The following is a 55,736-nucleotide window of genomic DNA, read 5'->3' on the forward strand; positions in this document are numbered from 1 at the left end:
GTGGCCGTTATGACTAGCCGCTTCGCCGACGGCCTCGCCGTGGGTTCCGACCTGGTGGGGGCCGCGGAGACCGCCGTCGGCCAGGCCCTGTCGAGGCTCAGCGGCCGTGCCGACCTGGTCTGTTTCTTCATCTGCGGCGATGATCCAGAGGACGTCGCGCGGGCCGGTCAGGCCGCTATGAGGCTCGCGCCCGACGCGCACGTGGTCGGATGCAGTGCCACGGGGGTGATCGGCGACGGACAGGGGGTCGAGCTGATACCCGCGGTGAGCGCGTGGGCGGCGACCTTGGACGGCGCCAGGTTGACGACCTTCGCGCTGGAGACGCTGGCGGCCGAGGACAGGTTCGTGGTGGTCGGGCTGCCCGATCGGGGCGCCGATGACCATGTGGCGATCCTGCTGGCCGACCCGTACACGTTTCCGACCGACGCCTTCGTCGAGCGCTCCGTCGATGTGCTCGGCGACCTGCCGTTGATCGGCGGGCTGGCCAACGGATTGCAGGGACGGGGCTCGGTGCGGTTGTTCGCCGACGGCGAGGTCTACACCGAGGGCGCGATCGGCGTGCTGATCAGCGGCCCGGTCAGGATCAGCACGGTCGTCAGCCAGGGCTGCCGCCCGATCGGCCCCAGCATGGTCGTCACCGCGTCGGAGGACAACCTGCTGCTGGAGCTGGCCGGGCAGCCCGCGCTGGCCCGCCTGGAGGACATCGTCAGCGAGCTGGACGAGGACGACCGCGAGCTGGTCGCCTCCGGCCTGCAGATCGGCGTGGCCATGGACGAGTACGCCGAGCGCCACGAACGCGGCGACTTCCTCATCAGGGGGGTCATCGGCATCGACCCCGAACGCGAGGCCGTGGCCATCGGCGACATCGTGGAGATCGGCAGGACCGTGCGCTTCCAGGTGCGCGACGCGGCCACCGCCGACGAGGACCTGTACGACCTGCTGGACGCCCACCGGGAGCGGCTCGGCAAGGTCGACGGGGCGCTGCTGTTCTCGTGCAACGGACGGGGCTCGGCCATGTTCGGCACGGCCGACCACGATCCGGTCGCCCTGCGCGACACGCTGGGGCCCATCGGCATGGCCGGGTTCTTCGCCGCCGGCGAGGTCGGCCCGGTGGGCGGCCACAACCATGTGCACGGGTTCACGGCGTCCGTCCTGGTGTTCTCCAGCCCCGGCCCGTGATCCTCGTCCGGAGGACCGGCTGAAGGCCCGCAGGACCGGCCGAAGGCCCGGCGGCCCCGTCTGCTCGGGAGGGCCGCCGGGCCTGGCCTGGTTACCCGGTCTGCTCGGGAGGGCCGCCGGGCCTGGTCCGGCCTGGTTCAGGGCCGCCGGGCTGGTCCGCCCTGGTCCGGCCTGGTCAGCCGGTCGTCGAGTCGTGGCTGGGGCCCTGGTCCTCGCCCTCGGTCTCGGTGTGGAAGCCGGGCCCGCCGTCGTCCGTGAAGCCGGACCCGGCCTTGCCGTCCGGGCCGCCGGGCTCGGGCATCGCGGTCGGCTCGCAGGGCGCGACCTCGCCCTTCACCAGGGTGAGCGACATCCCGAACGGCGGCTTGTCGGCGCCGTCCTTGCTCTTGGAGACCGCCAGCACCAGCGTCTCACCCACGGGCACCTCCCCCTTCTCGATCTTGAACGTGATCCCCTGGTCCGAGCCGCCGATGCTCCCCCCGAACTTCCCGGAGCCCGTCCCGCGCTCGCCGCGCGGCTCCTTGCAGGTCTGCCCCTGGGGCAGGTAGTCGACGACCGCCTTGACCCCCGCCCTGGCCAGCTCGGCCTCCAGCCCCTTGGGGTCGTCGAACTCGTTGATCTGCACGCTGACCGCCCCGTCGGCCCCCTTGGTCACCGCGTACGCCGGGCTGCCGGTGAGCCCGGTCAGCACCACCGCCGCGGTGGCGGCCGCCGCGACCCCCGCCACCGCGGCGGACAGCCCCACGTAGCGCCGCCGGGAACCGCCGCGCCGGTCCGGTGTCACAGTCGTCGTCACGCCATCCTCCGCCGATCTCGTCGTGATCTCTTCCTTGAGTGCACCGAGAAGGCGCTCTTCGAAATTGCTCATGCCTGTCCCTCCACGTACACGGGTGCCGGCGCGCTTTCCGGCCGAGCTCCGCCCGGCGGGCTGAGGTGGATGTCCTCGCTTCGCCGCGGATCCACCTCGGCGACGGGTTCAAGGGCCCGTCTCGCCCGGTGCAATCTGACCCGTACGGTCACCTGCCTGATGCCCAGGGCCGCGGCGACCTCGGCGACGGTGAGCTGATCGATCGCGACGAGCTCCAGCACCGCGCGCTCGCCCTCCGGCAGGCCGCGCATGGCCTCCAGGGCGCCGCGCATCCGGCGCTCGGCGTCGATCCGCTCCTCCATCCGCACGAGATCGTCGTCGTCCATCAGCCGGCGGCCGGCGACGCGGCCGGTCGCCCGCGCCTCCCGGGCGGCCTGCCGATGCCGGGCCGACACGACGTTGCGCGCCACGCCGTACAGCCAGCCGATCTCGGTGCCCCGGCCGGGCACGTAGGTATGCGCCGAGTCAAGGACCGCCAGGAAGATGTCCGCCGTCAGGTCGGCGGCGAGGTGAGGGTCGCTCACCCGCCGGACCACGAAACGCATGACGGCATCGACGTGGCGGCGATAGAAGGCCTCAAAGGCCGCAGGGTCCTCGTTGAGGCGCACTGGCCTCGCTCCCTTCGTCGTTCGCCTTACATCCGTACTTGGACCGAGCGACGAGAAGCGTTTCCCCGCAGGTCAGGCAGGGCGGTGCGGCTGGAAGAGCCAGGCGTCGAAGAGCGGGCGGAGGTTCTTGCCCGACAGCTGCTCGGCGAGGTCGATGAACTCCTCCGTCGTGACGTGACCGTAGCGGTGCTCGGCGGTCCACGTCTTGAGCAGCCTGAAGAAGGTGTCGTCGCCGATCGCCTTGCGCAGGGCGTGCAGCGTCATGCCGCCGCGCGTGTAGACCGACGCGTTGAACAGGTCGGTGGGCTTGGCCCGCCCCGGAGGATAGGCCCAGATCGGGTCGCCGGCCGGGCGGGCGTGGAACTCGGTGAAGATGGCCTCGGCGGTCTTGGTGCCCTTGTGCTCCTGCCACAGCCATTCCGCGTACGTGGCGAAGCCCTCGTTGAGCCAGAGGTCCTTCCAGCGCTTGATGGTCAGGCTGTTGCCGAACCACTGGTGGGCCAGCTCGTGCGCCATGATGACCTCGTCGGGCTCGAAACCCCCGTAGAGCGGCTTGGTCTGGTTTTCCAGCGCGTAGCCGGCGGCGTAGTCGTCGACGATGCCGCCGGTCGAGGAGAACGGGTAGGGGCCGAAGACCGTCGACCAGTAGTCGGTGACCTCGCCGGAGACCTTGTAGAGCTTGTCGAGCCCGCTCTTGAACTTGGGATCGACGGCGGCGAGCTCCGGGATGCCGCCGGGGGTCTGACCCTGGCGCAGGTCGAACTTGCCCAGCGTGGCGGTCGCCAGGTAGGTCGCCATCGGGTGGAGCTCGCGCCACCGGTAGGTGGTCTTGCCCTCGGCGGTCGTGGGCCGGCCCTGGAGCTCCCCGTTGGCCAGGGCGGTCAGCCCGGCGGGCACGGTGATCGCGAAGTTGAACGTGGCCTTGTCGGCGGGGTGGTCGTTGTTGGGGAACCAGGTCTTGGAACCGTTGGGCTCGGAGGCCACGAACGCGCCGTCCGGGGTCGGGATGAACCCGTACGTGCCCAGGTTGGCGCTGTCCAGGGCCGCCTCGGGCTGCCCCGAGTAGTCGACCTTGACGGTGAAGCGGGACCGGTCGCCGAGCGGCTTGGCGGGGGTCACGGTGAGCTCGTCGCCCGCGCGCCCGAACGTCGCCTTCGCGTTGTTCACGGTGACCTGGCGCACGGTGTAGCCGGCCAGGTCGAGGTTGAAGCTCGACAGGTCCTGGGTGGCGGCGGCCTGGATGGTGGTCTGCCCCTCCAGCCGCTTGGTCTTCGGCGTGTAGTCGACGGCGAGGTCGTAATGGGAGACGTCGTAGCCCCCGTTGCCGTCCTTGGGGAAGTCGGGGTCGCCGATGCCGGCCGCACCCGGCCGGAAGTCGGCGACGACGGGCGGGTCGTCGGCGTGCGCCGGCCGGTCGTCGGCGGGCGCGCAGGCCAGCAAGCTCAGCGTCGCCAGCAGTGCGACCCCGCGTCTGTCGAAACGCATAGGCAACGCGCCCCCTTCGAATCGTGACCAAAATCTTACGCTGAGTCAGGCATTCACCACGACCGTCCTGGCTGCCTTGTCGTGAACTGCTTGTTTGCGGGGGTCGAAGAGGATCCAGCCGAGGTCCACGAGCGAGCCTATGCAGCAGACCCACGCGAGCGCGGTCTCCACGACCTGTCTCACCGCGGCCTGCGCCACGGTGATCCGCGCGCCGTTCTCCTGTACGACCCGCATGCCGAACAGCTTCTTACCCAGGGTCTGGCCGTTCCAGAAGGCGTGCAGCAACCAGAAGTACAGGAAGGCCACGAGTCCGGCCAGGAAGGCGTGCTCCACCGGGTAGCGTTCCCAGGCGCCCCTGCTGGGGTCCCAGACGTAGTCCCAGCTCGACCAGGTGAGGGGAGTGGTGGCGATGCTGACGATGAGCCAGTCGAGGACGCCGGCGAACAACCGTCGCCAGCGTCCCGCCAGCCCCGGTGGTGATCCCATGATGTCCTGATGACCACCACTAAGTCGGGACAAACTAAAGGTTGCCCCTTCGTTCCTGCTCGCGCTCGATCGCCTCGAAGAGCGCCTTGAAGTTGCCCTTGCCGAACCCGAGCGAGCCGTGCCGCTCGATCAACTCGAAGAAGACCGTGGGCCGGTCCTGCACCGGCTTGGTGAAGATCTGCAGCAGGTAGCCGTCCTCGTCGCGGTCCACGAGGATCTTCCGCTTCTTCAGCTCCTCGATCGGCGCGCGCACGTTCCCGATGCGCGACCGCAGCTCCGGATCGTCGTAGTACGAGTCGGGCGTGTCGAGGAACTGCACGCCGGCCGCCCGCATGTGGTCGACCGTGGTCAGGATGTCGTTGGTGGCCAGGGCGACGTGCTGCACCCCCGGGCCGCCGTAGAACTCCAGGAACTCGTCGATCTGCGACTTCCTGCGGCTGACGGCCGGCTCGTTCAGCGGGAACTTGACCTTGCGCGTGCCGTCGGCGACGACCTTGGACATGAGCGCCGAGTACTCGGTGGCGATGTCGTCGCCGACGAACTCCGCCATGTTCGTGAAGCCCATCACCTTGCGGTAGAACTCCACCCACTCGTCCATCTTGCCCAGCTCGACGTTGCCGACGCAGTGGTCGATCGCCTGGAAGAGCCGCCCGCCCTTCGTCGCCGGCGGCGCCACCAGCGGCTCGGCGACCACGTAACCGGGCAGGTAGGGGCCGCTGTAGTTGGACCTGTCGACCAGCGTGTGCCGCGTCTCGCCGTAGGTGGCGATGGCCGCGACCTGCACCTTGCCGTGCTCGTCCTCCATCGTGTATGGCTCCGCCAGCCCCTTGGCCCCGTGGGCGACCGCGTACGCGTACGCCGCCTCCACGTCGGGCACCTGGATCGCCAGGTCGATCACGCCGTCGCCGTGCTCGGCGACGTGCCTGGCCAGGTCCGTGCCAGGGCGCGCCGCGGCCCGGAACTCGAACGTGGCGCCGCCCGAGACCAGCACGTACGCGACCTCGTCCCGGCTGCCGTTCTCTGGCCCGCGGTAGGCCGCCAACCTCATGCCGAACGCGGTCGAGTAGTAGTGGGCAGCCTGCTTGGCGTTGCCGACGGCGAACACGACGGCGTCCATGCCGTTGACCGGAAAGACATCATTCATACCGGCAACTCTCGATATCCCTGGTCTTAATGCGCAAGAGTTACTTGAAACAGTGGACAACCTGCCTAGCAACTCTCTCGGGCATCGGGTAAATCTGTACAGTATGACGATCGATGAGCTGGACGCGCGGTTGATCACTCTCATGACGGAGGAGCCCCGGCTGGGGGTGCTCGAGTGTTCGCGCCGGCTCGGCGTGGCCCGCGGCACCGTGCAGGCCAGGCTCGACCGGCTGGTCGCCAGGGGCGTGATCACCGGGTTCGGGCCGGACGTGTCGCCGGAGGCGCTCGGCTACGGCGTCACCGCGTTCGTCAGCATGGAGATCAGGCAGGTCGCCGGGCACGACCCGGTGGCCGACCGGCTGGCCGCCATTCCGGAGGTGCTGGAGGTGCACACGATCACCGGCGGCAGCGATCTGCTCTGCCGCGTGGTGGCGCGGACGAATGCCGATTTGCAGCGGGTTATCGACGGAATAGTTGATGTTCAGGGTGTGCTGCGGACTAATTCGATCATCGCCCTGGACACCCCGGTTCCGTACCGAGTGTTGCCGTTGGTCGCCGATGTTCCGCGCCGCGGCGGCCGCTAGCCCGTACTATCGCTAGGGGACGAGGCACCGTTATCGATCGTCTAGCCTTGACATTCGCCCAGCGCATAGGGGCTGATGAGGGGGGTCGAGGGTGCGGAGCGGTGGTGGTAACGGGATGCGAAAGCGGCGAGTTCTCCGACTTCTACTGATTTCATTTGGTGCGGGAATCCTCGTACTTGTCGGGCTTTTCGCGGTCGCATGGGCCCTGACTCCCATCCCCGATTCCACGCAGAAACAGGCCACCGCGCAGGGTTCGGTGATCTATTACCGCGACGGGAAGACCGTGCTCGCCCGCCGGGGGATCGACCGCAAGATCGTCGAGCTGGCCAAGGTGCCCAAGCACGTGCGCGACGCGGTCATCGCGGCGGAGAACCGCTCCTTCTACGAGGACGGCGGCGTCTCGCTCAAGGGCACCGGGCGGGCCGTCTGGTCCACCGTCACCGGGCAGCAGCTCCAGGGCGGTTCGACGATCACCCAGCAGCTCGTCCGCAACTACTACAGCGGCCTCAGCCAGGAACGTTCCGTCACCCGGAAGTTCAAAGAGATCCTCATCGCGATGAAGGTCGACCAGTCCAAGTCGAAGGACTGGGTGCTGGAGCAGTACCTCAACACGATCTACTTCGGCCGCGGCGCCAACGGCGTCCAGTCGGCCGCCCGCGCCTACTTCAACAAGGACGTCGGCCAGCTCAGCGTGGCCGAGGGCGCGTACCTCGCGGCGGTGATCCAGCAGCCCAGCCGCTTCGCCGACCCCAAGGGCCCCGACCTGGCCGCGGCGCAGGAGCGCTGGAAGTCGGTGATCGACGCGATGGGCCAGACCGGCACGCTGACGCCCGCCCAGGTCGCCGCCCAGCGCTTCCCCGAGCTCGCGACGCCGAAGAAGCCGTTCGAGCTCAAGGGCCAGGCCCAGTACATGCTGGAGCAGGTGACGGCCGAGCTCAACCGGCGCGGCTACACCGACGAGGACATCAACGGCGGCGGGCTGAAGGTCGTCACGACGTTCGACAAGAAGCTCATGCAGGCCGCCCAGCGGGCCGTCCAGGACGTGCTGCCCGACTCCACGCCCAAGAAGGTCCGCACGGGGCTCGCGGCCGTCGACCCCGCCACCGGCGAGGTCCTCGCGTTCTACGGGGGACGCCCCGCGCAGTCGCAGTACGACAGCGCGTTCTCGGCCAAGGTCATGGCCGGCTCCACGTTCAAGCCGTACACGCTGGCCGCGGCGCTCGACAACGGCTTCGACCTGTCCACCAGGGTCAACGGCAACTCGCCGATGCGCGTGGCGTCGGACCCGAAGCCGATCCCCAACGACAGCGACCGCTCCTACGGTGAGATCAACCTGGTGCGGGCCACCCAGAACTCGGTCAACACCGCGTTCGTGGACCTCGGCCAGAAGGTCGGCCTGGACAAGGTCGCCGCCGTCGCCGAGAAGGCGGGCATCCCCAAGGCGCAGATCGAGAAGCAGCAGAGCTACGCGTCCTTCCCGCTCGGCGTCTCCTCGGTCAGCGCCGTCCAGAACGCCTCGGGCTTCTCCACGTTCGCCAACAAGGGCGTCCACATGGAGGCCCACGTGGTGATGTCGATCACCGGCACCGACGGCAAGAAGCAGACCGTCGAGCCGGTCTCGACGCGGGTGGTCGCCGAGCAGGCCGCCGCGGACACCACGTACGCGATGCAGCAGGTCGTCAAGTACGGCACCGGCACCGCCGCCCGGCTCTACGACCGCCCGGTGGCCGGCAAGACGGGCACCACGGACAAGTCGAAGAGCGTCTGGTTCAACGGGTTCACGCCGCAGCTCGCCGTCGCCGTCGACATGTTCAGGGACGACAACGCCACCGTCACGATCCCCGGGTACGGCACGCAGTTCGGCGGCCAGCTCCCCGCGCAGATCTGGCGGGCGTTCATGACCGAGGCCATGGCGGGCAAGCCGGTCGAGGAGTTCCCCGAGCCGTCCGACTACGGCTGGGGCCCCGACTACTCGTCGCCCGACGAGAACCAGGACGTTCCCCAGCAGGGCTACACCCCGCCGCCGAACCCGGACGACTGGCTCGACAACACGCCCGAGCCCGACATCACCGCGCCACCGTCCACGGATCCGCCGACGACGGATCAGCCGAGCAACGACGGGCAGGAGCAGGACCAGCAGCAGCAGCCGGAGCAGACCGGCCCGACGTCCACGGAGCAGGCGCCCGACCAGCCCACGACGGGTGGCGACACGGTGAACGACGCCAACACGGGCCGCCCGCAGTCGGGCTAGCCCGCCGCGCCCAGCTCCGCCCGCAGGTCATCGACCGTCGTCACGGGCATCCGGCAGGTGAACCCCTTGCACACGTACGCGGCAGGCGCCCCGCCGACCAGCCCGCGCCCCTCCAGCAGTTCGGGGAAGTCGCCGGGGCCGCGGGCGACCACCAGCCCGGGCACGTCGGCCAGCAGCGCCTCCCGGTGCAGCTCCGCCGTACGCGGGTCGTCGGCCGGGCCGATCACGGCCACCTCCACGGGCCCGTCCAGTGCCGCCCGCGCCACGGCCAGCCCCCAGCCGGCGAACCTGGCGTGCCCCGAGGCCAGCACGGACACGCTGCCGAGCGCGGCGTAGGCGGCCTCCCGGTGCCGCGCCGAGCCGGTCAGGGCGCCGTAGGAGAGCAGCGCGCCCGCTGCCGCGTACTGGCCGGACGGGGTGGCGTTGTCGGTGGGGTCCTGCGGGCGCTGGAAGAGCCGTTCGGCGTCGTCGGCCGTGTCGTAGAAGCCGCCCGTGTCGTCGGCGAACCTGTCGAGCACGGTGTCCAGCAGCGATCCCGCCAGCCGGAGCCACCTGGCCTCGCCGGTCACGCCGTACAGGGAGATCAGGCCCTCGGCCAGGTCGGCGTAGTCCTCCAGCACCCCGGCGTTGGTGCCCGCCCTGCCGTCCTTGGAGGTGCGCAGCAGCCTGCCGTCCACCACGTGCGTGCTCGCGAGCAGCTCGGCCGCGGCCGTGGCCGCCGCGACGAGGTCGGGCCGCTCGAACACCACGCCGGTCTCCGCCAGGGCCGCGATGGCCAGGCCGTTCCACGAGGCCACGACCTTGTCGTCGCGCCCCGGGCGGACGCGCCGCTCCCTGGCGGCGAGCAGCCGCTCGCGAACGCTCGCGTAGCGCACCGCGTCGTCGGGATCGCGCGGGAGCTGCAGCACGGACGTGCCGTGCTCGAACGTGCCGGTCACCTCGAACAGCTCCTGCGCCCAGCGCCCGTCGTCCTCGCCGAGCACGGCGCGGAGCTCCTCGGGCGTCCAGACGTAGAACTTGCCCTCCACGCCCTCGCTGTCGGCGTCGAGCGCGGAGGCGAACCCGCCCTGCTCGGTGCGCAGCTCGCGCAGCAGCCAGTCGGCCGTCTCCAGCGCCACCCGCCGTGCCAGCTCGCCGCCGCCCGCCTTCCACCAGTGGGTGTGGACGCGCAGCAGCAGCGCGTTGTCGTAGAGCATCTTCTCGAAATGCGGCACGACCCATTCCGCGTCGACGCTGTAGCGGGCGAATCCGCCGCCGAGCTGGTCGTACATGCCGCCGCGGGCCATCGACTCAAGCGTCTTGCCGCTCATCTCGCGCTCGCCGGAACGCAGCAGGAACTCCAGCACCATGGACGGCGGGAACTTCGGCGCCCCGCCGAACCCGCCGTTCACCGGGTCGAACTCCTGGCGCAGGTTCCGCACGGCCAGCGCCAGCGTCTCCTCCTTGGGCACGGCCCCGCTGGGCAGCGTGGTGTTCGAGTTGAGCGCCTCCACCACCTTGGCGCCCTGCTGCAGCACGGCCTCCCTGTCGCCGACCCACACGTTGTGCACCTCGGTGAGCAGGCGCTGGAAGTGGGGGCGGGGGAAATAGGTGCCGCAGTAGAACGGGTGGCCCTCGGGCGTCGCGAACACCGTCATCGGCCACCCGCCCTGGCGCGTCATGGCCTGGGTGGCGCCCATGTAGACGGCGTCCACGTCGGGCCGCTCCTCGCGGTCGACCTTGATGTTGACGAAGTGCTCGTTCATGAGGCGCGCGGTGCCGGGGTCCTCGAAGCTCTCGTGCGCCATCACGTGACACCAGTGACACGCAGAGTAACCGACGCTGATCAGCAGCGGCACGTCGCGCCGCCTGGCCTCCGCGAACGCCTCCTCACCCCACGGGTGCCAGTCCACGGGGTTGTCCGCGTGCTGCAGCAGGTAGGGGCTCGTGGCGTCTTTCAAGCGGTTCATCAGGACCTCCCCCGCTCAGCCTAGTCCGCCTCCCATCCCGCCCCTCACCTCCGCACGAAAGGGGCGTCAGTGGGTACGGCGGCTGACTTGGGTGGCTGGGACAGCGTAGGTTACGGGGCGTGGATATGGACTTCGTCTGCGCGCACGCCGACCGCCCCGTCGGCGCCATCACCCGTAGAGACGTGGCACGCGCGCTGCTCGCCGTCCCGTCAGGGGTGGCGCTGGTGGCGCTGCCCGACCTGCGGCGCGCGATGATGGCGGCGGGCAACCCCCTCTCCCGCCAGTTCTGGGAGTCCACCAAGGCCACGCTCAGCTCGATCGAGTCGGGTGTCGCCACGGTCGGCGACGTGCAGCGCTGGGTCGAGTCCACCGGCACCGAGCCGATCCTCATGACGCCCAGCTACTTCGTCTGGCCGGAGGAGGACGAGCGCGGGCCCGTGGCGACGGAGATGTTCGCGCGGATGGTTGCATACCTGGAGGAACGGGTCGAGTCCGGCGAGATCGACCCCGACGCGCTGGCGGCGGGCGACCAAGGGGCCCGCCGCGCGTACGAGGAGCTGCAGGAGCACTGGCTCAGCACGCCGCTGCCCGACGGCAGGGTGCCGGGGTTCGCGGTGAACGACGAGCAGGACGAGGAGTCGTTCGCGGCCTGGGACGAGGAGGAGGCGTTCGCGCTGTCGGAGCTGCGGCGGATCGTCGGCGGCCTGCCCAAGCAGCCCGAGCTGCCCGCCGGCGAGCTGGAGACGGCGGGGGCGCGCCTGCGCGCGCTGCTCGCCCTGCCCGGCTACCCGGCCAACGTGCTGCGGGCCTGCGCCGGGTTCGACGACGGCCCGATGCCGGACGACGACGGCGAGCTGTGGCTGGCGGTGGTGGCGGGCATCGCGGGGCCGATCTCGGACCTGTCGGAGAGCGGGGACGTGCTGGAGGAGTTCATCGATCTCGACGGGGAGCTCAGCCTGGAGGACGCGACGCTGGCCAACCTCTGCGCGATCCAGCACGCCGACTGGCTGGCCGGGGTGGCGGCGCTGGCGAGGCTGGGCCCGGGGGTGCTGGCCTCGCCCGAGCGGATGGCACGGCTGATCTCCGAGTCGGAGGACATCGACGTCGACGATCAGGTCGTCGACGATCTCAACGCGACCGAGGCGCTGTTCGGGTCGGTGGTGAGCCTGTGGGGCCACCTCGGCATCGTGGACCGGGACGAGGTGCTCACCCCGCTGGGCTGGTGGGGCCTGCCGAAGGCGCTGGAACGCGCCTGGTCACCCGCTGCCGAATGAGCCGTCGACCAGGCCCTGGAACTCGGGGTGGCGCTCGATGTACTTCGCCACGTAGGGGCAGAGCGGCACGACGCGCAGGCCGGTGTCGGCGCTCGCCTGGAGCGCGAACGCGACCAGCTTGCTCGCCAGCCCCTGCCCCTCGTACGCGGGCAGCACCTCGGTGTGCGTGAAGACGATCTTGGTGGGCAGCAGCCGGTAGTCGGCGAACCCGGCCACCTTGCCGTCCACCAGCACCTCGAACCGGTTTTCCGTCGAGTTGTCGACAACTTCGATCGGCATCTACTCGGCCTTCTTATCGTCCACGTCGCCCTCATGGGGGACCTGGATCTTCGACATCTGCTTGTTCATCGACTTGATCAGAAAGTACAGAGCAAAGCCGAGGAAAGCCACGACGACGAAGCCGAGCAGGCCCGGACTCACATCACCTGCTGCTAGAACGTTCACAGCTCCAGTCTGCCACTGGGGGAGCGTGGTCCCGTCAGTGGCAGGCGGGGGAGACGTCCTCGGCGTGGATGCCCGCGAACAGGTCGTCCTCCGGCAGGTCCGTGTCCACCAGCGAGCGCGCCAGGTGGTAGTCCTCGGTCGGCCAGATCTCCTGCTGCAGCTCGCGCGGGCAGACGAACCACCAGCTGTCGGGGTCGATCTGGGTGGCGTGGGCGATCAGGGCCTGGTCGCGGATCTCGAAGTAGTCGCCGCACGGCACCCGCGTGGTCACCGGCCACTTGGCCGGGCGGTCCTCCCAGCGGGAGATCCAGTCGGCGTACGGCGAGCCGAGGCCGCGCGCGGTCATCGCCTCGTGCAGCGCCTCGAAGCGCTCCTTGGTGAAGCCCATCTGGTAGTAGAGCTTCAGCGGCTGCCACGGGTCGCCCGCGCCTGGGTAGCGGTCGGGGTCGCCGGCCGCCTCGAAGGCCTCCACCGAGACCTTGTTGGTCATGATGTGGTCGGGGTGCGGGTAGCCGCCGTCGTCGTCGTACGTGATGATCACGTGCGGCCTGAACTCCCGCACGGCCGCCACCAGCGGCGCCGAGGCGTCCTCCAGTTTCTGCAAGGCGAAGCAACCCTCGGGCAGCGCCTCGTCCTCGTTCTCCGGGAGCCCGGAGTCGACGAAGCCCATGAAACGCTGCCGCACGCCAAGGATCTCGCGGGCCCGGTCCATCTCGGCCTTGCGCACCGCGGCGATGTTCGCCACGATCTCGGGCCGGTCCATCTTGGGGTTGAGCACGGAGCCCCGCTCACCGCCCGTGAGCGTACAGACCAGCACTTCCACGCCTTCGCGCACGTAACGCGCCATCGTGGCGGCGCCCTTGCTCGACTCGTCATCGGGGTGGGCGTGGACGGCCATCAGCCTCAGCGGTGCACTCACGGGCTCGATGTCTCCTCAGTAGGGACCGGTCACTCGCCCAGAGAGGCTAGTTTCTGCTGGGCGGTCGCGAGGGCACACCCCCCGCGGGCGACAATTGTCTCGGATAACGCTCAGGGAGTGCAGGGAGATTCCGCCATGGCGACCAGAGATGTCGAGAACCAGCCAGTTCTCGGCACACCCGACGACTTTCCCGATCGCCCCAGACGAGGCGGCCGGTTGGTCGTCCACGTCGTGATCGGCGTGCTGGTGGCCATCATCGCGGGTGGCTGGGGCTACGTGATGTGGTCGATGACGCCGGGCGGCTCGGAGGCGCCGTCGCAGGTGGTGACGTTCAACGTCGTGAGCGCGAATCGCGCGGAGATCACCTTTGAGGTGTACAAGCCAGACGATAGGGTGGCCGTCTGCCGGATCAGGGCGCTGGACGTCTATCACGCGGAAGTGGGCAGCAAGGAAGTAAGAATCTCGGCTGGCGGGGGTAGTAAGCAGATCAAGGAGAGCCTCGACACGAGTGGTCAGGCCACTTCCGTCCACATCCAGTACTGCAATCTCGTATAGTGAGACATTTGGGGAAGCGTTGGAGCTGTTGACTTGTTAGCCTTTCGCAATTCAACCACACGTAACCTCAAGTGACCTCAGGGCCCCCTAGGCAAGCAAGGAGAACCCGTGGCCGACTCTCGCGATGAGAACGTCACATGGCTGACGCAGGAGGCGTACGACCGCCTGAAGGCGGAGTACGAATATCTCTCTGGCCCCGGGCGCGTCGACATCGCCAAGAAGATCGAAGCCGCCCGCGAAGAGGGCGACCTGCGTGAGAACGGCGGCTACCACGCCGCCAAGGACGAGCAGGGCAAGATGGAGGCCCGGATCTTCCACCTCCGGCAGATCCTCGACAACGCCCAGGTGGGAGAGGCCCCCAAGGCCGAGGGCGTGGTGGGCCCCGGCATGACCGTGACCATCCGGTTCGTCGGCGACGACGACGAGGTCACCTTCCTGCTCGCCTCCCGCGAAGAGAGCGGAGCCCCGATCGACGTCTACTCGCCGAAGTCCCCGCTGGGTGCGGCGATCAACGGCAAGAAGATCGGGGAGAAGGCGACCTATTCCATGCCCAACGGCCGCCAGAACACGGTCGAGATCCTTGAGGCAGTGCCGTACATCGGCAACTGACACCCCCGCAGGACGACCGCCGGGCCCACGTCGGCCCGGCGGATTTTTCGCGTGCCTCCGGGATCCGGCAGGACCTCAGCTTCCTGGTCAACTCTCGTAGGCGGCGCAACACGTACAAGCTGGTGCCGTTCATCGTGGTGGCGCTGGTCGCGGTGCTGACCGCCGACGTGCTGCTGCTGGCTCGATCGGGCCAGGAGGTCGGGCTCGTACGCGCCCAGGACGCGCCCGAGCAGACGCCACTGGCGCAGCAGCGCCGGCCGCAACGGCAGCAGGGCCAGCAGCAGGGGCAGCCGCAACAGCCGCCCGCCACCACGATCCAGCCCGTGGAGCCGCTGAAGAAGCTGCACAAGCCCAACCTGTTCGTGCTGACCCGCAAGCCGTTCACCAACGAGTTGTTACGGAAGGTGGCCAAGCTGCGCGGGGTGCGGGCGCTGGAGTTGGCCGACGCGGCGTCGGTCATGCTCGACGACAAGCGGGTGCAGACGCTGGCGGTCAATCCGTCCACCTTCCGCTCGTACACGCCCAAGGTGACCGCTTCGTCCGACGCGCTGTGGCAGAACGTCGCGGCCGGCGACGTGGCGGTGTCGTTCGTGCTCGGCAACGACGGTGGGCTCGCGCTGCACCGGAGGGTGGCGAGCCCGGCCGGGACGCTGCGGATCGGCGCGTACGCCACCACCGGGTTCGGCGCGGTGGACGCCGTCGTGTCCAAGAACGTGGGGCGGATCTTGGGGCTGCCGCACGACAACGCGCTCATCGTGAGCGCCCCCGACACCAACTCCGACGTGCTGCGCAAGGCCATCCTCAAGCGGCTGCCCAAGGGCACGCAGGTGGCCATGGTAAACCCGGTGCTCCCGCAGCCGCAGACCCCGACCCGTACCTGGACCACGGGGTCGTTCATGACGGGCGAGCAGGTCACCGTGGCGCTCAAGGCCGCCGCCTCCAAGCTCGGCCGGCCGTACGTGTGGGGGGCCGAGGGGCCGGAAACCTTCGACTGCTCGGGCCTGGTCCAGTGGGCCTTCGCCCAGGCGGGGGTGCGGATGCCTCGGGTGACGCACCAGCAGTGGGTGACCGGGCAGCAGGTTCCCTTCTCGCAGGCGCAGCCGGGCGATCTGATCTTCTGGCGCCTTGACCCGACCAATCCCGACTACATCTCCCATGTGGCGATTTATTGGGGTGACGGGAAGATGATCCAGGCGCCGCGCACGGGTGACGTCGTCAAGATCTCACCGGTGCACACCCGCAACCTGGCGGGCGTCATCCGCGTGAGCCCGACCGTGGCCGCCAAGGTCCGCTGACCCCGCAGTCCCACCCCGCCGCGTCCGTCACACGTCCCTTCGGCGCCGCACGCCACCGATGCGATGCACGATCGTGCGCCCCACGTACCGCGCCCCTGCGCCGATCGCCCTTCACCGCCGGGCGGGTGGTCCGTAGCGCGCCTCCACAGCGCGCCGCCACGCCTCCGCGCAGGCACACTGCGCAGGCGTGCCGACTCGGTGCGAGGGCGCAGAGGCGGGTGTGGCGGGAGGCAGGAGCTGAGGTCAGAGAGGGTGGAGGGGAGTTCAAACGCGGCCTCCAACGCGTGCATTTAGCCTGCAACTATGTAATGGTGATTACATGGCAACAGACGACGACACCGCGCAGATTCACGGCTGGTTCACCGGGCGGCTGCCCGAAGGTTGGTTCACCGGTGCGCCCGAGATCGTCAGGGACCGCGAGGAGATCGCGGTGCTGGGCACGCTCCCCGACCTCCCGGACGACGTGCCCGAGGCCGAGCGGGCCGCCTTGATCGAGGGGCTGGCCAGGAGGTTCAGGGAGGAGACGCGCGAGCGGCGGATCGAGATCGCCCGGGAGGCCGAGCGGAAGTTCCGGCAGAAGGTGTCCTGGGGCGTGGTCTGCGGCGGCGAGACTGTGATGTTCACCACACTGTCCGTGCCCGTGATGACCCGGTTGCGCCAGACGGAGCGGCAGGTACTGGACACGCTCGTGGCCGCAGGGGTGGCCAGGAGTCGCAGTGACGCGCTCGCCTGGTGCGTGCGTCTGGTCGGGAAGCACACCGACACGTGGCTGGCCGACCTGCGGGACGCGCTGCAGCATGTCGACCGCGTTCGCTCCGCGGGGCCCGATGTCAATTCCTGAGACCACGCAGCGGAAACGGGCGCGGAAATGGACTAAACCACTTGGGAAATTGGTTTAGACCAGGCGAATTGGACTGGACCACTGCATGTTAATTCTCTTTTAAATCTGCTCGGGCTGGGTAGGCTCCACCAATCGTCAGGGTCCCTGCCTGCGACGACGGGCAAAGCCAACAGGTCTATGCCAATTGGCTTTCATGCCGCTTCGTCGTTAATGATGACTGGGCCCTGAGAGAGTGGAGGAGTCGCAGTCGTGTCCGTTTCCGTGGAAGTGCCCGCACCGACCAGCAATAGCGAATTGGCCGCGTGGGTGAACGAGATCGCCGCCCTGACCCAGCCAGACCGGATCGAGTGGTGCGACGGGTCCGAGGAGGAGTGGACGCGCCTGACCAACCTTCTCGTGGATCAGGGGACGTTCACGCGACTCGCCGCCCGGCCCAACAGCTTCTACGCCAAGTCCGACCCCAGCGACGTGGCCCGGGTGGAGGACCGCACCTTCATCTGCTCCGAGCACGAGGAGGACGCGGGGCCGACCAACAACTGGATCGCGCCCGACGAGATGCGCCGGACGTTCGGGCAGCTCTTCAAGGGCTGCATGCGCGGCCGCACGATGTACGTCGTGCCGTTCTGCATGGGCCCGCTCGGCGGCGAGATCTCGCAGCTCGGCGTCGAGATCACCGACTCCCCGTACGTCGCCGTCTCCATGCGGATCATGACGAGGATGGGGGAGAAGGCTCTTCGCCTGATCGAGAAGCGCGGAGCGGCGCGAAAGGCCGGAGAGAGCGAGGGACAAGCCGACGGAGGCCGCAGCAAGCGCGACCATCAACACGGCGAGTTCGTCAAGGCGGTGCACTCCGTCGGGGCGCCGCTGGCCCACGGTCAGCAGGACGTGCCGTGGCCGTGCAGCTCGACCAAGTACATCAGCCACTTCCCGGAGACCCGCGAGATCTGGTCGTACGGCTCCGGCTACGGCGGCAACGCCCTGCTCGGCAAGAAGTGCTACGCGCTGCGCATCGCCAGCGCCATGGCCCGCGACGAGGGCTGGATGGCCGAGCACATGCTGATCCTCAAGCTCACGCCGCCGTCCGGCGAGACCCGCTACATCGCGGCCGCCTTCCCGAGCGCCTGCGGCAAGACCAACCTCGCCATGCTCCAGCCCACGATCCCGGGCTGGAAGGTCGAGACGATCGGCGACGACATCGCCTGGATGCGCTTCGGCGACGACGGCCGCCTGTACGCGATCAACCCGGAGGCCGGCTTCTTCGGCGTCGCGCCCGGCACCGGCCAGGTGACCAACGCCAACGCGATCAGGACGCTCTGGGGCAACAGCATCTTCACCAACGTCGCGCTCACCGACGACGGCGACGTGTGGTGGGAGGGGCTGACCGAGGAGCCGCCGGCGCACCTGACCGACTGGAAGGGGCGTTCCTGGACGCCCGAGAGCGGTGAGCCCGCCGCCCACCCGAACGCCCGCTTCACCACTCCCGCCGCTCAGTGCCCGACCATCGCACCCGAGTGGCAGGACCCCAAGGGCGTGCCCATCTCAGCGATCTTGTTCGGCGGTCGCCGCGCCACCGCGGTGCCGCTGGTCACGGAGTCGCTGAGCTGGGAGCACGGCGTCTTTCTCGGAGCCAACGTCGCCTCCGAGAAGACCGCCGCGGCCGAGGGCAAGGTGGGCGAGCTGCGCCACGACCCGTTCGCCATGCTGCCGTTCTGCGGCTACAACATGGGCGACTACTTCGACCACTGGCTGGAGATCGGCCGCCGCAAGGGCGCCGAGCTCCCGCGGATCTACTACGTCAACTGGTTCCGCAAGAACGCCGAGGGCAAGTTCGTCTGGCCGGGCTTCGGCGAGAACAGCCGCGTGCTCAAGTGGATCGTCGACCGGCTCAACGGCGAGGCCAAGGCCGTGCCGACGGCGATCGGCCTGCTGCCGGCCGACCTCGACACCAAGGGCCTGGACCTGAGTGAGGAGGACCTGCGCACGCTCCTGTCCGTCGACAAGGAAGTGTGGCGCGAGGAGGCGTCGCTGATCCCGGCCCACTTCGACAAGTTCGGCTCGCATCTGCCGAAGGAACTGTGGGACGAGTACAACGCTCTGCTGGATCGGCTCGGCTGACCCCCTTGTGCGGTACGGCGGCTCCGTCTAACTTGACGGACTGCCGTACCGCTAGGAGGGGCCGCCGTGGACTACTTCCTGCTCTTCGCCGCGCTGGGCGTGGTTTTCCTGGTCAACGTGGCGGAACAGAGCGTCGAGCGCGAGCGCAGGCGCGTCAGCGAGCCGGAGCCCACGGGCGCCGGGCATGACCTGTCCCACTACGAGCTGGCCTATCTGTCCGGCGGGCCCCGGCGGGCCATCAACACGGCGCTGGCCGTCCTCGCGAGGGCCGGCGCCGTTCGCGTGTCACGGGGGTCGCAGGTCACCGCCGTCCGCGGCGCGCGGCCCTCGCCGGTGCCGATCGAGCAGGCCGTGCTGGACGCGCTGGCCGCCAGGCCGGGCGGTTACCGGGCCGGCGAGCTGCGGCGGGAGCTGGAGGCGCATCCGGCGCTGGCCGGGCTGGCCGGCGGCCTCCGGGCACGCGGCCTGATCGTGCCGGAGGAGGCGTTCGGGACGGCGTGGCGGCGCAGGAAGCTGCAGAAGGCGGCCGTGGCCGTGGCGGGCGGGTTCGCGCTGCTGGTGGTCGCGCTGGCGGCCGCCGGGCTGGCGGCCAAGGAGCCGATCTTCCTCGGGGTGCTGTTCTTCACCGTGATCGCGGTCGTCTCGGGGCTCGCCGCGCTCGCCCGGCAGCGCCGCAGGCTGCGGAACGTCCTCACCAAGGAGGGGCGCGCGGTCCTGCTGTCGGCTCGCGGCCACCACCCGAGGGGCGCGCACGACCAGAGCTCCCTGGCCCTGGCGGTCGGGATACCCGTCGCGCTGTACGGGCTGCAGGACGCCGGGGACCAGAGCCTGTGCGACGAGCTCTCGGCCGGCGACCCGGGAGGCGACTGCGCCGGCGCCTGCGGGACGTACGGCGGAGGCGACGGCACGACGTTCGGCGGCGACTCCTCCGGCGGCTTCGGCGGCATGGACTTCGGCGGCGGATCGTCGAGTTGCGGTGGGAGCTCGTCGAGTTGCGGTAGTGGTTCGAGTTGCGGGGGTGGCGGTTCGAGCTGCGGCGGAGGAAGCAGCTGACGAAATTCGAATAATCTAAATGAGCAGAACGAAACCTTTACCTCTGCCTTACGCGTCCTTCCGATAACCAGCCTGATCCGGCTGTACGGAGGGAGGCCTAAATGGACCTGTTCCTGCTGATCCTTTCGGTGGCTCTGGCGGCGATAGCCCTCACCACCGCCTCCGCATTCAAACGCGAGCACGCCGTCCCGGCGACGTCCCGTACTCGCGCCCTGGGCCAGAAATTGGGCCATTACGAGCTCGCCTATCTGGCGGGCGGCCCCGAGCAGGTGGCCGGCACGGCCATCGCGCTCCTGACCGGCTCGGGAGATCTGCGCGTGTCACGCGGGGGGCACGTGCACAGCGTCCACGCGCCGTCGGTGTCGCGGGACCCCATCGAGCAGGCGACGCTGGCCACCGTCGCCGAACGTTCCGGGCTCCCGGCATCCGCGCTCAAGATCGAGGTACGCAGGAGCCTGGCCATGGACGGGCTCAAGCGCCATCTCACGGACGTCGGCCTGGTCCTGCCCGTCGACCGCGCCAGGCGGCTCGACCGGCTGGCCGCCGGGCTCCAGGTGGTGTCGGCACTGGCCTTCGCGGGGGCCGTGGCGGCCGTGGTCACCGTGCTCACCGAGGGTACGAAGCCGCTCCTGATGATCTCGCTGATCGCCCTGGCGATCACCGGCGCGGGCGCGGCCGGCGTGATCCGCAACCGCAGGAGGTCCCGCCGCGACGCGCTCACCGCCCACGGGGTGGAGCGGCTGGGCAACGCCAGGAAGACGTGCCCGCTGGGCTCGGGGGACGGGCGGACGCACGTCGCGCTGTACGGCCCGGGCGCGCAGCTGAAGGCCGACCTGCGGGCGGCCCGCCGGCCCAGGCGGCAGTCCACGTACGGTGGCGGATACAGCAGCGGCGGCGGCTGCGGCGGGGTGTCCCACCACGGCTGCGGCGGCGGCTCGTCGGGCTGTGGCGGCGGCAGCGGCTGCGGCGGCGGTGGCTGCGGAGGAGGAGGAAGCTGACATGGCCGAGCCGGGAGCCGGGCAGCGTGCCGGGGGCGAGCTGGGGGTGGGGATCGGCTGGCGGGCCGAGCTGGACCTGTCCATCGAGCGGATGCCCGGCGTCGACTTCCTGGAAGTCGTCGCCGAGAACATCAAGCCCGCCGACCTCCCCGAGTCGTTACGCGTGCTGCGGGCCAGGGGCCTGCCGGTGATCCCGCACGGGGTGTCGCTCGGCGTCGGCGGCGCCGAGCCGCCCTCCCCGGCCCGGCTCGCCCACCTGGCCGCCTGCGCGGAGGCGCTGGACTCGCCGCTGGTCAGCGAGCACCTGGCGTTCGTACGGGGCGGCGGCATCGAGGTCGGGCACCTGTTGCCGGTGCCGCGCACCCGCGATTCCCTGCGGGTCATCACCGAGAACGTACGCAGGGCGCAGGACGCGCTGCCGGTGCCGCTCGCCCTGGAGAACGTCGCGGCCATCTTCGGCTGGCCGGACGACGAGCTGACCGAGGCCCAGTTCCTCGCCGAACTGGTCGAGCGGACCGGGGTCGGGCTGCTGATCGACGTGGCCAACCTCTACACCAACCAGTTCAACCTGGGGTTGTCGGCCACGGACGCGCTCGACGCGCTGCCGCTCGAACACCTCGCGTACGTCCATGTGGCCGGCGGGGAGGAGCACCACGGCATCTGGCACGACACGCACACCGCCTTCGCGCCGGAGCCGGTGCTCGACCTGCTCACGGAGCTGTGCGCCCGCGCCACCCCGCCGGGCGCGCTGCTGGAGTGGGACGACGACTACCCGAGCGACGCCGCCCTGGAGAGCGAGCTGGCCAGGATCCGCACGGCGATGTCCGCGGCCCGGGAGCCCGGATGACCGACCGGCGGGGGACGGCGGACGACGAGGGGCTGGGGGAGGCCCGGCGGCGGCTGGCCGAGGCGCAGGGGCACGTGGTGGCCGCGCTCGTCGCCGGGGCCCCGGCGCCCCAGGGGTTCGACCCGGAGCGGATGCGGGCGCAGGCGTCGAGCCTGGTCGCCAAGCGGCGCGGCATCGTGGCCAGGATACGGCCCGACGCCGCCGCCGCGGCGGGCCCCGACCTGGCCGCGGAGTTCGCCGCCTACGCGCGCTCCCGCGGCGAGCCCCCGCCCAACTACCGCACCGACGCGAACGACTTCGCCGACTGGCTGCGCGAGCGCGGTCGCATGCCCGGCCCGCCGCGCAAACCCCGCTGGTGGTCTCGTTTTCTCCCGTGACTCCCTCTGGCCACATCTGGCCAGGGGCGGATCCGGCATAGCCGGTTTAACCGACATTCGGCCGGAAACCGTCAGAGAATGGGGGGATTGCGTTGCGTCGACGGGTCTTATCTGACCGTCACACCAGTGGCATGCAAGGACAGCGTCGGCACGCCGTACGAGGTCACCCTTGAGCTGCATCGCGACGGCACGCCGTACGGGAGCGTCGGGGAGCGGTGCGGCTGGCTGCTCGCGCGCCTGGCGCGCGGCGTGGACGAGGCCCGCCGGGGACGGGGAGCGGCCAAGCGGTGGACGGACCCCGACGACAGGTTCCCCGACGAGGAGCCGGACAGCGAGCTGTTCTCCTTCCGCTACCGCACCAGGGCGGGCCTGGTGGGCGGTGGGGAGCTGCGCTGCCAGCTCAGGACCATCCCCGTGTGGCAGGCCGCCGAGGGCGAGTGGCGGCTGACCAGAAGGGCGTACGTGGAGGCGTGGGGCTCGACGGGCGTGGGCATGCGGGCGGTGCTGACGTCGTCGGAGCTGTCGGTGTTCGTCCGGAGCCTCGTGGATGAGGCGGAAGGATGTCTAGAAGGTAGAGATCTGGCGAGGAATCCACTAGAGGGAGCAGGCACGGGCGATTCGCGGTGATAATTGCCTGTTGGGTCATGCGACCGAAGGCAACCGCTGGGGAGGCACTCCGTGGGCCTGCGCGATCTGGTCTACCGGCTGTATGAGCACCGGCTGGAGTCCAAGCTGTCGAAGGACATCATCCCCCGGCACGTCGGGGTGATCATCGACGGCAACCGCCGCTGGGCACGTGCGATGGGCATGCGTGACGTCGCCACCGGCCATCGCAAGGGCGCGGACAAGATCTCGGAGCTGCTCGGCTGGTGCCGCGAGACGGGCGTCGAGGTCGTCACCGTCTGGATGTTGTCCAACGACAACCTCAACCGGCCGAAGGAAGAGCTGGAGCCCCTGCTGCGCATCATCGAGGACGTGACGCAGGAGCTGGTGGACGAGGGCTGGCGGATCAGCCCCGTCGGCGCGCTGGATCTGCTGCCAGACCGAACGGCGAATGTCCTAAAAAACGCAAAGGAAGCATCATCACACCGTCCGGGCCTGATTGTGAACGTTGCAGTTGGGTATGGAGGAAGGCGTGAGATTGCCGATGCGGTGCGCTCACTGCTCCAGGAGCAAGCGAGCAAAGGGGCGAGCATCGAGGACCTCGTTGAGGTGCTCGATGTGGAGCACATCGCGGAGCATCTCTACACTCGCGGCCAACCCGACCCGGACCTCCTCATCCGGACCTCGGGCGAGCAGCGCCTGTCCGGCTTCATGCTCTGGCAGAGCGCTCACTCAGAGTTCTACTTCCACGAGGCCTACTGGCCTGACTTCCGCAGGGTTGACTTCCTGCGGGCGCTGCGCGACTACGCTGCGAGACACCGACGTTACGGTTCATGACGCGACAACGGGGCATTCAGAACGTAACGTAGTAAATGTCCGACCGCAGGCCGGACATTTCGGAGAGGGCCCGCCTTTGCACCAAGATCTGCCGAGGGGGGCCGGTACCCGGCGCCGACGGCAGCTCGCGGTCGGGGATGTGGGACCGGTCCGAATCCCGCCTCGTCTGCAGGGCGCTCGCGCTTATGGGCGCCCGGGGGAGAACGTGTGGCAGTGTCCTCGAGCAACCCTACTCACCTGTCGGCCAAGCGCACGTACGTGCTGGACACGTCGGTCCTGCTAGCCGACCCGGCGGCAATGACCCGCTTCGCCGAGCACGACGTGGTTCTTCCCATCGTGGTCATCACCGAGCTGGAGGGGAAGCGGCATCATCCCGAGCTCGGCTACTTCGCCAGGAAGGCCCTGCGCTACCTCGACGACCTGCGGATCCAGTACGGCAGGCTCGACGAGGCGATGCCGACAGGGGACGGCACGATCAGGGTTGAGCTCAATCACAGCGATCCGTCGATCCTGCCCGTCGGGTTCCGCCTGGGTGACAACGACACCCGCATCCTGACCGTGGCCCGCTCGCTGGCCGCGGAGGGCTGCGACGTGGTCCTGGTGTCCAAGGACCTGCCGCTGCGCGTCAAGGCGGCCTCGATCGGCCTGGCGGCCGAGGAATACCGCGCCGAGCTCGTACACGAGTCGGGCTGGACGGGTATGGCCGAGGTCCAGGTGACCGCGGAGGACGTCGAGACGCTCTTCGACCAGGGCAGCGCCGACCTCGAGGAGGTCAGGGACCTGCCGGCGCACACCGGCCTGCGGCTGCTGTCGGCCAAGGGCTCGGCGCTCGGCAGGGTGCAGCCGGACAAGTCGGTGAAGCTCGTCCGCGGCGACCGCGAGGTGTTCGGCCTGCACGGCCGCTCCGCCGAGCAGCGCATCGCGCTCGACCTGCTGATGGACCCGGAGATCGGCATCGTCTCGCTGGGCGGCCGGGCCGGCACCGGCAAGTCGGCGCTCGCGCTCTGCGCGGGCCTGGAGGCGGTCCTGGAGCGCCGCCAGCACCGCAAGGTGGTCGTCTTCCGCCCCCTGTACGCCGTGGGCGGCCAGGAGCTCGGCTACCTGCCGGGCACCGAGGGCGAGAAGATGGGCCCGTGGGCGCAGGCGGTCTACGACACGCTGGGCGCGATCACCTCGCCCGAGGTGATCGAGGAGGTGCTCGACAGGGGCATGCTGGAGGTGCTCCCGCTGACGCACATACGAGGCCGGTCGCTGCACGACGCGTTCGTGATCGTGGACGAGGCCCAGTCGCTGGAGCGCGGGGTGCTGCTGACCGTGCTGAGCCGGATCGGCGCCAACTCGCGGGTCGTGCTCACCCACGACGTGGCCCAGCGCGACAACCTCCGCGTCGGCCGGCACGACGGCGTGGTGGCGGTGGTGGAGAAGCTCAAGGGCCACCCGCTCTTCGCGCACGTCACGCTGACCAGGTCGGAGCGCTCGCCGATCGCGGCGCTGGTGACGGAGATGCTCGAGGACATCACGATGTAGGCGGTGGGCCGCCGGACGCGGCCCACCATGATCACTTGAGTTCGCCGCAGGTGTGCTGCCCCTCCGACTTGGAGGGGCGGTTCGCGTTGTCCCGGATGACCTTCACCATCTCGTACGCCGCGTCCTGCTGGGCCGTGCAGACGATCTGCGCCAGGCCGAGTTTGGTGAGCGTGCCGTCGCCCCTGATGTAGACGGTCAGCGTCGAGGTGCGCGGGAGCTGGACCTCGTCCCGCTGCACGGGGTTCAGCGAGTCCTTGATCCCCAGGTACGTGAACCCGCGCAGCGCGGTGTCCCGCCCGCCGTCGAGAGGCTCCGAGGAGGCCGCGAACAGCGCGCTGAGCAGGCTGGCGACGGTCTCGTTCTCGACGTCGGCCGCTTCCAGGGCGAGCTTGCCGTTCCTGATCAGGAAGATCGTCTTGGACGGCGGCGGGATCTTGATGGTGGGCGCGTTGCCCCGGTCCTGGACGTCCGTGGGCGAGATGCCGCAGGCCGTCAGGGCGAGCAGGAGGACGAGCGCGAGAGCGCGGACAGCGGTCATGAGTGTGGCAGCCAGACCGTGAAGAGCGTGCCGGGATTCTGCAGGCGTACGGAGATCGTGCCGCCGTGGAGGTGGACGTTCGCTCTGGCGATGGCGAGGCCGAGGCCGCTGCCCTGACTGCGGGCCCGGCCCGCGCCGGCCTTGAAGAATCGGTCGAAGACGTGCGGCAGCGCCTCGCGCGGTATGCCCTTGCCGTGGTCGCGCACCTTCACCTCCAGGCCGTTCTCGGTGCCCCTGGCGCTCACCATGATCGGGGGCTGCCCATGCTTGAGCGCGTTGCCGACCAGGTTGGCCACGATGACGTCGAACCTCCTCGGGTCGAGGTTCACCGTCAAGCCCTGGGACGCCTTCACCTGCACCTGGTCGCTCCAGCCGCGTACCTCCAGGCAGTCCGCGATGGCGTCGGCCACGTTCACCGGCTCGACGTTGAGCGTGGCCGTGCCCGCGTCGAAGCGGCTGATCTCGATGAGGTGCTCGACCAGCTCGCGCAGGCGCTCGATCTCCCTGAGCACCAGCCGGACGGCCTCGGCCGGCGCCTCCGGCAGCCGGCCCGCCTCCTCGGAGAGCATGTCGGCCACGGCCGTCATGGCGGTCAGGGGCGTGCGCAGCTCGTGCGAGACGTCCGCCACGAACCTGCGCGACATGGCCTCCAGCGAGCGCAGCTCGGACACGCTCAGCTCCAGCGCCGCGGCCGCGTCGTTGAAGCGGGCGGTCAGCTCGGCCAGCTCGTCCTGCCCGTGGACGGGCAGGCGCGTGTCCAGCCGGCCCTGGCCGAGCGCCTGCGCGGCGGCGCTGAGCCGCCGGACCGGCAGCAGCACCTGCCTGGCCGACAGCAGCGCCACGACCAGCGCGATCAGCACGATGGCGGCGCCGGCCTGGGCGAGCGTGGTCCTGAGCGTGTTGAGCTGGTTCTCGTCGCCCCGCATCGGGAAGAACACGAACGCGCGCAGCCCCGTGGCCTCGGGCGTGCCGTCGAAGTCGCGATAGACCTCGGCGCCGATGATGAGCCAGAGCTCGTTGCGGATGACCTTGCGCTGGGTGACCACGCTCTGCTTGGCCCGGCCGTAGAGCTCGTTGGGCACGTCGCTCATGGTCATGGAGCCTTCGAGGGAGACCAGGCCGCCGTACTCGACGATCACGCTGCGGCCCGGCCCGCTGAGCCCGGCGGCGACGCGGTCCAGCTCCTTGATGGTCGGCGCGGCCTCGCCGGCCGCGAGCTTGCCGACGGGGAAGGTGATGCTCCCCAGCTCTCTGATCACGAGGTCGAGCGAGGTGTTCTCCTCGCGGGTCACGAGCGCGGTCTTGGCCAGCTCGAAGCCGATGGTGGCGACCAGCAGCGAGGCGGTGACGGCGACCAGCGTGAACGTGATGACGAGGCGGGCGCGCAGCCCGGTGGGCAGGGGGATCACGGAGGGCTGAAGCGGTAGCCGAACCCGCGCACCGTGTGGATGAACACGGGCTCGGCCGGCTTCGGCTCGATCTTGGCCCGGATCCGCTGCACGCAGGCGTCCACCAGCCGGGAGTCGGCGATGTGCGTGTGGTCCCACACCTCGCGCAGCAGGTAGCGGCGGTTGAGCACCTGGCCGGGGTGTCGTACGAGCTCCAGCAGCAGCCGCAGCTCGGTCGGCGTCAGGTGGATCTCCTTGTCGGCCAGCATGACCTTGAGCGCGCCCCGGTCGATCACGAGGTCGCCGAAGGTGATGCGATCGGAGGCGGCGGACTCGGCCCTGCGCAGGATGGCGCGGATGCGCGCGTCCAGGACCCGGGGCTCGACCGGCTTGACCACGTAGTCGTCCGCGCCGGCCTCCAGCCCGACCACCACGTCCAGGTCGTCGCCGCGGGCCGTGAGCAGGATGACGGGGAGCTGGTCGAGCTTGCGTACGCGACGGCACACCTCGACCCCGTCGATCCCCGGGAGCATCACGTCGAGGATCGCGATCTCCGGGCGGCGGGCCCTGATGTGGTCCAATGCCTCCTCGCCCGTCGCGTACGACGTGACGGAGTGTCCCTGACGGGTCAGCGCCAGCTCGAGAGCCATGCGGACCGAGGGGTCGTCTTCAACCAGGAGGATGCCAGCCACGCACAAATTATTATTCCATGTCCCGAATGCCCGAACTAAGTCACCAAACTGTGACATGTCACTGATGGGACACCAAAGTAGCCGCGGCAGCCTGGAAGCGGCTTCCCTTCGGTTCACGGGCGCCCGAGGGGGAGCTGTCCTTTGTGTGAGCAATATCACACTATTTCGGAAACGCCACGCTTACCAGCAAGTTAGCCAACGGGGTCCCAAGCGATTCTCGCGTTTCGGTTGCGCACCACCCCCCAGGACAAGGCAAGCTCATGGTTCGTGAGCCCCGGTCCGCAGTTGAGTGAGCGCCCGCAGAAGGAAGACTTCTCCCCGGCGCGCCGGCCCAAGAGGCGCGTGAGCGCGAAAGCGGTGGTCATCACCGTCGTTTCGCTGGTGGTAGTGGGCGGCGGAGGCACTTTCGTCGCACTCCGCGCCATCGAGAACGCCAACAGGCCAGCCGTCACCCCCTTCACGCCCGAGCAGCTGGGCTCCATCGCCAGCGGCAGCTTCTACACGCCCGACCCGCAGAACGACGCGCTCAAGAACGCGGCCGAGCAGGCGTACAAGGCGGACAAGCTGAAGGACGGCCGGTCCTCCGCGGGCAAGAACCCCGACATCGACTGGGTGGTGCCGAAGAAGGCGCCGGGCGGTGACGGGTTCCCCGCCGCGAACTTCCCGCCGGGCAGCAACCCCTCGCCGGGCAGCAACAAGGCCACCGCCAAGACCATGCTCTCCTCCATGGGCTGGGGCGACGACCAGTGGGGCTGCCTGGAGCGGCTCTGGCAGAAGGAGAGCGGCTGGAACGAGCGGGCGATGAACCGCTACTCCGGCGCGTACGGCATCCCGCAGTCCCTTCCCGGCAGCAAGATGGCCAGCGCGGGCTCCGACTGGCAGACCAACGCCGCGACCCAGATCAAGTGGGGCCTCGGCTACATCAAGGGCCGCTACGGCACGCCCTGCGGCGCATGGGGACACTCACAGTCGGTCGGTTGGTATTAGAGGGTCAACTTTCCCTCTCTAATCGGCAAGCCGCCGCGCCCGAAGGTGCATACGGGCCCACTCTGGCCGCATGGGTGTGAAGGTCAGTGTGATCGTCAATGTCCACAATCCAGGGGCCACCGCCGACGCGTGCATCCGCTCCGCCCTGGAGCAGACGATGCCCCCGGACGAGTACGAAGTGATCTTCGTGGACGACGGCTCCACGGACGGAATCGGCGAACGCCTGGACACGATCGCCGCGACCCGTGACAACGTGAGCGTGCTGCACCTGCCGCACACGGGCACGCCCATGCGCGGCCGCAACGTGGGCCTGGCCACCGCCACCGGCGACTACGTCTACTTCCTCGACCAGGGTGACCGCCTGGAGAAGGACGCGGCCGCCCGCATGCACGAGCGCGCCCTGGAGACCGACGCCGACGTGCTGATCGGCCGCCTGATCCGCGACTTCGGCCCGCCGATGGTCGCCTTCGAGCGCGGCACGGCCCGCGCCGACATCCTGCGCGACCGCCTGCTCCACCTGCTCCTGCCCCAGCAGCTCTACCGCCGCGCCTTCCTGGAGGAGCACGAGCTGGGCTTCACCGTGCCCGGCGGCAGGATGGCCGAGCAGGCGTTCGTGATGCGGGCCTACCTGCACGCCAAGGTCATCGCCGTGCTGGCCGAGCACGTCTGCTGCCACCTCGGCGACCGGCCGTGGGCCGAGGACGAGCCGCGGGCGCTGGTGAAAGAGCTGAACGAGCTGCTCACCGACATCGACGCCTGCGTGGGCGAGGGCCGCCAGCGCGACCGCATGTACGCCCACTGGTTCCGGTACGCCGTGCTGCGCCCGCTGCTGACCGCCAGGTTCGCCGACTCGTCGGTGGACCGGGGCCTGCACTTCCGGGTGGTGCAGGAGCTGATTGAGGAGCGCTTCCCGGATCGGCTGGACCGCCACCTGCCCGTCCAGCTGCGCGTGGTGGCCGCGTACGTGCGCACGGGCCGCCTGGACCAGATCGTGCTCCTGTCGAACTCCTCCAAGCGCGCCGGGCTCCGCGCCGACCTGACCGAGATGCGCTGGGACGCCCACGTGCTCGTGCTCGCGCTGACCGTGGAGGTCCTGGCGGGCGACGGCACGCCCGACAGGTACCGGGAGGAGGGCGAGCGCCTGCACTGGATCCCGCCGCGCTCGCTGGAGACCAAGGCCCTGGACGAGAGCGCCACCGACGTCACCGAAGCGGTCGAGCGGGCCCGCGTCGAGCTGTACGTGCGCCACACCGAGACGGGCGTGATCCACTTCCTGCCGATGACCCAGCACGTGGAGCGCATCCAGGACGGCCGCCGCCGGATCAGGGTCCAGATCAGGGGCGAGGCCAAGCTGGACGTGACCAGCGCCGCGGTCGGCGAGCCGCTCAAGCCGGGCCAGTGGGAGGTGCACGTACGCATGTTCGGCGGCGCCAACCAGGCCAGGAGCCGGGTCGGCAGCTCGGCGGGCCCGCTCAACTGCCTGGGCGTGCTGGCCCAGCGCCCCAGGATGCGGCTGGTGGTGCCCTGCTGGACCGACCACGGCGAGCTGGGCCTGGCCGTCGAGCCGCGCTCGTTCTCCGAGTCGATCGCCCTGGTGTCGCGCGGGGTGGAGGTCAAGCAGCTCGACGGGCACGTGTACGTCGTGCTGCCGGTGCCGTACGTGCCGCCGAGCGGCGGGCCGCCGCTGGAGCTGGTGCTGCGCAGCACCCGGCGGCGTGGCCGTGAGGTGTGCGCGCCCGCGCTGGTCGAGGCCGGGGTGCCCGGCCGGCTCGCGGGGCAGCTCGTGGCCAAGGTGCCGGTCAAGCGCCTGATGCCGCCGCCCGACCAGCTCGGCCCCGGCGCCTGGCTGACGTCGCTGCGCACGTCGGAGGAGGAGATCGGGCTCAGGTTCGCGCTGGAGATGCGCAGGGGCAAGATCGAGGTACGGCCCGCCGCCGCGGTCGACCCGGGGCGGCGCTCGCCCATGGGCCGGGACACCATCCTGCACCGGATCGGCAGGCGACTGCCCGGCGTGCGCCACATGGTGCGCCTGGCGCGCGCGGGCAGGCACCGCTACCTCAAGGACTGACCCAGCCCTCCAGCTCCTCGAAGGCGCTCCTGAAGGCCGGGAGCATGGGCTTCAGCTTGTCGGGATAGGCGTCCACCAAGCTGTCCAGGTGGTTGCCGCCCTCGACGCGGTGGTAGCGGAAGGGCCGGTGCGGGCCGACCATCTTCGCGTAGACGTCGGAGTCGCGGGAGATCGGCAGCAGCGTGTCGAGCGTCCCGTGGATCGTGATCAGCGGCTTGGTGATCCGGCCGGTCAGCGCGATCTTCGCCACGGCCGCGTAGGGCCTGCGCCGGTCGTAGTCGTAGTCGGCCGCCGCGCCCTGGTAGGACGGGTCCAGCTCCTTCTGGTAGAGCTGCTGGGTGAGCTCCCAGTAGTACTGCCGGTGGAACGGCCACAGGAACTCCGAGCCCGCCGCGAACCCGGCCGCCCGCACCCCCGCCTCGTCCGGGTACGCCTTCAGCGCGGGCGGCAGGAAGTTCAGCAGGTTGTCGCCCTTGACCCGCCAGAGCGTGCCCTCCCAGTCGACGCCGCCGTCGTAGAGCCGGCCGCGGTTCTCCAGCTGCCATCTGACCAGATAGCCGCCGTTGGAGATGCCCGCCACGAACGTGCGCCGGGGCTTCTTGCCGTACCGCTGCCTGACGACGGCCTTGGCGGCCACGGTGAGCTGGGTGACGCGGTCGTTCCACTCGGCGATGGCGTCGCCGGGCTCGCGGCCGTCCTCGTGGAAGTTCACGCCGACGTTGCCCTTGTCGGTCGAGGCGAACGCGTAACCCTTGGCCAGCACCCAGTCGGAGATCGTGTAGTCGTTGGCGTACTGCTCCCTGTTGCCGGGGGTGCCGCTGATGACCAGGCCGCCGTTCCAGCGTTCTGGGAGCCTGATCACGAACTGGGAGTCGTGGTTCCAGCCGTGCGTGGCGTTGGTGGTGGAGGTGTCGGGGAAGTAGCCGTCGATCTGGATGCCGGGCACGCCCGTCGGGTTGACCGTGGCGGCCGAGTGCAGCCCGGCCCAGTCGGCCGGGTCGGTGTGGCCCGTCTTCGTCGTGCCCGCCGTGGTCAGGTCGTCCAGCGTGGCCGCCAGGGTCCGCTCCGCGCCCGGCACCGTGAGCTGCGGGACCGGGGTGAGCAGGCTCGCGACCAAGGTGAGCGCGACCAACATCACGACCCCCCGAGATGGGCGGTCAGCAGGCGCTGGAACTCCTCGGGGTGCTCCAGGTGCGGGCTGTGCCCGCAGTCGTCGACGACGGCCTCGCGGTAGGGGCCGTAGCGCTCCAGCACGGCCCTGGTCTGGGTCACCATGGGCTGAGCCGGGGTGCCGGGGGAGCCGGGCACGACGCCGAGCGCGCCCAGGTGGGCCAGGTCGAAGAGCGACGTGTCGGAGACGATCACGTCGTCGGCGCCCCTGATCCACAGGACGGGCGGCTTCGGGTCGATCTCGTGGAGGTCGTCCAGGCGGAAGTTGGTGGGGGCGATGGCGTTGAGCACGCCGTGCTTGCCGGGGGCCGTGCCGGGCCAGGCGGCCGAGCCGGCGGCGTCGCCCGGGTAGTTGGCCTCGCCCACGTGGGTGGTGAGCATCGAGCGTACGTAGAAGTCCTCGTCGGGGAGGTCGGGGTGCTTGACGTACGCGGAGCGGAGGACGCTGCGCGGCGACGTGGGGGACTCGTCCGACATGTCGCCCGCCTTGAGCCTGGCCACGAAGTCGGGATTGGCGGCGCCGGCGCCCGCTCCCGCGCCGTCGGGGTGCGTGAGGCGGCCGTCCGGGCCCTCGGTGCCGCCGAAGCCGTACGGGGAGACCGGGTTGACCAGGGTGACGCTCCGGACGGCGGCCGGCCGGTCGCGCAGGACCTGCAGCACGATGCCGCCGCCCAGGCTCCAGCCGACCAGGTGCACCCCGTCCAGGCCCAGCGCCTCGACCAGCTCGATCACGTCGTCGGACCAGTCGCGCAGGCCCCTCGTGGCGTCCACGGGCGCGGGGTCGCTCTCGCCGAACCCGCGCAGGTCGACCGCGAGCGGGCGGTAGCCGCCGGGCAGCGCCGCCATGCTGTCGCGCCAGAAGGCGGCGGAGGAGACGTTGCCGTGCACGAACAGCACGGGCTCGCCGGTGTCCCTGCCCTCGACGGTCAGGACGTTCTGGGTGAGCCTGGGCGTGGTGACCTTCATCGCGCGTGGATCCTCTCGGCCAGGTCGCGGCCCTGGGTCTCGCGGGCCGCGTAGACCGCGCCCAGGGTGAGCAGCGCGGCCAGACCAAGGTAGACCGAGATGGGCAGGCTGCTCGAGTAGGACTTCAGCAGCGCGACCGCGATGATCGGGGCCAGCGCGCCGGCCACGATCGCCGAGAGCTGCGCGCCGATCGAGACGCCGGTGTAGCGCATCCTCGTGCCGAAGAGCTCGGAGAAGAAGGCCGCCTGCGGGCCGTACATCATGCCGTGGAAGAGCAGGCCGACGGTGATGGCGAGGGTGATCACCAGGAAGTTGCCGGTGTCCACGAGCGGGAAGAACGCGAAGATCCACACTCCGATGCCGGCGGCCCCCGCCAGGTAGATCGGGCGGCGGCCGATCCGGTCGGACAGCGCGCCCCAGATCGGGATCGTGACGAAGTGGATGGCCGAGGCGATCAGCACCGCGGTCAGCACGGTGGAGTTGTCGATCTTGACTGACTTGGCGTACGTGATGACGAAGACGGTGAGCAGGTAGAAGGAGATGTTCTCCGCGAGGCGCGCGCCGATCGCGGTGAGCACGTCCTTCCAGTGGTGCCGCAGCACGCCCACGATGGGCGGCGCCTTCTCCGGCGGCGCCTGCTGGAACACCGGCGACTCGGTGATCGTCAGGCGGATCCACAGGCCGATCAGCACCAGCACGCCCGACAGCAGGAACGGCACCCGCCAGCCCCACGCCAGGAACGCTTCGTCCGACTGCCAGGCGGCCAGGGCCGCCAGCACGCCGGTGGCCAGCAGGTTCCCGCCGGGGGCGCCGGCCTGTGGCCAGGAGGCCCAGAAGCCGCGGCGGGCCGTGTCGCCGTGCTCGGAGACGATCAGCACCGCGCCGCCCCACTCGCCGCCGAGGGCGAAGCCCTGCACGAGCCGCAGCGCGGTCAGCAGCAGCGCCGCGGACGGGCCCAGGGTCTCGTACGTCGGCAGGCAGCCGATCAGGAACGTGGCCGCGCCCATCGTCAGCAGGCTGACGACCAGCAGCGTCTTGCGGCCGACCCGGTCGCCGAAGTGGCCGAAGACCAGGCCGCCGAGCGGGCGGGCGACGAATCCGACGGCATAGGTGAGGAACGCCAGCAGCGTGCCGGTGAGCGGGTCGGACTCGGGGAAGAAGAGCTTGTTGAACACGAGGGCGGCTGCCGAGCCGTACAGGAAGAAGTCGTACCACTCGATGGTGGTGCCGATCAGGCTGGCGGCGACGATCTTCTTGATGGAAGTGGCCATGCCGGTCACGGTAAGGAGTGACCGGCGTCACTTATATGGGGCCGGGGCCCACAGTCTATGGGGTGGATGTGTGGCCGAGTCGATGCAGGCGGAGCGCGAGCTGGATCTCCAGGGCGCGCTCCGGCTCCAGCCAGCCGTCGCCGAGCAGCTTGCCGATCCGGTCGAGCCGCTGCGTGACGGTGTTGACGTGGATGTGCATGACCTCGGCCGTACGGGAGGGCGAGCCGCCCGAGCCGAAGTAGGCGGCCATCGTGTCGGACAGCGCGGTGCCCCTGCGGGCGTCGTAGTCGATCACGGCGCCGAGCACCCGGCCGACGAAGCCGCGCACGTCGCGGCCGTCGCCGACGAGCAGCCCGACGAACCCCAGCTCGGCCGCGCTGGCGCCGTCACCCACCCGTCCGAGCGCGATCAGCGCCTCGGCGCACCTGCGCGCCTCCTGGTACGCCGCCGCCACGTCACCCGCCCCAGAGGCGTCGCCCTCCGGAGGCCGGGCGGTCGCGCCCGGGAGGCAGACCTTCGACGCGCCCGCCGTGGCCGGCACGTGCAGCGACGCGCTCAGCTCGGCGGCGACGCGCTGCGCGACGCCGCCCGCGTTGTGGCCCGGCAGCAGCAGCACAACCTCGCCCGCCCGCCCGGCCGCGAGCCCGTGTCGCAGCGTGGCCTGCGACGAGGCCCAGAACGCGGCCCGTTCCCGCTGGCCCTCGTGCCGCACCACGACCACGACGTGCGGCGCCGACAGATCGACGCCCAGCCGCCGGGCCCGGTCGGCCAGGCCGGGGGAGCCGGGCCGGGAGATCAGGTCGTCGAGCAGCTCGCCCCTGACCCGCCCCTCGGCCTCCGCCACGCTCCTGCGGAACAGCAGCAGCAGCGCGCACACCAGCGCCGCCCGCTCCAGGATGCGCTCGTCGGCGTCGTCGCTGCGCAGGATGAGCGTGCACAGCGGCTCCCCGCCGACGTCCACCGACGCGATCCGCAGGTCGCCCCTCCGCACGGTACGCCCCAGCGCCCTGGACGCCTGCGCCGACTCGAACACCCCGGAGTCGAGCTCCGCGAGCTCGCCCACGTCACCCGTGAGCGGCCGGCCCAGGTCGTCGAGCACGGCCAGCGAGCCGCCGAGCACGTCGGTCACCACGGCCGCCACGTCCTCGATCCCGCCGCCGCGCAGCACCAGCGAGGTCATCCTGTCGTGGGCCAGCGCGGCCCGCTCCACGGCCTCGCCGTGCGCCCTGGCGGTCCTGTGGGCCTGGGAGAGCTCCTCCAGCGCGTTCCTGGTCTCCTGCAGCAGCCTGGCGTTGTCGATCGCGACGGCGGCGTGCGCGGCCAGGCTGGCCAGCAGCGACACCTCCTCCTGGTGGAACGGCCGGGCGCTGCGGTTGGCCGCCATCAGCACGCCGATCACCCGCTGGCCCAGCCGCAGCGGCACGCCCAGGATCGCGACCAGGCCCTCCTCCTTGACGGCCTCGTCGATGTGGTTCTTGTGCCGGAACCTGGAGTCGGCGAAGTAGTCGGCCGTCGAGTACGGCGTGGCCGTCTGCGCGACCAGGCCGCCCAGCCCCGCCCCCATGGCCAGCCGCAACGCCCTGAACTTGGCCGAGATCGACCCGTCGGTGACCCGCATGTACGTGTCGCCCTGCTCGGGGTCGTGCAGCGTCATGTACGCGACGTCGGTGGCCAGCAGCTGCCTGGCCCGGTGCACGATGGCCTCCAGCACGGCGTCGAGGTCGCGCAGCGCGGCCAGGTCGCCGGCCGTGTCGTACAGGGCCGACAGCTCGGCCTCGCGCCTGGCGCGCCGCTTGAGCAGGTCACGCACCTTGAGCGCCTCGACCTTGGCCTGCTCCAGCTCCTCGATCGTGGCCGGGTCGGCACCCCGAGCGCGGGCCTCGATGATCGGCCTCTCGAACTCGACCGCCGACGCCTCCCTGGCCAGCAACTCAAGGAACTGCGTGCTCATGGCCTCACTCCGTTCGGCGGGCTCGGTCGCCTTGGAGCCGTCGCCTTCCCTCGTCGCTCTGGTCGCTGCGCTCCCGCCGCTCCTCAGTCCAGGCGACGGCGCTCCCTCGCATCACTAGTGCGCCGTCCAGCCGCCGTCCATCGGGAGGGATACGCCGGTGATGAACGCCCCGGCGGGGCCGCAGAGATAGGCGACCAGCTCGGCCACCTCCTCGGGCTCGATCAGCCGCTTGATCGCGGCGGGCTGCAGCATGATGTTCTCGACGACCTCGTCCGGCTCGATGCCGTGCACTTTAGCCTGGTCGGCGATCTGCGCCTCGACCAGGCCCGTCCGCACGTAGGCGGGGCAGACGCAGGTGGAGGTGACCCCGTGCGGCGCCCCTTCGAGCGCGACGACCTTGGAGAAGCCCTCCAGCCCGTGCTTGGCCGTCGTGTACGCCGACTTGAACGGCGAGGCACGCAGCCCGTGCACGGACGAGATGTTCACGAACCGCCCCCAGCCCCTGGCGTACATGCCGGGCAGCACCTTCCGCGCGATCAGGAACGGCGCCTCGACCATCACCCGCAGCATCGCCGAGAACACCTCGGGCGGGAACTCCTCGATCGGGGAGACGTGCTGGAACCCGGCGTTGTTCACCACGATGTCGACCGGCTCGTCGGGCAGCGCCGCCGCGAACCCGGGATCGCTCAGATCGGCCGCCACGGCCACGCCGCCGATCTCGGCGGCCACCTTCTCGGCCGGCTCGGCCCGCAGGTCGACGACCAGCACCTTCGCCCCCTCGGCGGCCAGGCGCCGGGCGCAGGCCGCCCCGATGCCGCCCCCCGCCCCCGTCACAAGCGCGGTCCGCCCCGTCAGCTCCTTCGCCATACCCCGAACCCTAGGCGGTTGCCGCGCCCCGACGCATGGGTGCGGGCTACATAGATCCGTGATGATCTATGTGGATCACGCGTGTCTGCTATGTTGACCCCATGACCGCGTATTTGTCCCAGTGGTGGCCCGCCTCCTAGGCGGACCTCCCAGCGCATACGCACCGGCCGCCTCGACGAGGCGGCCGCTCGCATGTCGTACGCGCCCCCGTCGAGCACTGACGAAAGGGGCGCTCACCATGACCACCACCTGGCCCGCACTGCTCACCACGCTGCTCGGCGGCGGCTCGCTCACCTCGCTCCAGGCCAAGTGGGCCATGGAGCAGATCATCGGTGAGGCGGCCACGGACGCGCAGATCGCCGCGTTCGCTATCGCGCTCCGGGCCAAGGGCGAGAGCGTGGCCGAGGTGTCCGGGCTCGCCGACGGCATGCTCATGAGGTCGGCCGCGATCAGGGTCTCCGGCGACCCCGTGGACCTGGTCGGCACCGGCGGCGACCGCGCCAACACCGTGAACATCTCCACCATGGCCGCCGTCGTCGCCGCCGCGGCGGGCGTCAAGGTCGTCAAGCACGGCGGCCGGGCCGCCTCCTCGCAGGCGGGCGCGGCGGACGTGCTGGAAGAGCTCGGCGTGGTCATCGACCTGCCGCCGGCCAAGGTGGTCCGGGTCGCGGACGAGGTCGGGATCACGTTCTGCTTCGCGCCGACGTTCAACTCCGGGCTGAGACGCACCGCGGGGCCGCGCCGCGAGCTGGGGGTGCCCACGGTCTTCAACTTCCTGGGCCCGCTCACCAACCCGGCCCTGCCGCCCGCCCAGGCGGTCGGCGTCTTCCATCAGGGCATGGCGCCGGTCATCGCGGGCGTGCTGGCCCAGCGCGGCTGCTCCTCGCTGGTCTTCAGGGGCGACGACGGGCTCGACGAGCTCACCACCACGGGCCCCTCCACGATCTGGGTCGTACGCCGGGGCAAGGTCACGCCCACCGCCTTCGACCCGGCCGACCTGTCGATCCCGCGGGCGCGCCCGGACGACCTGCTCGGCGGCGACGCCCGGCACAACGCGGGCGTGGCGCGCGCCGTGCTCGCGGGCGAGCGGGGCCCGGTGCGGGACATCGTGCTGCTCAACGCGGCCGCCGCCGTGGTGGCCGCCGAAGGCGCCCCGCCCGCGCCCGAGCTCACTCCCGCCCTGAGCATCGCTTACAAGCGGGCCGCCGAGGCGGTCGACTCCGGCGCCGCGCTGTCCCTGCTCACCCTGTGGGCGCACGCCACGCAGGCCCAGGCGTCAGCCGATCAGTAGGGCCGGGTCATCGACAGGACGTCGAGCGCGGCGTCGAGCTGGGCCTCGGTCAGCGTGCCGTCGGCCACGTGGCCGCGCTCGACGACCACCTCGCGGATGGTCTTGCGCTCGGCCAGGGCCTGCTTGGCGATCTTCGCGGCCTCCTCGTAGCCGACGTACCTGTTCAGCGGGGTGACGATCGACGGGGACGACTCGGCGTACTCGCGCAGGCGCTCCACGTTCGCCGTGATGCCGGCGACGCAGCGGTCGGCGAGCAGCCGCGACACGTTCGCCAGCAGCCTGATCGACTCCAGGATGTTGCGCGCGATGACCGGCAGCTGCACGTTCAGCTCGAAGTTGCCGGACGCGCCGGCGAACGTGATCGCCGCGTCGTTCCCGATGACCTGGGCCGCGACCATGGTCGTGGCCTCGGGGATCACCGGGTTGACCTTGCCGGGCATGATGGAGGAGCCGGGCTGCAGGTCGGGCAGGTTGATCTCGCCCAGCCCGGCGCGCGGGCCCGAGCCCATCCAACGGAGGTCGTTGGAGATCTTGGTGAGCGCGACGGCCACCACCTTGAGCTGGCCCGACAGCTCGACGATCGAGTCCTGCGCGCCCTGGGCCTCGAAGTGGTCCCTGGCCTCGACGAACGGGATGCCGGTGGCCTCGATCAGCTTGGCGATGGCGGCCTGCGCGAAGCCCGGCGGGGTGTTGATGCCGGTGCCCACGGCCGTGCCGCCCAGGGGCAGCTCCAGCACGCGCTCAAGGCCCGCCGCGACGCGCAGGGCGCCGTTCTCGACCTGGGTGGCGTACCCGCCGAACTCCTGGCCGAGCGTCACCGGGGTCGCGTCCATCAGGTGGGTGCGCCCCGACTTCACCACCCCGTCGAACTCGATCGCCTTCTCCCGCAGCGCCGCCGCCAGGTGCCTGAGCGAGGGCAGCAGGTGGAACGTCACCTCCGTCGCCGCCGCCACGTGGATCGAGGTCGGGAAGACGTCGTTGGACGACTGGGAGGCGTTCACGTGGTCGTTCGGATGCACGGGACGGCCGAGGCGCTCCTCGGCCAGCGTCGCGATCACCTCGTTGGCGTTCATGTTGGACGAGGTGCCCGAGCCGGTCTGGAAGACGTCGATCGGGAAATGGGCGTCGTGCTCGTTCTCGGCGACGTCGGCCGCCGCCTGGGCGATGGCCTCCGCCAGGTCCTTGTCGATCACGCCCAGCTCGCCGTTCACCTCGGCGGCCACCGCCTTGATCAGGCCGAGCGCGGCGATGTGGGACGGCTCAAGAGGGCGTCCCGAAACCGGGAAATTCTCCACAGCCCGCTGGGTCTGCGCGCGCCATCTGGCGCCTGAGGGCACGCGTACCTCGCCCATCGAGTCATGCTCGATTCTGAACTCGCTCATGACTTCCAGTCTGACCCACGGCCGCCCGATGGCCGCGGCGCGGGTCAGCTGGACAGGAGCGCCACGATGAGCACGGCGATCACCACGGCCGCCGCGGCGGCCACCGCCATGAGCACCAGCATGCCGTTGCGGTTGCCCGCGGGCTGCTCCGGCTGCCCGGCGATGGCGAACAGGTCGGTGCCCAGGCCCTTGCCCTGCTGCGGGCCCTGCTGAGCCCCTGACGGGGGCTGCTGCTGCATGGCCGGCGGCTGCTGGGGGGCGGGCTGCCGGCCCGCGGGCGGCGTGGTGGGCGGGTAGACCTGCTGGCCCGGCGCGGGCGGGAGCTGGATGCGCGTGGTGACGACCGCGCCCTCGTCGCCAGGCCCCTGCGGCGGCCTGCTCTGCTCAGGGGCCGGGGGGAACGGGCCTTTGGGGCGCTGGACGCTGACCGTCCGCTCGGGGTCGAACCCCTTGTCGGGGGAGGACCCGGGTGCCTGGGGGCCGCTCTGCGGCTGGCGCTGGGGCCTGGCGTTGTGGGGGGCGGCGCTGTGGGGCACGGTGGGCGAGCCCGGAGCCCTCATCGGGCCGTGCGGCCCCGACGCGGGCCCCTGACCCGGGCCGCCGGGCGCGCCGGGCGGCGGGCCCACGGGCCCTCTGGGCGCCTGGGCGCCAGGCCCCTGGCCCGGTCCGGCAGGGCCGGGGCCCCAGGGCGCCTGACCTCCGGGTGCGCCCGCGCCTCCGGCCCCGTACGGCGCGGCCCGAGGCGCCGGGGCCTTCTGCGCGGGATTCGTCTGCGCGGGATTCGTCTGGGCCGGACTCTGCTGAGCCGGGTTCTTCGGGACCGGGCTCTGCTGGGCTGGGTTCTTCTGCGCTGGGTTCTGCTGGGCTGAGTTCTTCTGGGCGGCGAACGGGTCGGACAATGCGGCCTCCTGCGCCATGAGAGCCTCAGCCGTGATCGCCGGCATGTCGCTCGTCGGGGTGTCGGCGACCATGCGCAGCAGGGTCTCCGCCTTGGCAGCGTTGAGCCGCTGCCGGTAGTCCTTGTTCAGCAGCCCGTTCAGCACGGGCCGCAGCTGCCCCGCCTGCGTCGGCGGGTCGGCGCTCTCGGTGAGCAGCGCCGCCAGCGTCTCCGCGATCGTAGCCCGTTCGTACGCCGGGCGCCCCTCGACGGCGAAGTAGAGCGTCGCGCCGAGCGACCAGACGTCCGACTCGGGGCCGGTGTACTCGCCCCTGGCACGTTCCGGGGCGGTGTAGCCGGGTGACCCGATCACCATGCCCGTTTTCGTCAGTCGCGAGTCGCCCTCGGCCTTGGCGATGCCGAAGTCCGTCAGCACCACCCGCCCGCTCTCCGTGATGAGCACGTTGCCCGGCTTGACGTCGCGGTGGGTGATCCCCTGGGCGTGCGCGGCGCGCAGCGCCCCGAGCAGGTCCACGCCGATCTCCGCCACGAGCCGTGGCGGCAGCGGCCCCTCCTCGTCGATCACCTGCTCCAGCGATCGGGCCTCGATGAGCTCCATGATGATCCACGGGCTGTCGTCCTGGATCAGCACGTCGTGGATGGACGCCACCGACGGGTGGTTGATCCGCGCGGCGATGCGGCCCTCGCGCACCATGCGTTCGCGCAGCTCGGCCCGCTGTTCCTCGGTGAGCCCCTGGTCCTGGCGGATTTCCTTGACCGCCACCTCGCGCCCGAGCGCGCGGTCACGGGCGCGCCACACCGTGCCCATCGTGCCCCGGCCGAGCGGGGCTATGAGCTCGTAGCGCTCCGCGAGCAGGCGTGTCTGCTGTTCCGGCATGAGAAGAAGATATCGATTCTCGCTTGGGAAGTGCTTTACCCTCGCTTGCGAAGTTCTCTTGGCCAGAACCGCCGAGGAAGGCACAACTTTATCACCGTCGCTTTGAAACGGGCATAAGCGGACGGCGTCGGCCGCGGTTCGACGCGCTTCCTGTGCACGCCCTCACCGGATTTGCGCTCCTGCCGGGGCACCGGGACAGACAGCGCTGTCGTGGAGACGTCCGCCCTGTGGAGCCCGCGATGCGCGGGCCTGCGTGTGAAAGACGGCGGGTTGATGGCCGGCCCGGTGCGTACGGGCTTGCGCGGGGCCAGCGGCTCCTCGGCCGAGCCCCCGGCGGCGACCCTGGCCAGCATGAGCGAGGCGCGGACGGAGTCGAGCCTGGTCGCGGGGTCGATCCTGAGCAGCGCGTCAAGCACGGGGGCCAGCGGCCCGGCCTTGGTCATCGGGATCGGCTCGCCGCTGGTGAGCGCCGCGAGCGCGGCGGCGGCCGTACGGCGCCCGTGCAGACCCCTGCCCTCGACGGCGGTGTAGAGGGTCGCGCCGAGCGACCACAGATCGCCCGCGGGGCTGGCCTTCGAGCCCAGCACCCGCTCTGGAGCGATGTATCCCGCGGACCCCAGGACGATGCCCGCCTGGGTGATGGAAACGTCACCTTCGAGTGCGGCCAGACCGAAGTCGGTGAGCACCGCGCGGTCCTCGGTCACCAGCACGTTGCTCGGCTTGACGTCGCGGTGGAGGATCCCCTTGGCGTGCACGGCGCGCAGCGCCCCGAGGATCTGCCGGCCGATCTCGGCGGCCCTGCGCGGGTGGAGCGGTCCCTGCTCCTGGATGAGCTGCTCCAGGGACTTGGCCCGGAGCAGCTCCATCACGATCCACGGCCGATCGTCCTCGGTGACCACGTCGAAGACGGTGATGACCGACGGGTGCGCGACCATCGCGGTCGCCCGGCCCTCGCGCTCGGTGCGCGCGCACAGCTCGGCGCGCAGCTCCTCGTCGAGCACGTTCGGCAGGCGCACTTCCTTGACCGCCACGTCGCGGTCCAGCAACTCGTCATGTGCCCGCCAAACGGTGCCCATGCCGCCGCGTCCGACTGGCTCCACAAGCCGGTAGCGCGCGGCGAGTAGGTAACCGGAGGGCGCACGCATGGCAGGCAGCTTACCTATTTGTGTAAACCGACCAGTAGAGGCGCGGCCGATAAATTGTTGCGAACTTAAGTCAACCCGCCTGACTCGTCACGTCAGCAAACGTCCTGGCCACATCGGCGCAGTTGATGAGGCCCCTCAGTTTCTCGACACGGTGCGGGCGCATGTTGCGCCACTGAGAGTAGCTGTCTTGCCGTCGGTTCGGAACCCTCCACCGCCCTCGGCGGCGGCCGGTCGCCGCCGAGGGCGGCCAGGCCTTCTCTTGGCAGTGTCGCGGGAGTCAGATTGGTCCCGCCTGACCGACGGCCTTACCCACGGCCCGCACGGGCCTCCCGCACTGGCTTTCTTGAACGTGTTTGCGCAGCTAGGCGGCCAAGTGTGTCGTGCGGCACACTCGCGTCGACGATAAATGTGCATGATGCAAGGCAGGGGACTTTCAGGTGTACGGCAGGCTGACGGACGGGAACTGAGGCGCCCTGTCAGTGAGTTGTAAGGGTGCCGTAAGGGGGCGGGGGCATGGTACCGGCATGAGAGACGGAGTTCTCCCACAGGCCCGCAAAGTGTCGGTGCCGAGCGTCAGAATGAGGACGAACACCGAGGCCCCACCACTAACGACAGGCAGTTGAAGGACGTGATGAAGATGCGCCAGACCCAGGTTCGCACCAGGCCCAGGAAACCGAGCGAGACCCCTCTGGATCTTCGTACGCCCTCGGGGCGCAAGCTGCCCTTTTGAAAGTCAGGAATCAGGAGCGCAATCTGAGAGGTGCGCGATGTGCAGTCACTACCCCGCTTGCCCGAGTGCCGATTCACCCGACCGTGAGGCGTCGCACGTGATCGCCGCCCACCCTGACCAGGGTTGGAGCCTGCTCTGCAACGGCGTCGTGCTGTTCGAGGACACCGGCCTGCTGCTGCCCGACGGCACCGTCGTGGCGCCGCACCGGGCCCCGGTGGCCGCCTGAGCCGGCATGCCCGAGGAGACGGCCGCGCCGTCCCTCCCGGCCTGCCGGCCCCGGGTCCGCCGCGATCCGTGGCGGCCGAGGCCATGATGACGCCCGCGCCAGACCCGTCGCGCCCGATCCCCGGCAACGCGACCACCACCCACCCGTCCCCGGCATCCACCGGCACGAGGCCACTCGCCTGATCCGGCCCGGCCCGTGTTCGGCTCGCCGGCCGCCTCGCCGAGCACGCCACCTCCGGAGCGCCACCGCCTTCAGGGCGGCATTGTCTTCAGGGACCCCGGGCCCCGGAACGCCCGTGCCATCCCGGACGCCGCGACTTCCGAGGCGCCACCGCATCCCGAGCGCTATCGCGTCCGAGGCTCGCGAGCCGGGGGTCAGCGGCGGCCGATCGTCAGGACGGGGCCGGTGCGGTCGGTGAAGAAGTCGTCGCCCTTGTCGTCCACCACGATGAACGCAGGGAAGTCCACGACCTCGATCTTCCACACCGCCTCCATCCCCAGCTCCGGATACTCCAGCACCTCGACCTTCTTGATGCAGTCCTGCGCCAGCCGCGCCGCAGGCCCGCCGATGGAGCCGAGGTAGAAGCCGCCGTGCTGCAGGCAGGCCTCCGTGACCTGCTTCGACCGGTTGCCCTTGGCCAGCATGACCATGGAGCCGCCCGCAGCCTGGAAGCGCTCCACGTACGAGTCCATCCGCCCGGCGGTCGTCGGCCCGAAGGAGCCCGAGGCGTACCCGGACGGGGTCTTGGCCGGTCCGGCGTAGTAGACGGCGTGGTCTTTCAGGTACTGGGGCATCTCGCCGCCGTTGTCCAGCAGTTCGGCGATCTTGGCGTGGGCGATGTCGCGGGCGACCACGAGGGGGCCGGTGAGGGAGAGGCGGGTCTTGACGGGATATTTGGTGAGCTCGGCGAGGATCTCGGGCATGGGGCGGTTGAGGTTGATCTGGACGACGTCGTCGGAGAGGTGCTCGTCCGTCGTCTCCGGGAGGAAACGCGCCGGGTCCGTCTCCAGCTTCTCCAGGAAGACGCCCTCAGGGGTGATCTTGGCCAGCGCCTGGCGGTCGGCCGAGCAGGAGACCGCGATGGCCACCGGGCAGGAGGCCCCGTGCCGGGGCAGGCGGATGACGCGTACGTCGTGGCAGAAGTACTTGCCGCCGAACTGCGCCCCGATCCCCAGCTTCTGCGTCAGCTCGAAGACCTTGGCCTCCATCTCCAGGTCGCGGAAGCCGTGCCCGGACGCCGACCCCTCCGTGGGGATCGAGTCGAGGTAGCGCGCGCTGGCGTACTTGGCGGTCTTCAGCGCGTACTCGGCGGAGGTGCCGCCCACCACCACGGCCAGGTGGTACGGCGGACAGGCCGCGGTGCCGAGCGAGCGGATCTTCTCCTCCAGGAAGGCCATCATGCGCTTCTCGTTGAGCACAGCCTTGGTCTCCTGGTACAGGAACGACTTGTTCGCCGAGCCGCCGCCCTTGGCCATGAACAGCAGCTTGTACTCGTCCGGGTGACCGTGCGGGTCCTCGGCGTACAGCTCGATCTGGGCGGGGAGGTTGTTGCCGGTGTTCTTCTCGTCCCACATGTTCAGGGGGGCCATCTGCGAGTAACGCAGGTTGAGCTTGGTGTACGCGTCGTACACGCCCCGCGAGATGTGCTCGGAGTCGAGCCCGTCGGTCAGCACGTGACGCCCGCGCTTGCCCATGACGATCGCGGTGCCGGTGTCCTGGCACATGGGCAGGACACCGCCGGCGGAGATGGAGGCGTTCTTGAGCAGGTCGAGCGCCACGAAGCGGTCGTTGCCGCTCGACTCGGGATCGTCGACGATCTTCCGGAGCTGGGCGAGGTGCGAGGCGCGCAGGAAGTGGGAGATGTCGTGGATGGCCGTCTCGGTCAGCAGCCGCAGCGCCTCCGGCTCGACCTCGAGGAACGTACGCCCGGCCGCCTCGACCTTCCGCACCCCCTCCGAGGTGATCAACCGATATTCGGTCTCATCGGCTCCCAGCGGCAGCAGGTCGGTGTAGTCGAACTCGCCCATGTCCATCCTTTCGGTCCCCCAAGAGATTACGCGCCTCCGGGAGAGCCCACTTCGGAGACCGCCCGCGACCGTCCGGCGGTCAGGCCGATCAGGATGCCGGCGATCACCAGCCCCGCGCCCAGCAGGTCGTACGTGGACGGCATCGCCACCCCGAGCACCGCCCCCGTCACGATGGCGCCCACCGGGATGATCCCGGCGAAGAGCCCGGCCCGGCCGGGGCCCAGCTTGGGCAGCGAGCTGTACCAGAGGAAGAACGCCACCACGGTGACCACGATCGCCAGGTACGCGAACCCGAGCGTCTCCGACCACGTCGGCGGCCGGAACATCCCGGCGCCCTCGTACGCCAGCCCGACCACGCCCAGCAGCGGCACGGCCAGCGCCGTCGAGTACGCCGACACCCGGATCGCCCCCAGCCGCGGCAGCAGCGGGATGGCCAGCATGGAGAAGCACACCTCGCCCACGAGCGCGCCCAGCGCCCAGAGCAGGCCGGTCAGGTTGCCGCTGCCGAGCCCCGTGGCCAGCGTCGCCCCGGCCACCACCACGCAGGCCCCGGCCAGCAGCCGCGGCGCGGGCCGCCCGCCGGCCAGCGCGAGGGCCAGCGGCACGGTGCCGAGCACGGTCCCGACCAGGGCCGGTCCGGCGGCGCTGGTCGACTCGATCACGCAGACGTTGAAGATGACCAGGCCGAACATGGTGAGCCCGGCGAGGCAGAGCAGCTCACGCGGCGTGAGGCGGACGAACCGCAGGCCGAGCGCTCGCGTTATGACAAGCAGGATGACCGACGCCACGAGATACCGGACGGCCTGTCCGCCGTATATGGGATAGCCGTCCACCAGTCCCGACACCCCGGCCAGCGTCCCGACGAGGAACATGGCCGAGGCCGCACCCACGATGCCGTTTCTCATGCGAAGGATGCTAGGGAGACAATGGTTCGCGCAAACAGTCCAATGTCCCGCCGGAAGACAGGACCAATATGGCTGACCTCCATATCCAGATAAATCGCGATAAGGGGGGAATCGCCGGGCAGATCGCCTCCGAGCTGCGCGACTCCATCAGGGGCGGCCGGCTGGCGCCCGGCACCCGCCTTCCCGCCACCCGCGACCTCGCCACCGACCTTCAGGTCTCCAGGGGCGTGGTGGTGGAGGCGTACGAGCAGCTCGTCGCCGAGGGCTTCCTGGTGTCCAGGGTGGGCGTCGGCACCCAGGTCGCCCCCAAGACCACGCCGCGGGCCGCCCCGCGGCAGAAGCCGTCTCCCCGGCCCAAGCCGGTGCGCCGCGCGTCGAGCGCCCCCGTGTGCGCCCCGCCGTACTACGGTCATCGCCCCACCTCTCCTGACCTCAGCCACTTCCCCCGCGAGCGCTGGCTCGCCGCCGTCAGGCACGTCCTGACCACCGTACCCTCGGAAGCCTTCGATTACGGGGACCCTGGCGGGGTGCCTGAGCTGCGAGAAGAGCTGGCCGGCTACCTCCGGCGGGTCAGGGCGGCGGACGTCCGCCCCGAGAACCTCGTCATCGTCGGCGGCGTGGCGCAGGGCCTCAGCCTGGTGCTGCACGTGCTGAGCCGGCAGCGCCCGCTCCGGCTCGCCGTCGAGGACCCGACGAGCCAGCGGCAGGTCCCGCTGCTGAGGCGCGCGGGCGCGCACCTGGTGCCGGTGCCCGTGGACGAGGAGGGCCTGGACGTGCGGAAGCTGAGCGGCGACGCCGTCCTGGTCACCCCGGCGCACCAGTACCCGACCGGCGTGGTGCTCTCGCCGCCGCGCCGGGCCGCCCTCATGGAGTGGGCGTACGCGGGCAACCGGGTGATCCTGGAGGACGACTACGACGCCGAGTTCCGCTTCGACCGCGACCCCGTCGGCTGCCTCCAGGGCTTGGCCCCCGGCCGCGTGGTCCTCTCGGGCAGCGTCAGCAAGGCCCTGGCGCCGGGGCTGCGGCTCGGCTGGGTGGCGGCGCCTCCCGACCTGGCGGAGGCCGTCCGGCGGGCGCGGGGCGAGCTGGACCTGGGCTCGCCGGTCATCGAGCAGTACGCGCTGGCGCACTTCCTGCGTACCGGCGGCTACGACAAGCACCTGCGCAGGATGCGCCGCGAATACCGCCGCCGCAGGGACGCCCTGGTCAGGGCGCTGGCCCAGGAGCTGCCCGAGGCGCGGGTCAGGGGCATCGAGGCGGGCCTGCACGTGTACCTGGAGCTGCCGGACGGCTGGGACGAGCTCGTGACCGCGCACGTCGCGCAGGAGGTCGGCCTGTCCACCGAGCCCGTGGCGCCGATGCGCGAGTCGGCGGGGGCGGCGGCCGTGGTGGTGGGGTTCTCGCGGCTGCCGGCGCACAAGGCGCTGGACGCCATACGGGGCTTGAAGGTCAGAATGTCAGGACAAAACGTTGACTGAGGGAGAAGGGCTCGCTAGAAAGAAAGCCTGATCCGGATTGGAGGCGTCATGCGGGTGGGACTGCTGGGTCTGGGCAGGATCGGTGCCTTTCACGCCGCGACCCTGGCCGCGCATCCGCTGGTGGACGAGCTGATCGTGGCCGACCCCGTGCGTACGTCGCCGTACGGCAGGCCGGGGGACCCGTTCGAGTCGGACGCCGTGGTCGTCGCGACCCCGACCGGCACCCACGCCGAACTCATCATCAGGGCCTGCGAGAAGGGCATCCCGGTCTTCTGCGAGAAGCCGGTGGCGAGCACCATGGACGACACCGTCAAGGTTCTGGAGGCGAGCGCGGGCAACCGGGTGCAGATCGGGTTCCAGCGCAGGTTCGACCCCGGCTACGCGGCGGCGGCGGTCGCGCTGCGCGCCGGCGAGCTGGGGAAGCTGCACCGCGTCCACCTGATCACCGCCGACCCCGCGCCGCCGCCCGCCGAGTACATCGCGACCTCCGGCGGCATCTTCCGCGACTGCCACATCCACGACTTCGACATCCTGCGCTGGGTGACCGGCCGCGAGGTGACCTCCGTGTACGCGACGGGGGCCAACCGCGGCGCCGCGTTCTTCGCGGAGGCCGGCGACGTGGACAACAGCGCCGCGCTGCTCACCCTGGACGACGGCACGCTGGCCACCCTGCAGGGCTCCCGCTACAACGGCGGCGGGTACGACGTCCGCATGGAGCTGGCCGGCACCAGGCGCACCCAGGCCGTCGGCCTGAGCCCGCGCGCCCCGCTGCACTCGGCCGAGGGCACGCCGAGCCCGGAGGACCCCTGGCCCGATTTCGTCGCCCGCTTCGAGACCGCCTACCGCAACGAGATCGACGGCTTCCTGACCAGCGAGAGGAGCCTCTGCACGATCGAGGACGCCCTGGAGGCGCTGTACGTGGCCGAGGCCGCCGACCTGTCGCTCCGCGAGCGCCGTACCGTCGAAGTGGCGGAGGTGCGGGGCTCGCGGTAGCTCAGGCGGCGGAGGGGTTCGGGGCCTGGCGCCTGGGCTCGAAGCCCCGGGCGAGCGCGATGATGACGGCGGCCAGCACGAGCGGCGCGGCGAACGCCCACCGCAGGTCCACCGCGTCCGCGATGCCGCCCACCAGGGCCGCGCCCACGATGAAGCCGATGTAGTTGAAGAGGTTCACCCGGGCGATGGCGACCCCGGTCCCGGCCGGGTCGAGTTTGCCCGCCGCCGAGAACGACTGCGGCGCCACCACCGACAGCCCCATCCCGGTCAGGCCGAACGCGACGATGCCCAGCGGCTGGTTCGGGGCCAGGACCACGCCGAGGAAGCCCAGAGTGGCGATCACGCCGCCGATCCTGACGATGGCGGCGGGCCCGTACCGCCTGACCGCGAGGTCGCCCCCGAGCCGGACGGCCAGCGTGGTCGCCTGGTAGGCGACGTAGGCCAGCGGGACCACCTGCGGGCCGGCCTGGAGCACGTTCTTCATGAACACGGTGTTGAAGTTCGACACCGCGGCGTCGCCGATGTACAGGAAGCCCATGGCCAGGCAGAGCGGGATGATCGGCCGCCACGGGAACTTGCCCGCGGCGGCGCTCGCCGGGGCGTCCTCGGCCTTCTCCTCCTCGGGCGAGCACAGGTCGCGCCCGAACGTGAGCGAGCCGCCCAGCGCCAGGACCATCGGGGCCGACATGATCACCGGCAGCGGCAGGTCGGCGGCCACCGACGCCCACGCCGCCCCGAGCATGCTGAAGACGCTCCACACGCAGTGGAACCCGTTCAGGATCGGCACGCCGTACCTGCGCTCGACCGCCACGCCCTGCATGTTCATGCCCGCGTCCACCGCGCCCACCGCCACGCCGAACAGCAGCAGCGCCGGCACCAGCAGCGGCACGCTGGGCGCGAGGCCGACGAGCACCACGGCGACCGCGACCACCGGCTGGGCGACGCGCAGGAGCACCCTGCTGCCGAACCGGGCGGCGAACGTGCCCGCCGCCACGCTGCCGACCCCCGCGAACACGGGCACGATCAGCAGCAGGAGCGTCAGCGTGCCCTCGTCGAGGCCGTGTTTGGCCTGCAGGTTCGCGACCTGGATGAGCAGCGAGGCGAAGGACAGGCCCTGCACGGCATAGACGACGTACGTGGCGATGCGGGCCTGACGATCACGCGAGGACGGCACGACGGCCTCCTGATGGGGGGAATCAAACGTGAGGCTGGGTCAGGTTAGCTGCCCGCCACTCCGTTCCGCCAGCCCACAGACCCTGGTGTCGACCAGCCGGTCGGATCGCTCGGCCGGGTCCAGCCGCTTGGCGGCGGCCCAGACGCCGAGCGCGAGCAGGGCGCCCACCTCCGTGACGGCCATGCCGCGTTCGACCAGGCCGAGCGGCATGACGCGCCACCACGCCAGCCCGCTGCGCGCGCCGATGAACATGACCGCGGCGATGCCCACCACCCACAGCACCGAGCAGATCCCGAGCCCGAAGGCCACCAGCGTGGCGCGCGACCGCTCGCGGTGCCGCCACGGGCGAGCGATGATCACCGCGGCCAGCGGCAGGCAGAGGAAGGCGACGAAGCTGCCCACGCGGTGGACACTGCCGCTCAGGCTCGGCCCGACCGACCAGTCGTGCTTCTCGAACCAGGCCGTCATGAACAGCCCCACGCTCCACCCCATGAGCGCGACGGTGCCGAAGACCCCGGCCAGCCTCTGGCGTGCCAGCGACACCCCGATGGCCACCGACCCGGTCGCGAGCAGCCCCACCGCCAACCCGAAGATCCAGCCGTCGGGGCCGAGGCCGTGCTCGCTGATGGTCCGCCTGATCAGGTTCATCTCGTCGAGGCTGGTCAGCTCCAGGCCCACGATCACCGCTATGCCCGCGCCCGCCACACCGAGACCCCACCGCGCCGGTTGATGCACGCACACACCTCCCTTTCGCCCTTTGCCGGGACTCTTTGTCGAGATCAACGGCGAGGGAGGCGCAGGGATTCCTCAGGCCTTGAGCCGCGCTCCTCCGTCGACGGTCAGCACGATCCCGGTCGTGTACGAGTTGAGCACCACGTACTCGATCGTGGCCGCCACGTCCTCGGGCAGGCCGACGCGCCGGACCGGCAGGCTCGTGGCCGTGCCCTCCAGGAACGCGGCCCGCGCCTCGTCCCCGATCTCCGACCACCAGTCGGTGTCGATCACGCCGGGGGAGACCGCGTTCACCCTGATGGGGGCCAGTTCGACCGCCAGGCCGGGCACCGCGGCCTCGATGGCGCCGTTCACCGCCGCCAGCGTGGAGATGCCGGGAAGCGCCGCCCCGGCCGAGGCCGCCGTCACGAAGGTGATCGAGCCCTCCGGGCTCAGGGCTCCCAGCGCGGCCTGTGCGGTCATCAGGTGCGGGACCAGCTTGTTCCGCACCGCGCCGACCACCGCCTCGCCGGTCAGCGAGCCCAGCGGGCCCGCGCCGCCGCGGCCCGTCACGGTGACGACCAGGTGGTCGACGGCGCCGAGCCGCTCGAACAGCGCCCGCATCGCCTCGGTGTCGCGCGCGTCCACGGCCTGCCCACTCACTGGGCCCCGCGCCTGGTCGCCGAGCTGCTTCAAGGCCGAACGCAGGCGCTCCTCCGAACGGCCCGTGACGACCACTTCCGCGCCGCCCGCGGCCAGCCGGGCCGCCGCCGCCAGGCCGATGCCGGACGTGCCACCGACGATCACTACTCGCATCGTCGTGCTCCTCTCAATACGAGACATCTTGCCTCGAATATAAACGAGGCATGGTGTCTTGTAAAGTGAGCCCCATGGTTGGCAGACCACGCAGTGAAGTGGCCAGGAAGGCGATCCTCCGGGCGGCGCTCGACCTGTGCGCCCGCGACGGGTACCAGAGCGTGACCATGAAGGGCATCGCCCAGGTCGCGGGCAGCGGCAGGCAGACCGTCTACCGGTGGTGGCAGACGAAGGCCCAGGTCCTGCTGGAGGCCCTGACCGACGTCCTGGCCGAGGAGGTCCAGGGGCTGCCGGACACCGGGGACGCGCGGGCCGATCTGGTGACGTTCCTGGAGCGGACGTTCGCGCTGGCGCGAGGGGTCGCGGGGCAGGTCGTCGTGGGGCTGATGGCCGACGCCCAGTCCGACGCCGGCCTGGCCGCCGAGTTGCGGGCCAAGCTCATCGATCCGCGCCGCGCCGCCCTGCGCTCGGTCCTGGAGCGCGGCGCCGTGCCGGAGGACGTGGACCTGGAGCTGGCAGTCGATCTCGTCTTCGGCGCGATGTGGTACCGGTTGCTCAACCGCCACGCCGACGTGAATCAGGAACTGGCCGAGGAAATCGCCGGACTTCTGGCGCGCATCAGCTGATTCCCGCGACTTACGGAGCGCATCTGCTGATTTGGCACGAGCGATTATCGCGGGCGCCGGTTATCGTCGGATGTGTGAACGAACGCGCGCAATCGTGGCTGCCGAAGCTGCAGGAAGTCGGAGAGCGGCTGGCCGAGGAGTGGGTGTCGGCCCGGCGGCCGCATCCGACCGGCGACGTGCCGCCGCCCCACGAGCTCCGCGCGTCCGACGCCGATCGCGAACGCATCGCCCAGGTGCTGCAGGACGCGCACGCCGACGGCCGGATCACCCTCGACGAGCTCGAGGAGCGGCTGGGCGTGCTCTACTCCGCGCGCACGCTCGGCGAGCTGGCCGCGCTCACCGAGGACCTGCTGCCCGCCGACCAGCAGCCGCTCAACCTGGACGGCCGCCCCGTGTCGGCCATCTTCAAGCAGGAGCAGCGCGGCGGGCGCTGGGTCGTGCCCGCCGAGCTGGACGTCACGGCCATGTTCGGTACCACCAAGCTGGACTTCCGCGACGCGATCCTGCAGAACCGGCAGATCATCATCAACGCCACCCTCGTCTTCGGCGGGCTGGAGATCCACGTGCCGGAGGGGCTCGAGGTGGTCAGGGTCGCCAAGGGCAAGTCCGTGCGGCTGACCAAGCAGCCGACCGAGCCCGGCGCGCCCGTCGTCGAGGTGCGCACCACGAACTTCGCGGGCGACGTGAAGGTCAAGGAGCCTCCCCGCCGCAAGCGCCGCCGCTGACCGACGCCCTCGGCCTGCGGCACCTTCGGCCTGCGGCGTCCTCGGCTTGCGACCTCCTCGGCCTGCCGCGCTCTCGTCTGCCGCGCTCTCAGCCTGCCGTGTCGAAGTTGATCGCGCTGTAGGCCCGTAGCTTCCAGAGCTGGTGCTCGCTCTCGATCTTGCGGATGGTCCCCGACCGGCCGCGCATCACCAGCGACTCGGTCACCGCCGAGCCGGCGCGGAACCGTACGCCCTGCATGAGCTCCCCGTGCGTGATGCCGGTCGCGGCGAAGAACACGTCGTCCGACTTGACCAGATCGTTCGTGGTGAGCACCTGGCTGAGGTCGTGCCCGGCGTCCACGGCCTTGGAGCGCTCGGCGTCGTCGCGCGGCCAGAGCCTGCCCTGGATCACGCCGCCCAGGCACTTGAGCGCGCACGCGGCCACGATGCCCTCGGGCGTGCCGCCGATGCCCAGCATCAGGTCGATGCCGGTGCCCATGCGGGCCGCCATGATCGCGCCGGCCACGTCGCCGTCCATGATGAACTTGATCCGCGCGCCCGCCTCCCTGATCTCCTTGACCAGCCGCTCGTGCCGGGGCCGGTCGAGCACGACCACGGTCACGTCGGAGGGGGAGCAGTGCTTGGCCCTGGCGACCGCGTTGATGTTCACGGACACGGGGGCCTCGATGTCGACCACGTCGGCCGCCTCGGGGCCCGTGACCAGCTTCTCCATGTAGAACACGGCCGACGGGTCGTACATCGAGCCGCGCTCGCTCACCGCGATCACCGACACCGCGTCGGGCATGCCCATCGCCGTCAGCCTGGTGCCGTCGATGGGGTCCACGGCCACGTCGCAGTCAGGGCCGCTGCCGTCGCCCACCTGCTCGCCGTTGAACAGCATCGGGGCATGGTCCTTCTCGCCCTCGCCGATGACCACCACACCGTTCATCGAAACCGTGTTGATCAACTGGCGCATGGCGTTCACCGCCGCGCCGTCGGCGCCGTTCTTGTCGCCGCGGCCGACCCACCGGGCCGCCGCCATGGCGGCCGCCTCCGTGACGCGCACGAGCTCCAACGCCAGGTTGCGATCAGGGGCGTGCTCGCCCGTGGCGAGCGCGGGAGGTACGGATGTCTGATCGGACATGATGAGCAGCCTCCTATGGGGAATCTACGTCGATCGTAGTTGTCCCTCTTTTCCCGCCCATAGGCGGATAATCCGCCCATCCCCTGCCCGAGATGACCCCTTCCTCGCAGCAGGGGCGGGTCGGAGGCGACATCGGTAAGCTTCGACACGGTTGCCCTGCCATAACGGAGAACGGATTTTGCGCCATACGATGTGCGCGTCGAAGATCTTGCCTCCACCATGGAGCCTGGAGGAGATCGAATGAGCGAAGTGGAAAACGTGGCCGCCCAGCCGCGGACGTCGGAGCGCGGCGCCGCCACGCGTAGCTCGCTTCTCGCCGCCGCGAGGGAGGTCTTCGTCTGCAACGGGTTCGCCGAGGCGGGCGTGACCGACGTGGTGGCCAGGGCCGACGCCAGCGTGGGCAGCCTCTACCACCACTTCTCCGGCAAGGCCGATCTCTACCTGACGCTGTTCGAGGAGTTCCAGGCCAGGCAGACGCAGCGGACCAAGCAGGCCGCCCGCGCGGCCCGCGCCGACGGCGAGACCGACCCGATGCGCGTGTTCATCAGCGCCGCCCGCGCCTACCTCGACGGGTGCCTGGAGGAGCGCGAGCTGGCCGACCTGTTCCTGCGCGGCGACGGGCCGCCCGGCTTCGACGTGGTCATGCGCGACCGGCTGCGCAAGTGGGCGCAGCTCAACGCGGCGCTGTTCGAGGACGAGGGCGCGCTGGTGGTGGTCGTCACGGGCGCGCTGGCCGCGGCCGTGTCCGAGGTCGTCCGTACGGGGGATCGCGGCCTGGCCGAGGAGGTGCTCGCCATCATCGGCCAGATCCGCCCGGCCACTTCGGCGACCGCCTCCTCCAGCGGGTAACCTCGCCAACTGTGCGACGGTTCACCCAAGGTTTCTACGGCTACGCGGTAGCGCTGTTCGTCTGCCTCGCGGCGGCCGGGCTGTTCCTGCTGGTCACCCCGCAGAGTCGGGAGGAGCACATTCCGCGGCTCAACTACTCGATCACCGTCGCCAACTTCGGCCACTCGGTGCCGTACGGCGTGTGGGCGCCGCAGAAGGACCCGGCGAGCTGGATCCCCAACAGCAACAAGATCGCCAAGGGCGAGAACGGCGCCCAGGTCCTCTTCCTCGGTTACGCGACCGCCAAGCGGCAGCACGCGATGTTCGCGCAGAGCAACGAGCAGCCGGCGGCCGGGTTCGCCAGCCGCATGGCCAACACCGACAAGGCCGTCGGCACCCAGCAGGTGGGCGGGGTGCAGTGGGAGCAGCGTTTCCGCGAGGACAAGAACCAGCGCTCGCTGGTCCGGGTCCTGCCCGAGGTCACGCTCGTGATCACCGGCACCGCCGACTGGACGGAGCTCGCCGAACTGGCCTCCGTCCTGCAGCAGCGCCCCCAGGGCTGACGCGGTCGCCTGGTCCGCGGATGTCGGCCGCCCCGTCTAGGGTGGTGGTCGTGGCAGGAGACGAGAAGGCACCCTCATACGAGCAGGCCCGCGAGGAGCTGACCGAGGTGGTGCGCCGCCTGGAGACCGGTGGGCTCACCCTGGAGCAGTCCATCGAGCTGTGGGAGCGCGGCGAGAAGCTGGCGGCGGTCTGCGAGGAGTGGCTCCAGGGGGCCAGGGTCAAACTCGCCGCCGCCATGGCCCGCCGCTCCGAGCCCTCAGCGGCCAACTCCAACAACGCCCCCTTCTGACGCCTCACCCGCCCTCTCACGGGGCCGTCCAGGCCCCTGAGCCGCCCCTCCGGCGGCGCGGGAGGGCCCTCCGCGTGACGCCTGCCGACGGCCGCCCCTGTGATGGCCGGGGGCGCCGAACCCCCGCGCGTGGGGCCGTTCGGAGGGTCAGCCGGCCGCGCGGTGGAGGGCCAGGACGGGGAT

Annotated in this window: 54 protein-coding genes (1 of these 54 running past the window's edge); 27 read left to right on the forward strand and 27 right to left on the reverse strand. The window is 70.6% G+C overall.

Annotation, left to right across the window (positions count from 1 at the left end; translation table 11 throughout):
* Positions 1-9 precede the first annotated feature (9 nt).
* The gene (locus tag ACIBQ1_RS10930; protein ID WP_397276756.1) at positions 10-1,179 is read left to right on the forward strand and encodes an FIST N-terminal domain-containing protein; all 1,170 of its coding nucleotides are present in this window, start codon (positions 10-12) and stop codon (positions 1,177-1,179) included.
* 175 nt (positions 1,180-1,354) lie between these two features.
* Here the strand turns inward: ACIBQ1_RS10930 and ACIBQ1_RS10935 are convergent, their stop codons facing one another.
* The 5 genes from ACIBQ1_RS10935 to hppD all read right to left on the reverse strand — a co-directional run bounded on the left by ACIBQ1_RS10935 (position 1,355) and on the right by hppD (position 5,770).
* Positions 1,355-1,975, reverse strand: coding sequence for a hypothetical protein (locus ACIBQ1_RS10935; RefSeq protein WP_397276383.1), 621 nt, complete (start codon positions 1,973-1,975; stop codon positions 1,355-1,357).
* Positions 1,976-2,043: 68 nt separating this feature from the next.
* Positions 2,044-2,655 (reverse strand): RNA polymerase sigma factor, encoded by a 612-nt coding sequence (locus tag ACIBQ1_RS10940; protein ID WP_397276385.1) that lies wholly within the window; start codon positions 2,653-2,655, stop codon positions 2,044-2,046.
* 72 nt (positions 2,656-2,727) lie between these two features.
* A complete protein-coding gene (locus ACIBQ1_RS10945; RefSeq protein ID WP_397276387.1) occupies positions 2,728-4,140 on the reverse strand; it encodes a M1 family metallopeptidase in 1,413 nt (470 codons plus the stop codon).
* A gap of 45 nt (positions 4,141-4,185) precedes the next feature.
* The gene (locus ACIBQ1_RS10950) at positions 4,186-4,626 is read right to left on the reverse strand and encodes an RDD family protein (protein WP_397276390.1); all 441 of its coding nucleotides are present in this window, start codon (positions 4,624-4,626) and stop codon (positions 4,186-4,188) included.
* Positions 4,627-4,660: 34 nt separating this feature from the next.
* Positions 4,661-5,770: a 4-hydroxyphenylpyruvate dioxygenase gene (hppD, locus tag ACIBQ1_RS10955; RefSeq protein WP_397276392.1), complete on the reverse strand. Its 1,110-nt coding sequence runs from the start codon at positions 5,768-5,770 to the stop codon at positions 4,661-4,663.
* Between the two features lie 103 nt (positions 5,771-5,873).
* Between hppD and ACIBQ1_RS10960 the strand changes: the two genes are divergently transcribed.
* Entirely contained in the window at positions 5,874-6,353 is a 480-nt protein-coding gene (locus ACIBQ1_RS10960) for an Lrp/AsnC family transcriptional regulator (protein WP_397276393.1), read from the forward strand.
* Positions 6,354-6,609: 256 nt separating this feature from the next.
* A complete protein-coding gene (locus ACIBQ1_RS10965; protein ID WP_397276395.1) occupies positions 6,610-8,604 on the forward strand; it encodes a transglycosylase domain-containing protein in 1,995 nt (664 codons plus the stop codon).
* Here ACIBQ1_RS10965 and ACIBQ1_RS10970 read toward each other — a convergent pair.
* Positions 8,601-10,553, reverse strand: coding sequence for a thioredoxin domain-containing protein (locus tag ACIBQ1_RS10970; RefSeq protein WP_397276397.1), 1,953 nt, complete (start codon positions 10,551-10,553; stop codon positions 8,601-8,603). The genes ACIBQ1_RS10965 and ACIBQ1_RS10970 overlap by 4 nt on opposite strands.
* A 125-nt stretch (positions 10,554-10,678) precedes the next feature.
* On the opposite strand from ACIBQ1_RS10970, the gene ACIBQ1_RS10975 reads away from it, so the two are divergent.
* A complete protein-coding gene (locus ACIBQ1_RS10975; protein ID WP_397276758.1) occupies positions 10,679-11,827 on the forward strand; it encodes a hypothetical protein in 1,149 nt (382 codons plus the stop codon).
* Here the strand turns inward: ACIBQ1_RS10975 and ACIBQ1_RS10980 are convergent.
* The 3 genes from ACIBQ1_RS10980 to mca are packed head-to-tail and all read right to left on the reverse strand — an operon-like array spanning position 11,810 to position 13,190.
* Positions 11,810-12,106: a GNAT family N-acetyltransferase gene (locus tag ACIBQ1_RS10980; RefSeq protein WP_397276399.1), complete on the reverse strand. Its 297-nt coding sequence runs from the start codon at positions 12,104-12,106 to the stop codon at positions 11,810-11,812. The genes ACIBQ1_RS10975 and ACIBQ1_RS10980 overlap by 18 nt on opposite strands.
* Complete coding sequence (locus ACIBQ1_RS10985) at positions 12,107-12,271, reverse strand: hypothetical protein (protein ID WP_364844576.1); 165 nt, start codon at positions 12,269-12,271, stop codon at positions 12,107-12,109. It abuts the gene before it with no gap.
* A 34-nt stretch (positions 12,272-12,305) separates the two neighbouring features.
* A complete protein-coding gene (gene mca, locus ACIBQ1_RS10990; RefSeq protein WP_397276402.1) occupies positions 12,306-13,190 on the reverse strand; it encodes a mycothiol conjugate amidase Mca in 885 nt (294 codons plus the stop codon).
* Between the two features lie 135 nt (positions 13,191-13,325).
* Here mca and ACIBQ1_RS10995 point away from each other — a divergent pair, with 135 nt between their 5' ends.
* From ACIBQ1_RS10995 to ACIBQ1_RS11050, 12 genes are all read left to right on the forward strand, one after another.
* Entirely contained in the window at positions 13,326-13,745 is a 420-nt protein-coding gene (locus tag ACIBQ1_RS10995; protein WP_355369472.1) for a DUF4307 domain-containing protein, read from the forward strand.
* 108 nt (positions 13,746-13,853) lie between these two features.
* Positions 13,854-14,354: a transcription elongation factor GreA gene (gene greA / locus ACIBQ1_RS11000; protein WP_148437100.1), complete on the forward strand. Its 501-nt coding sequence runs from the start codon at positions 13,854-13,856 to the stop codon at positions 14,352-14,354.
* Positions 14,355-14,476: 122 nt separating this feature from the next.
* Positions 14,477-15,649 (forward strand): C40 family peptidase, encoded by a 1,173-nt coding sequence (locus ACIBQ1_RS11005; RefSeq protein WP_397276405.1) that lies wholly within the window; start codon positions 14,477-14,479, stop codon positions 15,647-15,649.
* Between the two features lie 319 nt (positions 15,650-15,968).
* A complete protein-coding gene (locus tag ACIBQ1_RS11010) occupies positions 15,969-16,490 on the forward strand; it encodes a hypothetical protein (RefSeq protein ID WP_397276408.1) in 522 nt (173 codons plus the stop codon).
* A 249-nt stretch (positions 16,491-16,739) separates the two neighbouring features.
* A complete protein-coding gene (locus ACIBQ1_RS11015) occupies positions 16,740-18,605 on the forward strand; it encodes a phosphoenolpyruvate carboxykinase (GTP) (protein WP_397276410.1) in 1,866 nt (621 codons plus the stop codon).
* A gap of 66 nt (positions 18,606-18,671) precedes the next feature.
* Positions 18,672-19,658 carry a TIGR04222 domain-containing membrane protein gene (locus ACIBQ1_RS11020; RefSeq protein ID WP_397276412.1) on the forward strand — a complete coding sequence of 329 codons (987 nt, stop codon included), beginning with the start codon at positions 18,672-18,674 and terminating at the stop codon, positions 19,656-19,658.
* Between the two features lie 101 nt (positions 19,659-19,759).
* The gene (locus ACIBQ1_RS11025; RefSeq protein WP_397276414.1) at positions 19,760-20,656 is read left to right on the forward strand and encodes a TIGR04222 domain-containing membrane protein; all 897 of its coding nucleotides are present in this window, start codon (positions 19,760-19,762) and stop codon (positions 20,654-20,656) included.
* Position 20,657: 1 nt separating this feature from the next.
* Positions 20,658-21,503, forward strand: a complete 846-nt coding sequence (locus ACIBQ1_RS11030) for a DUF692 family multinuclear iron-containing protein (RefSeq protein WP_397276416.1) — start codon at positions 20,658-20,660, stop codon at positions 21,501-21,503.
* On the forward strand, positions 21,500-21,880 hold the full coding sequence (locus tag ACIBQ1_RS11035; protein WP_397276418.1) for a hypothetical protein: 381 nt from the start codon (positions 21,500-21,502) through the stop codon (positions 21,878-21,880). Before ACIBQ1_RS11030 ends, ACIBQ1_RS11035 begins: the two co-directional genes overlap by 4 nt.
* 126 nt (positions 21,881-22,006) lie before the next feature.
* On the forward strand, positions 22,007-22,507 hold the full coding sequence (locus tag ACIBQ1_RS11040; protein WP_397276419.1) for a hypothetical protein: 501 nt from the start codon (positions 22,007-22,009) through the stop codon (positions 22,505-22,507).
* A 51-nt stretch (positions 22,508-22,558) separates the two neighbouring features.
* Positions 22,559-23,320, forward strand: coding sequence for an isoprenyl transferase (locus ACIBQ1_RS11045; RefSeq protein ID WP_397276421.1), 762 nt, complete (start codon positions 22,559-22,561; stop codon positions 23,318-23,320).
* Between the two features lie 258 nt (positions 23,321-23,578).
* Complete coding sequence (locus tag ACIBQ1_RS11050; RefSeq protein ID WP_397276759.1) at positions 23,579-24,847, forward strand: PhoH family protein; 1,269 nt, start codon at positions 23,579-23,581, stop codon at positions 24,845-24,847.
* Positions 24,848-24,878: 31 nt separating this feature from the next.
* Here ACIBQ1_RS11050 and ACIBQ1_RS11055 read toward each other — a convergent pair whose 3' ends face one another.
* From ACIBQ1_RS11055 to ACIBQ1_RS11065, 3 genes are read right to left on the reverse strand one after another with little or no spacing between them, the layout of a single operon-like run.
* On the reverse strand, positions 24,879-25,385 hold the full coding sequence (locus tag ACIBQ1_RS11055; protein ID WP_397276423.1) for a hypothetical protein: 507 nt from the start codon (positions 25,383-25,385) through the stop codon (positions 24,879-24,881).
* Positions 25,382-26,794, reverse strand: a complete 1,413-nt coding sequence (locus ACIBQ1_RS11060; RefSeq protein WP_397276425.1) for an ATP-binding protein — start codon at positions 26,792-26,794, stop codon at positions 25,382-25,384. The genes ACIBQ1_RS11055 and ACIBQ1_RS11060 overlap by 4 nt, the downstream gene beginning before the upstream one ends.
* Entirely contained in the window at positions 26,791-27,465 is a 675-nt protein-coding gene (locus tag ACIBQ1_RS11065; protein ID WP_397276426.1) for a response regulator, read from the reverse strand. The genes ACIBQ1_RS11060 and ACIBQ1_RS11065 overlap by 4 nt, the downstream gene beginning before the upstream one ends.
* 342 nt (positions 27,466-27,807) lie before the next feature.
* Between ACIBQ1_RS11065 and ACIBQ1_RS11070 the strand changes: the two genes are divergently transcribed.
* Together ACIBQ1_RS11070 and ACIBQ1_RS11075 are read left to right on the forward strand one after the other, a co-directional pair.
* Positions 27,808-28,452: a lytic transglycosylase domain-containing protein gene (locus ACIBQ1_RS11070; protein WP_397276428.1), complete on the forward strand. Its 645-nt coding sequence runs from the start codon at positions 27,808-27,810 to the stop codon at positions 28,450-28,452.
* A 70-nt stretch (positions 28,453-28,522) separates the two neighbouring features.
* Positions 28,523-30,520, forward strand: a complete 1,998-nt coding sequence (locus tag ACIBQ1_RS11075; RefSeq protein ID WP_397276430.1) for a glycosyltransferase family 2 protein — start codon at positions 28,523-28,525, stop codon at positions 30,518-30,520.
* Here ACIBQ1_RS11075 and ACIBQ1_RS11080 read toward each other — a convergent pair.
* From ACIBQ1_RS11080 to ACIBQ1_RS11100, 5 genes are all read right to left on the reverse strand, one after another.
* On the reverse strand, positions 30,510-31,655 hold the full coding sequence (locus tag ACIBQ1_RS11080) for an alpha/beta hydrolase family protein (RefSeq protein ID WP_397276431.1): 1,146 nt from the start codon (positions 31,653-31,655) through the stop codon (positions 30,510-30,512). The two genes, ACIBQ1_RS11075 and ACIBQ1_RS11080, sit on opposite strands and share 11 nt — an antisense overlap.
* The gene (locus tag ACIBQ1_RS11085; protein WP_397276433.1) at positions 31,655-32,656 is read right to left on the reverse strand and encodes an alpha/beta fold hydrolase; all 1,002 of its coding nucleotides are present in this window, start codon (positions 32,654-32,656) and stop codon (positions 31,655-31,657) included. Before ACIBQ1_RS11085 ends, ACIBQ1_RS11080 begins: the two co-directional genes overlap by 1 nt.
* Positions 32,653-33,927: an MFS transporter gene (locus ACIBQ1_RS11090; protein ID WP_397276435.1), complete on the reverse strand. Its 1,275-nt coding sequence runs from the start codon at positions 33,925-33,927 to the stop codon at positions 32,653-32,655. Before ACIBQ1_RS11090 ends, ACIBQ1_RS11085 begins: the two co-directional genes overlap by 4 nt.
* A 55-nt stretch (positions 33,928-33,982) precedes the next feature.
* Positions 33,983-35,878, reverse strand: a complete 1,896-nt coding sequence (locus tag ACIBQ1_RS11095) for a helix-turn-helix domain-containing protein (protein ID WP_397276437.1) — start codon at positions 35,876-35,878, stop codon at positions 33,983-33,985.
* Positions 35,879-35,992: 114 nt separating this feature from the next.
* The gene (locus ACIBQ1_RS11100) at positions 35,993-36,745 is read right to left on the reverse strand and encodes a 3-hydroxybutyrate dehydrogenase (RefSeq protein WP_397276438.1); all 753 of its coding nucleotides are present in this window, start codon (positions 36,743-36,745) and stop codon (positions 35,993-35,995) included.
* Between the two features lie 238 nt (positions 36,746-36,983).
* On the opposite strand from ACIBQ1_RS11100, the gene trpD reads away from it, so the two are divergent.
* On the forward strand, positions 36,984-38,036 hold the full coding sequence (trpD, locus tag ACIBQ1_RS11105; RefSeq protein ID WP_397276440.1) for an anthranilate phosphoribosyltransferase: 1,053 nt from the start codon (positions 36,984-36,986) through the stop codon (positions 38,034-38,036).
* Here trpD and ACIBQ1_RS11110 read toward each other — a convergent pair.
* From ACIBQ1_RS11110 to ACIBQ1_RS11120, 3 genes are read right to left on the reverse strand one after another with little or no spacing between them, the layout of a single operon-like run.
* Complete coding sequence (locus ACIBQ1_RS11110) at positions 38,030-39,418, reverse strand: class II fumarate hydratase (protein WP_397276442.1); 1,389 nt, start codon at positions 39,416-39,418, stop codon at positions 38,030-38,032. The genes trpD and ACIBQ1_RS11110 overlap by 7 nt on opposite strands.
* 44 nt (positions 39,419-39,462) lie before the next feature.
* Positions 39,463-41,193 (reverse strand): protein kinase, encoded by a 1,731-nt coding sequence (locus tag ACIBQ1_RS11115; protein ID WP_397276444.1) that lies wholly within the window; start codon positions 41,191-41,193, stop codon positions 39,463-39,465.
* Positions 41,194-41,228: 35 nt separating this feature from the next.
* Positions 41,229-42,338: a serine/threonine-protein kinase gene (locus ACIBQ1_RS11120; RefSeq protein WP_397276446.1), complete on the reverse strand. Its 1,110-nt coding sequence runs from the start codon at positions 42,336-42,338 to the stop codon at positions 41,229-41,231.
* A gap of 767 nt (positions 42,339-43,105) precedes the next feature.
* Here ACIBQ1_RS11120 and ACIBQ1_RS11125 point away from each other — a divergent pair.
* Positions 43,106-43,294, forward strand: a complete 189-nt coding sequence (locus tag ACIBQ1_RS11125; RefSeq protein WP_185068558.1) for a DUF5999 family protein — start codon at positions 43,106-43,108, stop codon at positions 43,292-43,294.
* A 374-nt stretch (positions 43,295-43,668) separates the two neighbouring features.
* Here the strand turns inward: ACIBQ1_RS11125 and ACIBQ1_RS11130 are convergent, their stop codons facing one another.
* Together ACIBQ1_RS11130 and ACIBQ1_RS11135 are read right to left on the reverse strand one after the other, a co-directional pair.
* Entirely contained in the window at positions 43,669-45,321 is a 1,653-nt protein-coding gene (locus ACIBQ1_RS11130) for a fumarate hydratase (RefSeq protein ID WP_397276448.1), read from the reverse strand.
* Positions 45,322-45,347: 26 nt separating this feature from the next.
* Positions 45,348-46,226, reverse strand: a complete 879-nt coding sequence (locus tag ACIBQ1_RS11135; protein ID WP_397276450.1) for a DMT family transporter — start codon at positions 46,224-46,226, stop codon at positions 45,348-45,350.
* Positions 46,227-46,294: 68 nt separating this feature from the next.
* Here ACIBQ1_RS11135 and ACIBQ1_RS11140 point away from each other — a divergent pair, with 68 nt between their 5' ends.
* Together ACIBQ1_RS11140 and ACIBQ1_RS11145 are read left to right on the forward strand one after the other, a co-directional pair.
* Positions 46,295-47,704, forward strand: coding sequence for a PLP-dependent aminotransferase family protein (locus ACIBQ1_RS11140; RefSeq protein ID WP_397276452.1), 1,410 nt, complete (start codon positions 46,295-46,297; stop codon positions 47,702-47,704).
* A 48-nt stretch (positions 47,705-47,752) separates the two neighbouring features.
* The gene (locus ACIBQ1_RS11145; protein ID WP_397276454.1) at positions 47,753-48,697 is read left to right on the forward strand and encodes a Gfo/Idh/MocA family oxidoreductase; all 945 of its coding nucleotides are present in this window, start codon (positions 47,753-47,755) and stop codon (positions 48,695-48,697) included.
* 1 nt (position 48,698) lies between these two features.
* Here the strand turns inward: ACIBQ1_RS11145 and ACIBQ1_RS11150 are convergent, their stop codons facing one another.
* The 3 genes from ACIBQ1_RS11150 to ACIBQ1_RS11160 all read right to left on the reverse strand — a co-directional run bounded on the left by ACIBQ1_RS11150 (position 48,699) and on the right by ACIBQ1_RS11160 (position 51,398).
* Entirely contained in the window at positions 48,699-49,871 is a 1,173-nt protein-coding gene (locus tag ACIBQ1_RS11150) for an MFS transporter (protein ID WP_397276456.1), read from the reverse strand.
* A 39-nt stretch (positions 49,872-49,910) separates the two neighbouring features.
* A complete protein-coding gene (locus ACIBQ1_RS11155) occupies positions 49,911-50,606 on the reverse strand; it encodes a DUF998 domain-containing protein (protein ID WP_397276458.1) in 696 nt (231 codons plus the stop codon).
* Positions 50,607-50,678: 72 nt separating this feature from the next.
* Positions 50,679-51,398: an SDR family oxidoreductase gene (locus ACIBQ1_RS11160; RefSeq protein ID WP_397276460.1), complete on the reverse strand. Its 720-nt coding sequence runs from the start codon at positions 51,396-51,398 to the stop codon at positions 50,679-50,681.
* Positions 51,399-51,472: 74 nt separating this feature from the next.
* Between ACIBQ1_RS11160 and ACIBQ1_RS11165 the strand changes: the two genes are divergently transcribed.
* Both ACIBQ1_RS11165 and ACIBQ1_RS11170 read left to right on the forward strand, forming a co-directional pair.
* Complete coding sequence (locus tag ACIBQ1_RS11165) at positions 51,473-52,024, forward strand: TetR/AcrR family transcriptional regulator (protein ID WP_397276461.1); 552 nt, start codon at positions 51,473-51,475, stop codon at positions 52,022-52,024.
* 74 nt (positions 52,025-52,098) lie between these two features.
* On the forward strand, positions 52,099-52,749 hold the full coding sequence (locus ACIBQ1_RS11170; RefSeq protein WP_397276463.1) for a DUF1707 domain-containing protein: 651 nt from the start codon (positions 52,099-52,101) through the stop codon (positions 52,747-52,749).
* 88 nt (positions 52,750-52,837) lie between these two features.
* On the opposite strand, the gene glpX is transcribed toward ACIBQ1_RS11170, so the two are convergent.
* Positions 52,838-53,872 (reverse strand): class II fructose-bisphosphatase, encoded by a 1,035-nt coding sequence (glpX, locus tag ACIBQ1_RS11175; RefSeq protein ID WP_355369538.1) that lies wholly within the window; start codon positions 53,870-53,872, stop codon positions 52,838-52,840.
* A gap of 240 nt (positions 53,873-54,112) precedes the next feature.
* Here glpX and ACIBQ1_RS11180 point away from each other — a divergent pair, with 240 nt between their 5' ends.
* The 3 genes from ACIBQ1_RS11180 to ACIBQ1_RS11190 are packed head-to-tail and all read left to right on the forward strand — an operon-like array spanning position 54,113 to position 55,553.
* Positions 54,113-54,721 carry a TetR/AcrR family transcriptional regulator gene (locus tag ACIBQ1_RS11180; protein WP_355369540.1) on the forward strand — a complete coding sequence of 203 codons (609 nt, stop codon included), beginning with the start codon at positions 54,113-54,115 and terminating at the stop codon, positions 54,719-54,721.
* An 11-nt stretch (positions 54,722-54,732) separates the two neighbouring features.
* Entirely contained in the window at positions 54,733-55,263 is a 531-nt protein-coding gene (locus tag ACIBQ1_RS11185; RefSeq protein WP_397276466.1) for a DUF4245 domain-containing protein, read from the forward strand.
* A gap of 20 nt (positions 55,264-55,283) precedes the next feature.
* A complete protein-coding gene (locus ACIBQ1_RS11190) occupies positions 55,284-55,553 on the forward strand; it encodes an exodeoxyribonuclease VII small subunit (RefSeq protein WP_397276468.1) in 270 nt (89 codons plus the stop codon).
* Positions 55,554-55,700: 147 nt separating this feature from the next.
* Here the strand turns inward: ACIBQ1_RS11190 and ACIBQ1_RS11195 are convergent, their stop codons facing one another.
* Positions 55,701-55,736 carry the end of a nitroreductase family deazaflavin-dependent oxidoreductase gene (locus ACIBQ1_RS11195; protein WP_397276469.1) on the reverse strand. It continues 378 nt past the right edge of the window, so the window shows 36 of its 414 coding nt (coding positions 379-414); its start codon lies off the right edge, out of view; the stop codon is at positions 55,701-55,703.

This window comes from Nonomuraea sp. NPDC050153, from assembly GCF_044460125.1.
Lineage (GTDB): Bacteria > Actinomycetota > Actinomycetes > Streptosporangiales > Streptosporangiaceae > Nonomuraea.

Excerpts from the sequence above, each read along its gene's own strand:
- ACIBQ1_RS10930 (WP_397276756.1), top strand. The coding sequence starts at position 10 with ATGACTAGCCGCTTCGCCGACGGCCTCGCCGTGGGTTCCGACCTGGTG.
- ACIBQ1_RS10945 (WP_397276387.1), bottom strand. The coding sequence starts at position 4,140 with ATGCGTTTCGACAGACGCGGGGTCGCACTGCTGGCGACGCTGAGCTTG.
- ACIBQ1_RS10950 (WP_397276390.1), bottom strand. The coding sequence starts at position 4,626 with ATGGGATCACCACCGGGGCTGGCGGGACGCTGGCGACGGTTGTTCGCC.
- hppD (WP_397276392.1), bottom strand. The coding sequence starts at position 5,770 with ATGAATGATGTCTTTCCGGTCAACGGCATGGACGCCGTCGTGTTCGCC.
- ACIBQ1_RS10960 (WP_397276393.1), top strand. The coding sequence starts at position 5,874 with ATGACGATCGATGAGCTGGACGCGCGGTTGATCACTCTCATGACGGAG.
- ACIBQ1_RS10970 (WP_397276397.1), bottom strand. The coding sequence starts at position 10,553 with ATGAACCGCTTGAAAGACGCCACGAGCCCCTACCTGCTGCAGCACGCG.
- ACIBQ1_RS10975 (WP_397276758.1), top strand. The coding sequence starts at position 10,679 with ATGGACTTCGTCTGCGCGCACGCCGACCGCCCCGTCGGCGCCATCACC.
- ACIBQ1_RS10980 (WP_397276399.1), bottom strand. The coding sequence starts at position 12,106 with ATGCCGATCGAAGTTGTCGACAACTCGACGGAAAACCGGTTCGAGGTG.
- ACIBQ1_RS10995 (WP_355369472.1), top strand. The coding sequence starts at position 13,326 with ATGGCGACCAGAGATGTCGAGAACCAGCCAGTTCTCGGCACACCCGAC.
- ACIBQ1_RS11010 (WP_397276408.1), top strand. The coding sequence starts at position 15,969 with ATGGCAACAGACGACGACACCGCGCAGATTCACGGCTGGTTCACCGGG.
- ACIBQ1_RS11025 (WP_397276414.1), top strand. The coding sequence starts at position 19,760 with ATGGACCTGTTCCTGCTGATCCTTTCGGTGGCTCTGGCGGCGATAGCC.
- ACIBQ1_RS11030 (WP_397276416.1), top strand. The coding sequence starts at position 20,658 with ATGGCCGAGCCGGGAGCCGGGCAGCGTGCCGGGGGCGAGCTGGGGGTG.
- ACIBQ1_RS11035 (WP_397276418.1), top strand. The coding sequence starts at position 21,500 with ATGACCGACCGGCGGGGGACGGCGGACGACGAGGGGCTGGGGGAGGCC.
- ACIBQ1_RS11055 (WP_397276423.1), bottom strand. The coding sequence starts at position 25,385 with ATGACCGCTGTCCGCGCTCTCGCGCTCGTCCTCCTGCTCGCCCTGACG.
- ACIBQ1_RS11075 (WP_397276430.1), top strand. The coding sequence starts at position 28,523 with ATGGGTGTGAAGGTCAGTGTGATCGTCAATGTCCACAATCCAGGGGCC.
- ACIBQ1_RS11080 (WP_397276431.1), bottom strand. The coding sequence starts at position 31,655 with ATGTTGGTCGCGCTCACCTTGGTCGCGAGCCTGCTCACCCCGGTCCCG.
- ACIBQ1_RS11085 (WP_397276433.1), bottom strand. The coding sequence starts at position 32,656 with ATGAAGGTCACCACGCCCAGGCTCACCCAGAACGTCCTGACCGTCGAG.
- ACIBQ1_RS11090 (WP_397276435.1), bottom strand. The coding sequence starts at position 33,927 with ATGGCCACTTCCATCAAGAAGATCGTCGCCGCCAGCCTGATCGGCACC.
- ACIBQ1_RS11095 (WP_397276437.1), bottom strand. The coding sequence starts at position 35,878 with ATGAGCACGCAGTTCCTTGAGTTGCTGGCCAGGGAGGCGTCGGCGGTC.
- ACIBQ1_RS11100 (WP_397276438.1), bottom strand. The coding sequence starts at position 36,745 with ATGGCGAAGGAGCTGACGGGGCGGACCGCGCTTGTGACGGGGGCGGGG.
- trpD (WP_397276440.1), top strand. The coding sequence starts at position 36,984 with ATGACCACCACCTGGCCCGCACTGCTCACCACGCTGCTCGGCGGCGGC.
- ACIBQ1_RS11110 (WP_397276442.1), bottom strand. The coding sequence starts at position 39,418 with ATGAGCGAGTTCAGAATCGAGCATGACTCGATGGGCGAGGTACGCGTG.
- ACIBQ1_RS11115 (WP_397276444.1), bottom strand. The coding sequence starts at position 41,193 with ATGCCGGAACAGCAGACACGCCTGCTCGCGGAGCGCTACGAGCTCATA.
- ACIBQ1_RS11120 (WP_397276446.1), bottom strand. The coding sequence starts at position 42,338 with ATGCGTGCGCCCTCCGGTTACCTACTCGCCGCGCGCTACCGGCTTGTG.
- ACIBQ1_RS11125 (WP_185068558.1), top strand. The coding sequence starts at position 43,106 with ATGTGCAGTCACTACCCCGCTTGCCCGAGTGCCGATTCACCCGACCGT.
- ACIBQ1_RS11130 (WP_397276448.1), bottom strand. The coding sequence starts at position 45,321 with ATGGGCGAGTTCGACTACACCGACCTGCTGCCGCTGGGAGCCGATGAG.
- ACIBQ1_RS11135 (WP_397276450.1), bottom strand. The coding sequence starts at position 46,226 with ATGAGAAACGGCATCGTGGGTGCGGCCTCGGCCATGTTCCTCGTCGGG.
- ACIBQ1_RS11140 (WP_397276452.1), top strand. The coding sequence starts at position 46,295 with ATGGCTGACCTCCATATCCAGATAAATCGCGATAAGGGGGGAATCGCC.
- ACIBQ1_RS11145 (WP_397276454.1), top strand. The coding sequence starts at position 47,753 with ATGCGGGTGGGACTGCTGGGTCTGGGCAGGATCGGTGCCTTTCACGCC.
- ACIBQ1_RS11160 (WP_397276460.1), bottom strand. The coding sequence starts at position 51,398 with ATGCGAGTAGTGATCGTCGGTGGCACGTCCGGCATCGGCCTGGCGGCG.
- ACIBQ1_RS11165 (WP_397276461.1), top strand. The coding sequence starts at position 51,473 with ATGGTTGGCAGACCACGCAGTGAAGTGGCCAGGAAGGCGATCCTCCGG.
- glpX (WP_355369538.1), bottom strand. The coding sequence starts at position 53,872 with ATGTCCGATCAGACATCCGTACCTCCCGCGCTCGCCACGGGCGAGCAC.
- ACIBQ1_RS11180 (WP_355369540.1), top strand. The coding sequence starts at position 54,113 with ATGAGCGAAGTGGAAAACGTGGCCGCCCAGCCGCGGACGTCGGAGCGC.
- ACIBQ1_RS11190 (WP_397276468.1), top strand. The coding sequence starts at position 55,284 with ATGTCGGCCGCCCCGTCTAGGGTGGTGGTCGTGGCAGGAGACGAGAAG.